General features: G+C 68.3%; 49 protein-coding genes and 1 pseudogene (2 of these 50 running past the window's edge). 20 read left to right on the top strand and 30 right to left on the bottom strand.

Annotated elements, in window-relative coordinates; genetic code table 11:
* A protein-coding gene (locus tag ACYX7E_RS02195) for an FAD/NAD(P)-binding protein (protein ID WP_462078893.1) crosses the window boundary here: on the top strand, window positions 1–23 show its 3' end. The gene continues 1,366 nt to the left of window position 1, outside the view; 23 of the gene's 1,389 nt are visible here — the last part of the coding sequence; its start codon lies off the left edge, out of view; the stop codon is at window positions 21–23.
* A 171-nt stretch (window positions 24–194) separates the two neighbouring features.
* On the opposite strand, the gene ACYX7E_RS02190 is transcribed toward ACYX7E_RS02195, so the two are convergent.
* The 3 genes from ACYX7E_RS02190 to adh form a co-directional block, all read right to left on the bottom strand.
* Entirely contained in the window at window positions 195–584 is a 390-nt protein-coding gene (locus ACYX7E_RS02190) for a DUF779 domain-containing protein (protein WP_462078892.1), read from the bottom strand.
* Window positions 585–629: 45 nt separating this feature from the next.
* Window positions 630–1,658 (bottom strand): alcohol dehydrogenase AdhP, encoded by a 1,029-nt coding sequence (adhP, locus tag ACYX7E_RS02185; RefSeq protein WP_462078891.1) that lies wholly within the window; start codon window positions 1,656–1,658, stop codon window positions 630–632.
* A 178-nt stretch (window positions 1,659–1,836) separates the two neighbouring features.
* Entirely contained in the window at window positions 1,837–3,366 is a 1,530-nt protein-coding gene (gene adh / locus ACYX7E_RS02180) for an aldehyde dehydrogenase (RefSeq protein ID WP_462078890.1), read from the bottom strand.
* Window positions 3,367–3,637: 271 nt separating this feature from the next.
* On the opposite strand from adh, the gene ACYX7E_RS02175 reads away from it, so the two are divergent.
* On the top strand, window positions 3,638–5,518 hold the full coding sequence (locus ACYX7E_RS02175) for a sigma-54-dependent Fis family transcriptional regulator (RefSeq protein WP_462078889.1): 1,881 nt from the start codon (window positions 3,638–3,640) through the stop codon (window positions 5,516–5,518).
* A 247-nt stretch (window positions 5,519–5,765) separates the two neighbouring features.
* On the opposite strand, the gene phhA is transcribed toward ACYX7E_RS02175, so the two are convergent.
* On the bottom strand, window positions 5,766–6,662 hold the full coding sequence (phhA, locus tag ACYX7E_RS02170; protein ID WP_462078888.1) for a phenylalanine 4-monooxygenase: 897 nt from the start codon (window positions 6,660–6,662) through the stop codon (window positions 5,766–5,768).
* A 131-nt stretch (window positions 6,663–6,793) separates the two neighbouring features.
* Between phhA and ACYX7E_RS02165 the strand changes: the two genes are divergently transcribed.
* Window positions 6,794–7,270, top strand: a complete 477-nt coding sequence (locus ACYX7E_RS02165; RefSeq protein ID WP_462078887.1) for an Lrp/AsnC family transcriptional regulator — start codon at window positions 6,794–6,796, stop codon at window positions 7,268–7,270.
* Window positions 7,271–7,369: 99 nt separating this feature from the next.
* On the opposite strand, the gene bla is transcribed toward ACYX7E_RS02165, so the two are convergent.
* The 7 genes from bla to ACYX7E_RS02130 all read right to left on the bottom strand — a co-directional run bounded on the left by bla (window position 7,370) and on the right by ACYX7E_RS02130 (window position 15,641).
* A complete protein-coding gene (gene bla / locus ACYX7E_RS02160; protein WP_462078886.1) occupies window positions 7,370–8,440 on the bottom strand; it encodes a class A beta-lactamase in 1,071 nt (356 codons plus the stop codon).
* A 182-nt stretch (window positions 8,441–8,622) separates the two neighbouring features.
* Complete coding sequence (locus tag ACYX7E_RS02155) at window positions 8,623–9,600, bottom strand: SMP-30/gluconolactonase/LRE family protein (protein ID WP_462078885.1); 978 nt, start codon at window positions 9,598–9,600, stop codon at window positions 8,623–8,625.
* A 271-nt stretch (window positions 9,601–9,871) separates the two neighbouring features.
* A complete protein-coding gene (locus ACYX7E_RS02150; RefSeq protein WP_462078884.1) occupies window positions 9,872–11,602 on the bottom strand; it encodes a M28 family metallopeptidase in 1,731 nt (576 codons plus the stop codon).
* Between the two features lie 126 nt (window positions 11,603–11,728).
* Window positions 11,729–12,328, bottom strand: coding sequence for a hypothetical protein (locus ACYX7E_RS02145; RefSeq protein ID WP_462078883.1), 600 nt, complete (start codon window positions 12,326–12,328; stop codon window positions 11,729–11,731).
* A gap of 23 nt (window positions 12,329–12,351) precedes the next feature.
* Entirely contained in the window at window positions 12,352–13,470 is a 1,119-nt protein-coding gene (locus tag ACYX7E_RS02140; RefSeq protein ID WP_462078882.1) for a serine hydrolase domain-containing protein, read from the bottom strand.
* A gap of 58 nt (window positions 13,471–13,528) precedes the next feature.
* Window positions 13,529–14,689 carry a glycoside hydrolase family 18 protein gene (locus ACYX7E_RS02135; protein WP_462078881.1) on the bottom strand — a complete coding sequence of 387 codons (1,161 nt, stop codon included), beginning with the start codon at window positions 14,687–14,689 and terminating at the stop codon, window positions 13,529–13,531.
* A gap of 157 nt (window positions 14,690–14,846) precedes the next feature.
* Window positions 14,847–15,641: a rhomboid family intramembrane serine protease gene (locus ACYX7E_RS02130; protein WP_462078880.1), complete on the bottom strand. Its 795-nt coding sequence runs from the start codon at window positions 15,639–15,641 to the stop codon at window positions 14,847–14,849.
* Window positions 15,642–15,777: 136 nt separating this feature from the next.
* Here ACYX7E_RS02130 and ACYX7E_RS02125 point away from each other — a divergent pair, with 136 nt between their 5' ends.
* Window positions 15,778–16,983, top strand: a complete 1,206-nt coding sequence (locus ACYX7E_RS02125; RefSeq protein ID WP_462078879.1) for a class I SAM-dependent rRNA methyltransferase — start codon at window positions 15,778–15,780, stop codon at window positions 16,981–16,983.
* Window positions 16,984–17,030: 47 nt separating this feature from the next.
* On the top strand, window positions 17,031–19,196 hold the full coding sequence (locus ACYX7E_RS02120) for a gluconolaconase (protein WP_462078878.1): 2,166 nt from the start codon (window positions 17,031–17,033) through the stop codon (window positions 19,194–19,196).
* Window positions 19,197–19,238: 42 nt separating this feature from the next.
* On the opposite strand, the gene leuE is transcribed toward ACYX7E_RS02120, so the two are convergent.
* Both leuE and ACYX7E_RS02110 read right to left on the bottom strand, forming a co-directional pair.
* The gene (leuE, locus tag ACYX7E_RS02115; RefSeq protein ID WP_462078877.1) at window positions 19,239–19,895 is read right to left on the bottom strand and encodes a leucine efflux protein LeuE; all 657 of its coding nucleotides are present in this window, start codon (window positions 19,893–19,895) and stop codon (window positions 19,239–19,241) included.
* A gap of 95 nt (window positions 19,896–19,990) precedes the next feature.
* Window positions 19,991–20,479, bottom strand: coding sequence for an Lrp/AsnC family transcriptional regulator (locus tag ACYX7E_RS02110; RefSeq protein ID WP_462078876.1), 489 nt, complete (start codon window positions 20,477–20,479; stop codon window positions 19,991–19,993).
* Window positions 20,480–20,947: 468 nt separating this feature from the next.
* On the opposite strand from ACYX7E_RS02110, the gene ACYX7E_RS02105 reads away from it, so the two are divergent.
* Window positions 20,948–23,200: a TonB-dependent receptor gene (locus tag ACYX7E_RS02105; protein WP_462078875.1), complete on the top strand. Its 2,253-nt coding sequence runs from the start codon at window positions 20,948–20,950 to the stop codon at window positions 23,198–23,200.
* A 184-nt stretch (window positions 23,201–23,384) separates the two neighbouring features.
* Window positions 23,385–24,791, top strand: coding sequence for an amidase family protein (locus ACYX7E_RS02100; protein ID WP_462078874.1), 1,407 nt, complete (start codon window positions 23,385–23,387; stop codon window positions 24,789–24,791).
* 61 nt (window positions 24,792–24,852) lie between these two features.
* On the opposite strand, the gene ACYX7E_RS02095 is transcribed toward ACYX7E_RS02100, so the two are convergent.
* The 3 genes from ACYX7E_RS02095 to ACYX7E_RS02085 form a co-directional block, all read right to left on the bottom strand.
* Window positions 24,853–25,275 carry an ACT domain-containing protein gene (locus ACYX7E_RS02095; protein ID WP_462078873.1) on the bottom strand — a complete coding sequence of 141 codons (423 nt, stop codon included), beginning with the start codon at window positions 25,273–25,275 and terminating at the stop codon, window positions 24,853–24,855.
* A 16-nt stretch (window positions 25,276–25,291) separates the two neighbouring features.
* Window positions 25,292–25,546 (bottom strand): DUF2164 domain-containing protein, encoded by a 255-nt coding sequence (locus ACYX7E_RS02090; RefSeq protein WP_462078872.1) that lies wholly within the window; start codon window positions 25,544–25,546, stop codon window positions 25,292–25,294.
* Window positions 25,547–25,782: 236 nt separating this feature from the next.
* Window positions 25,783–26,337 carry a GFA family protein gene (locus tag ACYX7E_RS02085; protein WP_462078871.1) on the bottom strand — a complete coding sequence of 185 codons (555 nt, stop codon included), beginning with the start codon at window positions 26,335–26,337 and terminating at the stop codon, window positions 25,783–25,785.
* Window positions 26,338–26,376: 39 nt separating this feature from the next.
* Here ACYX7E_RS02085 and ACYX7E_RS02080 point away from each other — a divergent pair, with 39 nt between their 5' ends.
* Complete coding sequence (locus ACYX7E_RS02080; protein ID WP_462078870.1) at window positions 26,377–27,201, top strand: DMT family transporter; 825 nt, start codon at window positions 26,377–26,379, stop codon at window positions 27,199–27,201.
* Between the two features lie 97 nt (window positions 27,202–27,298).
* Here ACYX7E_RS02080 and ACYX7E_RS02075 read toward each other — a convergent pair.
* The 6 genes and pseudogenes from ACYX7E_RS02075 to ACYX7E_RS02050 form a co-directional block, all read right to left on the bottom strand.
* A pseudogene (locus ACYX7E_RS02075) lies at window positions 27,299–27,403 on the bottom strand (ribosomal protein S18-alanine N-acetyltransferase); the annotation flags it as partial.
* Between the two features lie 2 nt (window positions 27,404–27,405).
* Window positions 27,406–27,882 carry a RidA family protein gene (locus tag ACYX7E_RS02070; RefSeq protein WP_462078869.1) on the bottom strand — a complete coding sequence of 159 codons (477 nt, stop codon included), beginning with the start codon at window positions 27,880–27,882 and terminating at the stop codon, window positions 27,406–27,408.
* Complete coding sequence (locus tag ACYX7E_RS02065; protein WP_462078868.1) at window positions 27,879–28,211, bottom strand: hypothetical protein; 333 nt, start codon at window positions 28,209–28,211, stop codon at window positions 27,879–27,881. Before ACYX7E_RS02065 ends, ACYX7E_RS02070 begins: the two co-directional genes overlap by 4 nt.
* 74 nt (window positions 28,212–28,285) lie before the next feature.
* Window positions 28,286–28,786, bottom strand: a complete 501-nt coding sequence (locus ACYX7E_RS02060; RefSeq protein ID WP_462078867.1) for a hypothetical protein — start codon at window positions 28,784–28,786, stop codon at window positions 28,286–28,288.
* 35 nt (window positions 28,787–28,821) lie between these two features.
* Window positions 28,822–29,349, bottom strand: a complete 528-nt coding sequence (locus tag ACYX7E_RS02055; protein ID WP_462078866.1) for a hypothetical protein — start codon at window positions 29,347–29,349, stop codon at window positions 28,822–28,824.
* A 106-nt stretch (window positions 29,350–29,455) separates the two neighbouring features.
* Window positions 29,456–29,836, bottom strand: a complete 381-nt coding sequence (locus ACYX7E_RS02050) for a VOC family protein (RefSeq protein ID WP_462078865.1) — start codon at window positions 29,834–29,836, stop codon at window positions 29,456–29,458.
* A gap of 393 nt (window positions 29,837–30,229) precedes the next feature.
* Between ACYX7E_RS02050 and ACYX7E_RS02045 the strand changes: the two genes are divergently transcribed.
* A complete protein-coding gene (locus ACYX7E_RS02045) occupies window positions 30,230–31,915 on the top strand; it encodes a DNA recombination protein RmuC (RefSeq protein WP_462078864.1) in 1,686 nt (561 codons plus the stop codon).
* Window positions 31,916–31,968: 53 nt separating this feature from the next.
* Here ACYX7E_RS02045 and ACYX7E_RS02040 read toward each other — a convergent pair whose 3' ends face one another.
* The 8 genes from ACYX7E_RS02040 to ACYX7E_RS02005 all read right to left on the bottom strand — a co-directional run bounded on the left by ACYX7E_RS02040 (window position 31,969) and on the right by ACYX7E_RS02005 (window position 39,856).
* Window positions 31,969–33,063 (bottom strand): MlaA family lipoprotein, encoded by a 1,095-nt coding sequence (locus ACYX7E_RS02040; protein WP_462078863.1) that lies wholly within the window; start codon window positions 33,061–33,063, stop codon window positions 31,969–31,971.
* Between the two features lie 26 nt (window positions 33,064–33,089).
* Complete coding sequence (locus ACYX7E_RS02035) at window positions 33,090–33,374, bottom strand: STAS domain-containing protein (protein WP_462078862.1); 285 nt, start codon at window positions 33,372–33,374, stop codon at window positions 33,090–33,092.
* Window positions 33,374–34,036 carry an MlaC/ttg2D family ABC transporter substrate-binding protein gene (locus ACYX7E_RS02030; protein WP_462078861.1) on the bottom strand — a complete coding sequence of 221 codons (663 nt, stop codon included), beginning with the start codon at window positions 34,034–34,036 and terminating at the stop codon, window positions 33,374–33,376. Before ACYX7E_RS02030 ends, ACYX7E_RS02035 begins: the two co-directional genes overlap by 1 nt.
* Complete coding sequence (gene mlaD, locus ACYX7E_RS02025; RefSeq protein WP_462078860.1) at window positions 34,033–34,545, bottom strand: outer membrane lipid asymmetry maintenance protein MlaD; 513 nt, start codon at window positions 34,543–34,545, stop codon at window positions 34,033–34,035. Before mlaD ends, ACYX7E_RS02030 begins: the two co-directional genes overlap by 4 nt.
* Before the next feature lie 118 nt (window positions 34,546–34,663).
* Window positions 34,664–35,413 (bottom strand): MlaE family lipid ABC transporter permease subunit, encoded by a 750-nt coding sequence (locus ACYX7E_RS02020; protein WP_462078859.1) that lies wholly within the window; start codon window positions 35,411–35,413, stop codon window positions 34,664–34,666.
* The gene (locus ACYX7E_RS02015) at window positions 35,413–36,207 is read right to left on the bottom strand and encodes an ABC transporter ATP-binding protein (RefSeq protein ID WP_462078858.1); all 795 of its coding nucleotides are present in this window, start codon (window positions 36,205–36,207) and stop codon (window positions 35,413–35,415) included. The genes ACYX7E_RS02020 and ACYX7E_RS02015 overlap by 1 nt, the downstream gene beginning before the upstream one ends.
* A 221-nt stretch (window positions 36,208–36,428) precedes the next feature.
* Entirely contained in the window at window positions 36,429–38,681 is a 2,253-nt protein-coding gene (locus ACYX7E_RS02010; protein WP_462078857.1) for an esterase/lipase family protein, read from the bottom strand.
* Complete coding sequence (locus ACYX7E_RS02005) at window positions 38,678–39,856, bottom strand: Lnb N-terminal periplasmic domain-containing protein (RefSeq protein ID WP_462078856.1); 1,179 nt, start codon at window positions 39,854–39,856, stop codon at window positions 38,678–38,680. The genes ACYX7E_RS02010 and ACYX7E_RS02005 overlap by 4 nt, the downstream gene beginning before the upstream one ends.
* A gap of 155 nt (window positions 39,857–40,011) precedes the next feature.
* On the opposite strand from ACYX7E_RS02005, the gene recC reads away from it, so the two are divergent.
* From recC to ACYX7E_RS01950, 11 genes are all read left to right on the top strand, one after another.
* The gene (gene recC / locus ACYX7E_RS02000) at window positions 40,012–43,500 is read left to right on the top strand and encodes an exodeoxyribonuclease V subunit gamma (protein ID WP_462078855.1); all 3,489 of its coding nucleotides are present in this window, start codon (window positions 40,012–40,014) and stop codon (window positions 43,498–43,500) included.
* Window positions 43,497–47,279 (top strand): UvrD-helicase domain-containing protein, encoded by a 3,783-nt coding sequence (locus ACYX7E_RS01995; RefSeq protein WP_462078854.1) that lies wholly within the window; start codon window positions 43,497–43,499, stop codon window positions 47,277–47,279. The genes recC and ACYX7E_RS01995 overlap by 4 nt, the downstream gene beginning before the upstream one ends.
* Complete coding sequence (gene recD, locus ACYX7E_RS01990; RefSeq protein WP_462078853.1) at window positions 47,276–49,294, top strand: exodeoxyribonuclease V subunit alpha; 2,019 nt, start codon at window positions 47,276–47,278, stop codon at window positions 49,292–49,294. The genes ACYX7E_RS01995 and recD overlap by 4 nt, the downstream gene beginning before the upstream one ends.
* 119 nt (window positions 49,295–49,413) lie before the next feature.
* The gene (locus tag ACYX7E_RS01985) at window positions 49,414–49,737 is read left to right on the top strand and encodes a helix-turn-helix transcriptional regulator (protein WP_462078852.1); all 324 of its coding nucleotides are present in this window, start codon (window positions 49,414–49,416) and stop codon (window positions 49,735–49,737) included.
* A gap of 13 nt (window positions 49,738–49,750) precedes the next feature.
* Window positions 49,751–51,031, top strand: coding sequence for a type II toxin-antitoxin system HipA family toxin (locus ACYX7E_RS01980; RefSeq protein WP_462078851.1), 1,281 nt, complete (start codon window positions 49,751–49,753; stop codon window positions 51,029–51,031).
* Between the two features lie 201 nt (window positions 51,032–51,232).
* On the top strand, window positions 51,233–52,048 hold the full coding sequence (locus ACYX7E_RS01975) for an arylamine N-acetyltransferase family protein (RefSeq protein ID WP_462079056.1): 816 nt from the start codon (window positions 51,233–51,235) through the stop codon (window positions 52,046–52,048).
* Window positions 52,049–52,127: 79 nt separating this feature from the next.
* A complete protein-coding gene (locus ACYX7E_RS01970) occupies window positions 52,128–52,346 on the top strand; it encodes a polyprenyl synthetase (protein WP_462078850.1) in 219 nt (72 codons plus the stop codon).
* A gap of 149 nt (window positions 52,347–52,495) precedes the next feature.
* Entirely contained in the window at window positions 52,496–53,329 is an 834-nt protein-coding gene (locus ACYX7E_RS01965; RefSeq protein ID WP_462078849.1) for a restriction endonuclease, read from the top strand.
* A 55-nt stretch (window positions 53,330–53,384) separates the two neighbouring features.
* Window positions 53,385–53,678, top strand: coding sequence for an excalibur calcium-binding domain-containing protein (locus ACYX7E_RS01960; RefSeq protein ID WP_462078848.1), 294 nt, complete (start codon window positions 53,385–53,387; stop codon window positions 53,676–53,678).
* 111 nt (window positions 53,679–53,789) lie between these two features.
* Complete coding sequence (locus ACYX7E_RS01955) at window positions 53,790–55,958, top strand: ATP-dependent nuclease (RefSeq protein ID WP_462078847.1); 2,169 nt, start codon at window positions 53,790–53,792, stop codon at window positions 55,956–55,958.
* 1 nt (window position 55,959) lies between these two features.
* Window positions 55,960–56,998: the 5' portion of a UvrD-helicase domain-containing protein gene (locus ACYX7E_RS01950; RefSeq protein ID WP_462078846.1), read on the top strand. It continues 800 nt past the right edge of the window; 1,039 of the gene's 1,839 nt are visible here — the first part of the coding sequence; the start codon lies at window positions 55,960–55,962; its stop codon lies beyond the right edge, outside the window.

The following is a 56,998-nucleotide window of genomic DNA, read 5'->3' as shown; positions in this document are numbered from 1 at the left end:
AGACGCGCAAGCAGGCGTTCTGAGCACCATGTTCTGCAAGGACCGCTCCGATCCAGCGCGGGTCGCGGCTTTCCTGTGGGAGCGCACCTGGGCGCGATGGAGCTCCCCCATGAAGGCCCTTCGCGCCCAGGTGCGCTCCCACAGGCGTGATGCGTGCGCGCTACGGACATCCGGATCCACCAGAAGACCCTGAATCAGACGCGGCCCGCCTGCACCAGTGCGGCGTATTCGCTGTCCGAGAACAGGCGCGAGCGCACCAGGAAGCGCACGCCCTCGCCGTTCTCCAGCGAGAACATGCCGCCGCGGCCGGGGACGACATCGATGATCAGCTGCGTGTGCTTCCAGTACGCGAACTGCGAGGGGCTGATGTAGAACGCCGCGTCGCCGATCGTACCCAACTGCACGTCCCGGTCGCCGACGATGAAGTCGGCGACCGGATAGCACATCGGCGACGAGCCATCGCAGCAGCCGCCGGACTGGTGGAACAGCAAGGCGCCATGGCGCGCACGCAGCGTGTCGATCAGCTGCAAGGCGGCCAGCGTGGCCATGACCTGCGGGGGTGCCTGCATCTCTGGCGTTGTCATGTCGGGCGGCCTGGTGGCGGGTGACGGGTGGCGATCGCGAGCGCGTCAGGCCGACAGGTCGAGCACGACGCGGCCTTCGATCTTGCCGGCCTGCATGCGCGCGAACACCGCATTGATGTTCTCGAGCGTGTCGGTGGCCACGGTCGCGGCAACCTTGCCCTGCTCGGCGAACTCCAGCGATTCCTGCAGGTCCAGCCGGGTGCCGACGATCGAGCCGCGCACGGTGACGCCGTTGAGCACCATGCCGAAGATGTCGAGCGGGAACTGCCCGGGCGGCAGCCCGTTCAACGACACCGTGCCGCCGCGGCGGACCATGCCGATCGCCTGCTCGAACGCCTTCGGCGAGACCGCGGTGACCAGTGCGCCATGCGCGCCGCCGATCTCCTTCTTCAGGTACGCGACCGGATCGGTGGTCAGGGCGTTGACGGTGACGCTCGCGCCCAGGCGCTTGGCCAGTTCGAGCTTGCCGTCGTCGACATCGACGGCGGCGACATTGAGCCCCATCGCCCTGGCGTACTGCACGGCCATGTGGCCGAGCCCGCCGATGCCGGAGATCACGATCCAGTTGCCGGGCCGGGTATCGGTGACCTTCAGCCCCTTGTAGACGGTGACACCGGCACACAGGATCGGCGCGACCTCGACAAAGCCGATGTTCGCCGGCAGGTGGCCGACATAGGCGGCATTGGCCAGCGCGTATTGAGCGAAGCCGCCGTTGACCGAATAGCCGGTGTTCTGCTGCGCCTCGCATAGCGTCTCCCAGCCGCCCAGGCAATGCTCGCAATGGCCGCAGGCCGAGTACAGCCACGGCACGCCGACACGGTCGCCTTCCTTGATATGGCTGACGCCCTGCCCGACCGCGACGACGTGGCCGACGCCCTCATGTCCCGGAATGAACGGTGGCGCCGGCTTGACCGGCCAGTCGCCCTCGGCGGCGTGCAGATCGGTATGGCAGACCCCGCAGGCCTCGATCTTGACCAGGATGTCGCCGGCCTTCGGGCGCGGCACCTCGACTTCCTCGATCACCAGGGGTTTGCCGAACGCGCGCACCACGGCCGCTTTCATCGTCTTGTCCATTGTCTGCTCCTGTTGCTGTGTGGTTGATCCCACCCTGCCTGCGATCGCGGGCGGGAACCATGATTGAAATCAACGCGGCGCCTGCGCTGCGGCAGGGCGCCGGTGATGGACGGGGGTGCTCCGACCGGTTCGACTGGCTTGTACGTACCCGGAAGAGGTCGGCCCGGAAGACGCCGGCTCAGAAGAAACCGAGCGCCTTCGGCGAATAGCTGACCAGCAGGTTCTTGGTCTGCTGGTAGTGGTCGAGCATCATCTTGTGGTTCTCGCGACCGATGCCGGACTGCTTGTAACCGCCGAACGCGGCATGCGCCGGGTAGGCGTGATAGCAGTTGGTCCAGACGCGTCCGGCCTGGATCGCGCGACCCATGCGGTACAGCCGCGAGGCATCGCGGCTCCAGACGCCGGCACCGAGTCCGTACAGCGTGTCGTTGGCGATCTCCAGCGCTTCGGCCTCGTCCTTGAACGTGGTCACCGACACCACCGGTCCGAAGATCTCCTCCTGGAAGACACGCATCTTGTTGTGGCCCTTGAACACCGTCGGCTTGACATAGAAGCCGCCGGCCAGCTCGCCATCGAGCGCGTTCCGTTCGCCGCCGATCAGCACCTCGGCACCTTCCTGCCGGCCGATGTCGATGTAGGACAGGATCTTCTCCAACTGCTCGCCGGAGGCCTGCGCGCCGACCATGGTGTTGGGATCGAGCGGGTTGCCCTGCACGATCGCGGCGACGCGCTTGAGCGCCTTTTCCATGAAGCGCTCGTAGATCGATTCCTGGATCAGCGCGCGCGACGGGCAGGTACACACCTCGCCCTGGTTGAACGCGAACAGCACGAAGCCCTCGACCGCCTTGTCGAGGAAGTCGTCGTCCTCGGCCATGACGTCGGCAAAGAAAATGTTCGGCGACTTGCCGCCCAGCTCCAACGTCACCGGGATCAGGTTCTGGCTGGCGTACTGCATGATCAGGCGGCCGGTCGTGGTCTCGCCGGTGAACGCGATCTTGGCGATGCGCGGATTGCTGGCCAGCGGCTTGCCCGCTTCCAGGCCAAAGCCATTGACGATGTTGAGCACGCCCGGTGGCAGCAGGTCGCCGATCAGTTCCATCAGCACCAGGATCGAGGCCGGCGTCTGCTCGGCCGGCTTCATCACCACGCAGTTGCCGGCGGCGAGCGCGGGCGCCAGCTTCCAGCATGCCATCAGCAGCGGGAAGTTCCACGGGATGATCTGGCCGACCACGCCGAGCGGCTCATGGAAGTGATAGGCGATGGTGTCGCTGTCGATCTCGGAGATCCCGCCTTCCTGTGCGCGGATCGCACCGGCGAAGTAACGGAAGTGGTCGACGCACAGCGGCACGTCGGCGTTGAGCGTCTCGCGCACGGGCTTGCCGTTGTCCCAGGTCTCGGCGTAGGCCAGCCGCTCGAGGTTCTGTTCGATGCGGTCGGCGATCTTCAGGAGGACGTTGGCGCGCGTGGTCGTGCTGAACTTGCCCCAGGCGTCCTTGGCCGCATGCGCGGCGTCGAGCGCGGCCTCGATGTCGTCGGCATTGGAGCGCGCGACCGAGGTGAACACCTTGCCGGTGATCGGCGTGGTGTTGTCGAAGTACTGACCGCTGCGCGGCTCGACCCATTGGCCGCCGATGAAATTGCCGTAGCGCGGCTTGAAGATGGATTGCGGATCGGTGGCATGCGGATTGGCGGACGTGACGGCATTCATTGCAATTCTCCCGGGACGGAACGCGCGTCCGTCGCGGACGCGCCATGTCCTTGGGAGTGCGCAAGCGGCGTGCCAACAACGCGTGTTGCGATGCGTCACGACGTGCCACCGCAGCGCCGCGCGGTTCTGGCGCCGTTCTTGTTGCGGCGCAATACACACGCCGATTGCAGGCTGTCGCAAGATGTGGTGTGTATGGGGACAGTGCCGCGCGCGACTGTCGCATTCTGCGACAGCCGCTGCAGCAGGCAGGCGATCACCCAGGAGACGCACGATGGCCCGCACGACACGCGCCGACCAGCTGGCCCAGGCCCGGCGTACGTTCTTCGAATGGGGCGGCGCACCGGTCGGCCAGGTGCCCAGCACGATCCTGCAGTCCTGGCATCGTTGCCGCACGCTGGGACTGGCGGCGGAACCGCGGCCGGTCATCGAGCCGGTCGATGCCGCCCGCCTGCGCGAGATGCGCCAGCGCCACGAAACGCTGTGGCGGCTGGCGCGCGCCGAGATCGAACTGCTGTCCAGCGATGCCGATGCCACCGGCAGCATCGTGATCCTGACCGATGCCGACGGCTGGATCCTCGATGCCGATGGCGACATGCGGTTCCTCGACAAGGCCGGGCGCGTGGCGCTGATGCCCGGCGCGTGCTGGCACGAGTCGCAGGTGGGCACCAACGCGATCGGCACCGCGATCCACGAGCAGCGCGGCGTCGAAGTGCGTGGCGGCGAGCACTACCTGCCGCCGCACCGGATCCTGGCCTGCAGTGCCGCGCCGATCTTCGATCCGCACGGGCACCTGGTCGGCGTGCTGGACATCTCCGGAGAGTCCAGCGTGGCACAGGTGCATGCGCTTGGCCTGGTGCGGATGGCGGTGGCCAACATCGAACACCGCTATTTCGACGAAGGCATCGCCGACAGTGAACTGATCCGCGTGCATCGCGATCCCGCGCTGCTGGGCTCCTCGCGCGAAGGCCTGCTGGCGTTCCGCAACGGACGGCTGGTGGCGGCCAACCAGGTCGGGCTGGACCTGTTCGGCCTCGACCGCGGCGAACTCGGTCGCGCCAGTTACGAGGCGCTGTTCGAGGACCCGCTGTCGCGGTTGCGCGACGACGGCGCGTTCTACGACCGCCAGGGCCGCGTCCTGCATGGCCGCGTCGATGCGCCCGAACGCCAGCGGCGCGCGCAGGCGCGGTTCGCGATCACGGTGTCGCAGGCCGGCGGGCGCAAGGACGGTGCCGGCGCGCCGATCTTCGACGCCACGCTGGAGGCCGAGCTGCAGCGCGCGGGCCGCGTGCTCGAGGTCGGCATCGGCGTGCTGGTGCAGGGCGAGACCGGCAGCGGCAAGGAAGTGTTCGCGCGCGAACTGCACCGGCGCAGCTCACGCGCAGGCAAGCCCTTCGTCGCGGTCAACTGCGCGGCGCTGCCCGAGGGCCTGATCGAAGCCGAGCTGTTCGGCTATGAAGACGGCGCATTCACCGGCGCCCGCCGCAATGGCAGCCCGGGCCTGTTGCGCCAGGCCGATGGCGGGGTCCTGTTCCTCGACGAGATCGGCGACATGCCGATCGCACTGCAGCCGCGGCTGCTGCGCGTGCTGCAGGATCGCGAGCTCTCGCCGCTGGGCGGCGGCAAGCCGGTCAAGCTCGACTTCGCGCTGGTCTGCGCGACCCATCGCGTGCTCGGCGAGGCCATCGCCGACGGTCGCTTCCGTTCCGATCTCTACTACCGCGTCTCGCACCACGTGGTGCAGTTGCCGCCGCTGCGCGAACACGCCGACCGCGCGCGCATCGTGCAGGAGCTGTGGCAGCGCGCCGGCGAAGGCCGCCGGCTCGGCGAAGCCGCGCTTGCGGCCCTGGCCGCCTACGACTGGCCGGGCAACCTGCGCCAGCTGGTGGCCTGCCTGCGCACGGTCGCGGCATTGAGCGAACCCGATACGGTGGTCGAGGTGGCCGACCTGCCGGTCTACCTGCGCGCGGTCCCGGCGATGCCGGCGGCGGCCACAGGCTCCGCGACGCGCGCCGATGTCCCGCTCGACACCATGACCCGCGAGGCGATGCGGCGCGCGGTGGATGCCAGTGGCGGCAATATCGCCAGCGCCGCGCGCATGCTCGGCATCAGCCGCAGCACCCTGTACCGGCGTCTCGGCGTGCCGCAGCGCTGACGCGTTACGGCGCGCGACGCGTCAGAACCTGTTCGACGCCTGTCGCGAACGCAGCCGGCTGGTGCATGGAGTGCAGCGCAGGCAGAAAACGCAATGTACGTGCAGGGACATGCGCATGTGTGGCCACCCTCCATAGCAGCCACCGTTCGGGCCATCGCTGGCGTGATGTCAAGAACCGCGCCATGCGGTTCTTTCGAGCACCGCACGCGCGGCAGACGGCAAGCGCAGCAAGACCTGGAACAGGGCCTCAGACGTCGCCGTCGTTGCTCCAACCTTCGCCCGTGCCGCGCTGGTCCACGCGGTCGCTGGCCAGCACCTGCCCGGCGGGAATCGAGTCCTGGCTGGCCAGGCGTGCGTAGACCGGGGTGAAGTCCGGCGCGGTCGCGTCCATCAGCTGCTGGAAGCTGTCGATGACGAAGTAGGTCTTCTGGTAGCTGTCGATGCGATAGCGCGTGCGCATGATCCGCTCCAGGTCGAAGCCGACATGGTTGGGCGCCGCCGACTCCAGGCTGTGGATCGACTCGCCCTTCGACGACACGATGCCGGCGCCATAGATGCGCAGGCCGGCGGCCTCGCGGATCAGTCCGAACTCGACCGTGTACCAGTACAGCCGCGTCAGGTTCTGCAGGGCCTCCGGACCGATCCCATGCGCCTTCACGCCGCCCTTGCCGTAGGCCTCCATGTAGTCGGCGAACACCGGATCCATCAACAGCGGCACATGGCCGAACAGGTCATGGAACAGGTCGGGTTCTTCGATGTAGTCGATCTGCTCGGGCGTGCGGATCCACCAGGTCACCGGGAAGCGGCGGTTGGCCAGGTGGTCGAAGAAGTCCAGCTCCGGCAACAGCCCTTCGACGCCGATCAGCTGCCAGCCGGTCGCAGCGCCCAGCGCCTCGTTGAGCTCGCTGTACCTGGGGATCCGGTCCGGGGTCATGCCCATCGCGTCCTGCGCGCGCAGGAAGGCATCGCTGGCGCGGCCGACCAGGATTTCGCGCTGGCGCGCGAACAGCGTCGCCCAGGTCGCGTGGTCGTCGTCGGTATAGCTGTCCCAGGGTTGCGGCACGATGCCGGTCGCGTAGACCGGGACCTTGCCCTTGTCGGTGTGCAGGTTCTCGACGCGGCGCGGCTGGGGCTGGGCGGACATGAGGGTCTCCGGAAGCGTCGAGGGCAAGGGCTCAAAGGTAACCGTGGAGGCGCGCAACAGGGTTGCAAAGTTGCAATGACATGCGCCTGTCGCGCAATAATCATGCGCATATCGCCATACCAGGACATCAAATGAGCGCCGTCGACCTCGATCGCACCGACCTGCTGCTGCTTGCCGAGCTCCAGCGGGCCGGCCGCCAGAGCAATGCCGAGCTGGCCGAGCGGGTGCACCTGTCGCCGTCGGCCTGCCTGCGCCGGGTGCAGCGGCTCGAGCGCGACGGCGTCATCGCCGGCTATCGCGCCGAGGTCAGCCCCGACCGCGTCGGCCTGGGCCTGCAGGCCTTCGTGCGCGTGCAGCTCAAGCAGCACGACGCCGAGACCGTCGACGCGTTCGCGCGCCATGTCGACAGCTGGGACGAAGTGGTGACCTGCCATGCCCTGACCGGCGACATGGACTACCTGCTGCAGATCGCGGTCAGCGACCTCGAGCACTTCTCGCGTTTCCTGCTCGACAACCTGCTCAACAAGGCCGGCGTCGCCGACGTCAATTCCAGCTTCGTGCTGCGCACCGTCAAGGCGTTCCGCGGCCTGCCCCTGCCGCACGGCTGAGCGCCGCGAAGCGATACCGCCGAAACCGGTACACGCCCGGCGCACGTAGGGCGGGTCTGGACCCGCGTACCGATCCCGCGCCCGGACTGGCCCCAGACCTCAACGCACAAACAGGAAGTAGTCGTGCGCCGCACGCGCAACCTGCGCGATCGCCGCATCGCGCGCGTCGCTCGAGGTCTGTGCGCGGATGAACACCGTCGCGACCACATGTCCGCGATCGCCGGGCAGCGTGATCACGCCGACATCGTTGATGACGTCGCCGACGGTGCCGGTCTTGTGCGCGACGGCGGTCATCTTCGGCAGCATGCCCTTCAGCCGCGCGTTGCCGGTGCGGGTGTCGAGCATGATGTCCTGCAGCAGCGCCGTGGTCGCGGGCTTGAGCACCTCGCCCTTCCAGACCTTCTGCAGCAGCAGCGCCATCGCGCGCGCGCTGCTGGTATCGCGGACGTCGGCGTTGTAGCGGTCGGTGTCGCGGCGGCGATCGCTGTCGCTGCGCTCGCCGGCCGCCAGCGTGCCGTACGCCTGTGCGTCCAGCGGCTGCTGCTGCGAGGCCGCGTTGCCGTAATAGTTGGCCAGCAGTTCCCAGATGAAGCGGTCCACGCGCAGGCCGTCGATGCCGAGCTCGCGCATCCGGGCGTTGACCGCGGCCGTGCCGCCGCCGGTGCGCAGCAGGATGTCGGTGGCGTTGTTGTCGCTGACGGTGATCATCATGTGCAGCAGGTCGCGGATCGTCAGCGCCGAGCCCGCGGTCAGGTGCAGGTCCATCGGCCCGCCCATTTCCGGGAAGACATCCTGCGGGCCGAGCACGACTTGTTGTTGCAGCGTCAACTTGCCCTCGTCGACAAGGCGCAGGATATGCACCGCGACCGCCACCTTCATCGTGCTCGCCATCGGGAAGCCCTGGTCGGCGTTGTGGAAGGCGGCGCGGCCGCTTTCCAGATGCACCAGCGCGATGCCCATGTCACCCGGCAGCAGGGCCGCGAGGCGGTCGACTTCCTGCTGCAGCACCGGCTCGATCGTGACCGGCTGGATCCGCTCGCGCGCCAGCGCCATCGGAGCGGCCAGCACGCTGGCCAGCAACAGCAGGACCGGCGCGGCGAACCGCATGCGGCGCGACGAAAAAGGCCGCGAGACGCGGTGGCGGGAAGCAGGCTGGCGCGGGAAGCACATGGTCCGGTCCTCGATCAGTGGAATGGCAACGCAATGCCGGTAGCCGCAATGCAGGGCCGCAAGGCGCAGGTATCATAGTCGGCGACGCCACAGGCGACACGTCATCGCGTGATCGTCGAATCGTCTGATCGTCTGATCAACCCAAGGCCGCGCCCCGCCGCGGCGCGGTGATCGCGATGCCGTCAGCGACGGCCGTGTTCGCGTCCCGGATGCTCGGCACGATAGGTCTCGATCGCGCCACGGCCCTGCACCGTTACGAATACGCGGCGGCCATCCTCGCCGCCGAAGGCGATGTTGGAGGGCTTGTCGCCTTTCAACGCGACCGTGTGCAGCACGCGACCCTGCGGCGAGACCACGACGACCTGTCCGGCGCCATGGCGGGCGACATGCAGGTTGCCGGCCGCGTCGGTGCGCATGCCATCGAGGCCATGGGTGTCGAACGCGATCAGCAGGCGCTTGTTCGACAGCGTGCCGCGCGCGTCGAGGTCGTAGGCCCAGATGCGGCGCTGCACGCTCTCGTTGACGTACAGCGTGGCATCGTCGGGACTGAGGTCGATGCCGTTGGTCGTGCCCATGCCGGTATCCAGCAGGTGGGTGCTGCCGTCGCGGTCGATGCGCCACAGCTGGCCGCCATGGCCGGCCCAGTCCGGATCGCTGGCGTACAGCCGGCCATCGCCTGCGAGCGCGATGTCGTTGGGCTGGTGCATGCGCGGCTCGTGCGCATGCACGGCAATGTCGCGACCACCGGCGGCGATGCGCAGGATGTTGTGGCCACGGTAGTCGGCGATGTACATGTCGCCGTGGCCGTCGAAGCGGATGCCGTTGCCGATGCTGCCGTCGGGCAGGGTCACGAAGACCTCGGCCTGCGTGCGTCCATCCCCGGCGTCGACGACGCGTCCGATCGTGCCTTCACGCGCAAGATTCACCGCGTACAGCGCGCCATCGGGCCCGACCGCCGGGCCTTCGATGCTGTCGGCGAACACGCCGTCGCCGACATGGTCGCTGGCGACATACAGCGCCGTCGCGGCTGTCGTGTCGGGTGTGCGGCTTGTGTCTGGCGCAGGCGTCGTGGCCGGCGCGTGGGTCGTGCTGCATGCGACCAGCGTGGCGTACAGCAAGCAAGCGGAACAGGTGTAGGACAGCCGGGAGCGTCGGTGCATCGATGGCTTCGTCGCGGGAGGAATGGAAGGCGTGCGCGACGACGGCGCACGCTGCGGCGTCAGCAACAGTAGCACCGCGCGTCGCATCGGCGACGTCTGTCGAGCATCGTCATGCGCCTGTGCACCGCATGGCTTGTCCCGGCATGCCACGAGGACAACAGCGGTGACAGGCGATGTCGCGATGCGACCCGCACGACGCCATGCGCGCACCATGACGGACGTCACGCAGGCGCCATGCAGATGCCATGACGCCCACGGCCGTCCGGTCGGGTCAGGGCGTGTCCACCGCCTGGGAGGTTGGCGTCGCCTGCGTTCCGAACCGTGTCCCGAAGAAGTTGCCGGCATTCCATTGCGGACGCGCCTGCGCATCGGCGACGATCTGGTTGATGCGCGCGCTGAGGCGCGCCAGTCGCGCGGCATCGTCGTAGTGGATCGGCAGGTCCACCTGGTCGCAGGGCTTGTGGTAGCAGTTGCGCAGGAACCAGGTGATCGCGCGCTTCGGATCCTGCCCGGCGTTGGCGCCGACGACGCCGCCATCGAGATAGACCGCCGGGATGCCGGCACGCACGAAGGCGTACTGGTCGCTGCGCACGAACACGACCTCCTCGGGGAAGGGATCGGGCGAGACCTGTACGCCGATGTCGCGCGCCGCCGCCTCGACCACCGCGCGCAGCGTCGAGTGTTCGATGCCGATCGGCACCACGTCGGTGGTCGGTGCGGTCAGCATCGGCATGTCGATGTTGATGTTGGCGACCAGCGCCGCCGCCGGCACCGTCGGCCGGTGCGTGAACCAGCGCGCGCCGAGCAGGCCGTGCTCCTCCGCCGTCAGCGCGATGAACAGCGACGAGCGCCTGGGCTTGACCGGCAACTGCTGCAAGCCGTTCGCCACCTCCAGCATCACCGCGACGCCGAGCGCGTTGTCGAGCGCGCCGTTGTAGATGGTGTCGCCCTCGACGCCGACGCCGGTGCCCAGGTGATCGAGATGCGCGGTGTTGACGACGACCTCCTGCGCCAGCGTCGCATCGCTGCCAGGCAAGCGTGCGACGACATTGCGCGATGTCAGCCGGCGGCTGTGGCTGCGGCCGGCGATCGCGATGGTGCCGGGCAGGTCGAAGCCCTTAGCCCGGCCCTGCTTCACCGCGTCGAACAGTTCGGCGGCGGTGCGGCCGGTATCGGCGAACAACAGGTCGGCGGCCGGCGCATTGACGACCGCGCCCGCCCGCAACTGCGGGAAGCCATCGACGATGCTGCCGTCGTCGTCGACCAGGTGCATGTCCGGACGCTCCCAGTTGGCGCGCTTGTTGTCCCAGGGATGGCCCGCCAGCACGTCGGGCGTCAGCACCAGCAGCGTGCCGATCGCGCCGCGCTGGGCGACGGCTTCGAGCTTGGTCTGTTGCGATGAGTAGTGCGCGCGCAGGTCGTTGTCGAACGTGGCCGGCGCATCCGGGAACATCACCGCGATCTTGCCGCGCAGGTCCAGGCCGGCGAAGTCGTCGTGCCCCAGTGCGGGCGCGTGGATGGCCTGGCCGACGAACACCGCGGGCGCCTCCACCGCGGTCGCCGGCAATGCCGGATCGGCGTCATGGATGAACTGGTCGAGGAAGCGCAGCGCGATGCTGCGGCCGCCGCGGTTGACCACCAGCCGCGCACCTTCGCGCGCTCGGATCGTCTGCACCAGCGGCACGCGCTGGAAATAGCTGCCGTCGTCGCCGGCCGGCAGCAGCCCGATGTCGGCATAGCGTCTGGCCACGTACTCGGCCGCCTGCTCGTAGCCCGGCGTGCCGACCTGGCGACCGGCCAGCGCATCGCTGGCCAGGAAGCGCACGTCGGCTTCGATGCGCTGCCCGGCCGGTGTGTCGTTGGGCGGCGGCGGGACCTGCGGTGCGGTGGCCTCTTCTGCTGGCGTGGCGGTCGTGTCCGGCGCGGCCTCGCGCTGGCAGCCGGCCAGCACCCACACGAGCACCCACACGATCGGCAGCCACAGGTGGGGACGAAGGGACATAAGCGATTCCAGCAGGGAGCAGGCGGAGGATTGTGGAGAAGATCGTGCGGGAGATGAAGCGTGGACGCAGGATGACGCGCCCACGCGGGATGCCGGCACGCGATCGTCGCCGGCGGCCGTGTCGCCCTAGGCCTCGCCGGGCAGGATCAGCCCGATACCCACCATGACCCACAACAACGCGCCAAAGGCGATCCATGCGTAGTTGGCACCCGACAGGCGCGCGTTGGCGGCCCCGTTGGGGTCGCCGCAGGCGGTATTGGCCGCCGATTGGATCGACCACAACACCGCGCCGAGCGGGAGCAGGATCAGCAGGCTCAGGACGTCGGTCACGGGATAGCCGATCGAACGCCAGGCCATGCGATCCAGCACGTTGGAGGCGATCTGCAGGATCACGAAGATCGTGGCGATCAAGGAAGGCGACCATGCATGGCGATGGACGCTCCGCCGGATCGTATCGTCGATCGTGCCGGCCAGCGCATGGGTGAAGAAGATCGAGAACACGGCCCGCGCGACCGGCCACAGTCGTTCGCCGGTGTGCACGCGGTACTGCTGCCAATGACGGTAGAACCAATAGAGCTGGTACAGGCCGACCGTCGCCAGGAACAGCAGCGCGAACTTGCGTGCCGAGACCACGTAGAAGGCATCGACGCTGGTCCATGCGGCATCGGCGACGACGGCCTGGGGCGGCGCGTAGGGATTGGCGGGGTCGATCTGTTCGGCGGACATCGTGACGTTCCTTGTCGGGGCGATCATCGCTCGCTGGCGTGCACCAGCGCGGCAATCCGTCGCGCCAGCGCATAGGGTTCGGGGGCGTTGCGGTTGCTGAGCAGCACGAGGGTGGTACGCGACTGCGGCCAGCGCAGGAACACGTTGCGGAAGCCGATGCTCTCGCCGGAATGCCACAGCAGCGGGCGACCGGCGTCGTCGTGGATCCGCCAGCCATAGCCATAGCCGTCAACGTCCGCCTCATCGGTTTCCGTATGCGGCTGGAAGGCCAGCGCGCGCGCGGCCTCGCCGAGCAGGCGATCGTCGTGCAAGGCTGCGTCCCATATCGCGAGGTCGTCGATCGACGAGTAGATGCCGCCGTCGCCGAGCACCGCGCTGGTCATGCTCTGGTCGGTGCGCGTCCAGCGTCCGTCGACCAGGCTGTAGCCGTAGGCGCGATGCGCGACGCGCGACCGGCCATCCTCGAACGCGAGCGTCGCGGTCATGCCCAGCGGCTGGAAGATCCGCGTCTGCAGCAGCGTGGCGTAGTCCATGCCCGATGCTTTGGCGGCAACCAGCGCCAGCAGGGCATACCCGCTGTTGCTGTAGCGGTAGCCGCTGCCCGGCGCGAACGACAACCGGTCCTGCGCCTCCAGCAGGCGCAGCACGTCGGCGTCGCGCAACGGGCGGTCGATGGCATCGGGCAGCACGTCCTCGTAGTCGACCAGGCCCGAGGTATGCGTCAGCAGCTGATGCAGGGTGATGGCATCGGTGGCCGGTGGCAGCGATGGCAGCCAGCGCCGCACCGGATCGTGCAGCGACAGCGCGCCGTCTTCGGCCAGCAGCAGGACGGCGGTGGCGGTGAACTGCTTGCTGATCGAGGCCAGCCTGAAGTTGCTGGCCGGCGTCACCGCGACGGCATGCTCGACATCGGCCAGCCCGTAACCCCTGCGGAACACGACCTCGCCCTCGCGCACGACCAGCAGGGCGGCGCCGGGTACTGCGCCGGCATAGTCGGCCATCAGCGCGTCGATGGCGTCTGCAGTGGCCGGCGCGAGGGGAGGCGTGAGGGTGGGTGTGAGCGCCTGGCCCGCCACGGCCTCGGCGCCGAGCATGCCGATCGCGCCGCCCAGCAGCGTCGCGATCATGCCGAGGCGCGACATGTCGTCCCACGGCCCGCTGGCGCATGGCCTGCCGGGCTCCCCACCGCGTGCTGCCCGCTCATGGCAGGCCCAGCCCGCGGCGTGCGCTGTCGAGCAGTTGTTCGTCATCGTCCTGGTCGTGCTGCCAGTACATGACGCCGGCCAGTCCGCGCGTGCGCGCGTACGCTGCCTTGGCGGCGATCGCGTCGGGATCCTCGTAGCTGATCAGGGTGCGGGTCGTCGCATTCCACAGCCACGGCGCCTGGGCGCGGGCGTCCCAATGGCGGACGAAGGCCGGATCGGTCAGTACGTCGCGACGGATCTCGCGCCACGACAGGGTATCGACCGTGCCCTCGAACGGCTGGTGCAGGCCGTGGTTGCCGGTACCGACGTCGTGGAAGCGCTTGCCGTAGAACGCCATGCCGAGCAGCAGCTTGTCGGCAGGCACGCCGGCCGCCAGGAACGCATCGACCGCTTGTGCGCTGTCACGGGTGCCGTCCGGCGCGCTGGCCGAACGCTGCAGGCCAGCGTGGTGTCCGGTGCCGCCCTCCAGGCTGCCGTGGAAGTCGTAGGTCATCAGGTGGATCGCATCCACCCAGGGCACGATGCGCGGCAGGTCCAGTCCGCGCGCGGCCTCGCCATCGGCGGCGGCCAGGGTCAGCTGGTAACGGCGGCCGGTCTGCGCCGTCAGCGTCTGCAGGGCCCCGCGCACGGCCTGCAGCAGCAACGGGACATGGTCGCGGTCTTCCGGCGCGTGGCTGATCCCGGGACCGGGCAGCGTCGGGTATTCCCAGTCGATGTCCAGGCCATCCAGGTCATGCTGTGCGACCAGGGCCACGGCACTGCGGGCGAACTGCCGGCGCGCCTGCGCGGTGGCCGCGGCCTCGCTGAAATGGTCGGCTCCCCAGCCCCCGATCGCCAGCAGCACCTGCAGACGCGGATTGACCTGGCGCAGCGCGACCAGCTGGTCGAGGCGAGCGGCCATGCCCGGTTGTGGCAAGTGCACGGTATGCGTCGGATCGACGAGGGCGAACGCATGGATCACGGTGTCGAGCTTGTCGGCGCTGATCGCCGGCAATGACTCGCGATCCATCACATAGCCGACGACGCGCGCGGGCGCGTGCGCTGTCGCAGCGGGCGTCGTGGTCTGGGCAGCGGCAACGCCCGGCGTCAGCGCGGCCAGCAGGACGAGCGCTGGGACGAGCGCTGGGACGAGCGGCAGGAATGACCCGCGTGGCATGTGCGATCCCCCATCGTGGTGGCCACCCGGTGGGCCGCAAGCGGCACGGCCTGTCCGGGCTCGCGGATACCGTACACGATCCGCGCGCCGTGCTCGGCCAAGGCAACCGGCAACCTGCGACCGGCGCCGGGGTGCGGGCGCTTGCCCGCCGTGCTGCTCAGCGCTCGGGCGGAACGCCGTCGCGCGAGGGAAACGGCAGCACCACGCCGCGCTCGGCGGTCGACTCCGCACGCTGCCACAACACCGGCACGTCGTGCGGGCGGCCGGGCTCGAACTGCTCGCGCTGGGTGCGCGCGGCTTCTTCGGCCAGTTCTTCCTCGATCTCCCAGCTGTAGCGGCGGCGTGGCGGGCGCGGATCGCGGTTGCGGAACGCGAACGCCGCGATCACGCCGCCGATCGCACCGCCCATGTGCGATTGCCAGGACACGCCCGGCTCCTGCGGCAGGATCGTCAGCAGCATGCCGCCGTAGAACAGGAACGCGATCATGCCGGCGGCGATCGACGGCCGGTCGCGGCGCAGCAGGCCGAGGACGAAGACCAGGAACATCAGGCCATGGGTGACGCCGCTGGCGCCGAGATGGTGGCTGCCGGGGTCGCCGAGCAGCCAGGCGCCCAGGCCCGAGCCGACCCACATCAGCGGCAGGGCCAGCACCGTCGCGCGCGGATACACCGCCAGCGCCAGCGTGCCGAGCAGCAGCAGGGCGCTGGCATTGGCGATCAGGTGCGACGGCGAGCCGTGCAGCAGCGGCGCGGTGATCAGGCCGAGCAGGCCCGACCACGACCACGGCGCGACCGAGAACATCCGCCAGTCGCCGAAGCCCTGCAGGCCGAACACGATCACCAGCGCCAGCACGAAGCCGATGCTGGCCTTCAGCGCGCCCGCCAGCCGGCGCCGGTCCTGCGTGCGCTGCGTCTCGGGGTCGCGGGGGTCGTCGGGCGTGTCCAGGTGCATGGGAGGAGGATGGCGACGTGACCGGCAAATGCAAGGTCGCGCCCGCGCAGCCGCGATCGCAGCAAGGCGCAGCCCTCTGCATGCCGGATGCGACAGCGCGTCGGCGCATGCTGGCGCGGGCGCGTAAAATGCGCAGATGAACAACCCAGCAGACACCCCGCTCGTCCGCCTGAAGAACGCCTGGCGTTCCAGCCACCCGTGGATCTTCCAGCGCCTGGTCGAAAAACCCGTCCAGCGGCCCAAGCCCGGCAGCATCGTCGATGTGGTCGGGGTCGAGGGCGACTGGATCGGCCGCGGCTTCTACAACGGCCACTCGCGGATCGCGATCCGCATCCTCGAAACCGATCCGCAGATCCCGATCGACGCCGGCTGGTTCTCGCGCAAGATCGCCGACGCGGTCGCGCTGCGCCGCGAGGTCCTGCGCCTGGACGAGGTCTCCGATGCCTGGCGCGTCGTGCACAGCGAAGGCGACGGCATCAGCGGCCTGGTCGTCGACCGCTACGGCGACCTGCTGGTCGTGGAATTCTTCAGTGCCGGCACCTTCCGGTATCGCGAGTGGATCTACGAGGCCCTGCGCGAGCAGTTCCCCGGTTGCCGCTTCCACAGCTTCGCCGACGAGCACGTGCAGAAGCAGGAGAGCTTCGACTTCCGTGGCAGCACGCCGGCCGACCCCGCGGTCATCACCGAGTACGGCGTGAAGTTCCGCGCCGACCCGGCCGGCGCGCACAAGACCGGCTTCTTCGCCGACCAGCGCGACAACCGCGAATGGCTGAGCCACCAGGTGGCCGGCAAGCGCGTGCTCGACCTGTGCTGCAACACTGGCGGCTTCGGCATCTATGCCGCCGTGCGCGGCGCGACCGAAGTGGTCGGCGTGGACATCGACGAGGACGTCATCGGCATCGCCAAGGGCAATGCCCGCCTCAACGACGTCAAGCTGGGCGGCGGCGGGCCCGGCAGCGGCCAGCTGAAGTTCGTGCAGGCCGACATCTTCCCGTGGCTGCGCGATGCGGCCAATGCCGGCGAGCAGTTCGATGTGGTGATCCTGGACCCGGCCAAGATGACGCGCGACCGTGAGCAGGTCATCGCCGCGCTGAAGAAATACCTCGACATGAACAAGCTCGCGCTGGGCGTGGTCAAGCCGGGCGGCCTGTTCGCGACGTTCTCGTGCACGGGCCTGGTCAGCGAGGAGCAGTTCCTCGACATGCTGCGGCGCGCGGCGTTCTATGCCGGCCGCACGATCCAGGTGCTGAAGGTCTCCGGCGCCGGCGCCGATCATCCGTTCATGGCCCACGTGCAGGAGTCGCGCTACCTGAAGGCGGTGTTCTGCCGCGTCGTGGATTGAACCGCCGCGCCACGAACCGTCGCGTCGCTCCCCGCGCAGCGCCTGGCGTGCGCCGCGCGGCCTGGGGCGTCGCGATCCTGACCGCGCTCGCGCTGGGCGCGACGTTCCTGCCTGGATCCTTCCTCGATCCGGTGCGCGATGCGCTGCAGGTCGACAAGGGCCCGCCGGCGACGCCGCTGGACTGGCAGGCGCGCGTGCAACTGCTGGGCGGCGACGGCATCCGCGGCGACCGCGACGGCCGGCTGCTGCAGGCGCGCTTCGCCGATCCCTGGGGACTGGCGCGCGCGGCCGACGGCACGCTGTACATCGCCGATGCCGGCGACAACAACCGCATCCGCCGTATCGGCGCCGACGGCCTGGCGACCACGTTCGCCGGTTCGGTCGAAGGCTTTGTCGACGGCACCGGCACCGCGGCGGCCTTCGACACGCCCTCGGGGCTGGCGATCGACCTGGCCGGAAACGTCTATGTCGCCGACACCGGCAACCACGCCATCCGCCGCATCACCCCGCAGGGCGTGGTCAGCACGCTGGCCGGCACCGGCATCGCCGGTTTCCGCGACGGCAGCGGCGCGCAGGCGCAGTTCAACGGACCGGTCGGCGTCGCCGTCGATGCGCTCGGGCAGGTCTACGTCGCCGACACCTACAACGACCGCATCCGCGTGATCCGCAGCGATGGCCAGGTCGAGACGCTGGCCGGCGGCGAGCGGCCCGGGAAGGCCGACGGCTGGGGCACATTGGCGCGCTTCGACACGCCGACCGGCATCGCGGTCAATGCCGATGGCGCGTTGTGGGTCGCCGACACCGGCAACCATGCGCTGCGCTGGATCAGCGCGCAGGGCGAAGTCCGCAGCTGGCAACCGACCACGCCCGAAGCCTTCCAGACCGGGCTGTCGCGTCCGCTGGCGGTCGCGGTGACGCACGACGGCGTGCTGTACGTCGGCGAGCAGGGCCAGGGACGCGTGCTGCAGGTGACCGCCGATGGCCATGCGCGCGCATTGACCGGCACCACGATGCGCCAGCGCTTCGCGCGACCGGCGGCGTTGCTGGTCGAGGACGGCGGCAGCGTGCTGGTCGCCGATGCCGACGGCTTCCGCCTGCATCGCATCGAACCGCTGCCGGTCGCGACCACCGCCTCCGCCAACCGCGCGTCCTCCCCGCAAGCCACGCCGGCGCCCACCGTCGCACCACTGGAGGACGGTCCCATCGGTCCCTCGCCCGAGCATCCGTTGCCGCAGACCGCGCAGCGCTGGCCGCTGCAGCCGCAGGACGGCTGGCATGAAGTCGTCGGCACGCTGGGCGAAGTGCGCGGCAACTTCAGTGGAGAGAGCCGCAGCCACCTGCACAACGGACTCGACATCCGCGGCGACGTCGGCCAGACGGTGCTGGCGATCGCCGACGGCAAGGTCAGCAGCCCGTACGCGGCCTGGAGTTATGGCGGCCAGGCAGAAGGACTGGCGATCGACGAGCTGAGCTACATCCACATGCGCGTCGGCCGCACCGCGCAGGGCCGCAGCCTCGACCCGCAGCGCTTCCAGTCGTTGCTCGACGACGCCGGTCAGCCCGAGCGCATCCGCGTGCCGCGCGGCACGCGCTTCGTCGTCGGCGATGCGCTGGGCACGATCAACGCGCAGGCGCATGTGCATCTGGTCGTCGGCGCCAGCGGGTACCAGCACAACGCGATCAAGCTCGGCTTCACCGGCTTCAGCGATCGCTTCGCGCCGCGCATCGACGCGATCCGCCTGCTCGATGCCAGCGACCAGCCCCTGGGCGAACGCAGCGACGGCCGCCTGCTGGTGCCGCGCGACATCGGCGGCCTGCAGATCGTCGTCGAAGCCTGGGACCAGGTCGACGACAACCTGCCGCGACGCCGGTTGGGCCTGCATGCGCTGGGCTACCAGATCCTGGATGCCGCCGGCACGCCGTTGCCGGGCTTCGAACAGCCGCGCATGACCCTGCGTTTCGATCGCATGCCGGCCCATCCCGATGCGGTCAAGGTCGCCTATGCCGCCGACAGCGGCATCACCGTGCACGGCGCCGCGCGCACGCGCTTCCAGTACGTGGTCAGCAATACCGTGCAGGGCCTGGATCTTGCGGTCGAGCATTGGCAGCCGGGCGAACTGCCGGCGGGCGACTACCGGATCCGCATCACCGCGCGCGACTTCAGCGGCAACGAGGCCGGTGCCAATCGCGAGCTGCTGCTGCGCCTGCTGTAGGAGCGCCCATGGGCGCTCCTGCGGCCGCTCGACGGGCGTCGCTCAGCCGCTGAGTCCCAGCTTGACGCCAAAGCCGACCAGGAACGTGCCGGCCAGCCGCTGCATCCAACGGCCGGCCTGCGGATGGCGGGCGAAGCGACCGGCCATCGCATGGCCGACTAGGATCAGCAGCGAGCAATAGACCAGCGTCACCAGCAGGATCAGCGCCGCCATCGTCGCGAACGTCGCGATGCCCTGGTTGGCCCTGGGGTCGATGAACAGCGGGAAGAACGCCATGTAGAACATGATCGCCTTCGGGTTCAGCAGCGTGATCAGCAGGCCATGGCGGAAGTACTGCCCGGCCGGAACCGCCTGCGGCGCGCTGGCTGGCGCCTTGCGGCTGCGCAGCAGTTGCAGGCCGACCCACAGCAGGTACAGCGCGCCGGCATACTGCACCGCGCTGAACACCAGCGGATTGGCCTGCAGCAGGGCGGCGACGCCGGCCGCCGCCAGCCACATCAGGACCTGGTCGCCCAGCGACAGCCCGGCCAGCGTGATGTAGCCCGCGCGAATACCGCCCTTGCCGACCGCGGTCAGCAGCGTGAAGGTGCCCGGGCCGGGGATGGCCATGAAGACCACCAGCGCCAGCACATAGGTCGTGACATCGGTAATGCCCATCCACGGCATGGCGCGGACCTGATCGAAAAGGGGGGCGGCCATGGTGCCGCGTCGTCGTGGCCGCGGCAATGGATCACTGGGGGCTGATCACGGGGGGCGGAGCGCTGGCTCCAGATCACTGGCTCCAGATCAGGAACTCAGATCTGCGGCGGGCGCGGCGTCAGCGGGTAACCGGTGAAGGGTTTGACCTCGTCCATCAGGAAATGCGAGACGATCCGCGCGACCCCGTAATTGCCGCCCAGCAGTTCGCGGCTGATGTCCTTCCACTCGTGCACGTCGCTGACCAGCACGCGCATGGTGTAGTCGTAATCGCCGCTGATCCGGCTGGCCTCGACGATCTCCGGCATCTGCCGGATGCGTGCGTCGAAACCGTCGAAGCCGTCCAGCGCATGCTGCTTGAACGCCACCAGGGCCAGCACGATCGTCGCCGAGCGGATCCGGTCCACCGCGACATGCGCGCGATAGCCGCTGATCAATCCCTGCGCCTCCAGCGTGCGCACCCGGGTCAGGCAGGCGCTCGGCGACAGCGACACCTGGTTGGCCAGCGCCTGGTTGGTGATGCGGGCATCTTCCTGCAGGACGTTGAGGATCTTCAGGTCGGTGCGGTCGAGCTTCTTGGTGGACATCGAAATGCTTGCCTGGGAGCCAGGCACCGAGTCTATAGCGCGAAGGTGCTAGTGACGGCCGCGGCCGCCGGATACCCCGGCGCGTCGCGACACCGTGGCCCGCGGCGAGTGGTGGGTGGCGAGTGGCGAGGCGCCCGCTTGCGCGGCGATGCCCGCATGCGCCGCCCCACGACGCCAGGCGGGGCCCGGGCGGGCCGTGGATTCTGTGAAATGTCGGCGCCAAACCCGGCGATCCTGCGGAAGATCCGGCGGGGGTTCGCAGGATGCGAGCGCCAAATTAGGTAGAAACACCGGTAATTCAGCAGCTTGCGACCCGGCTGGCCTGCCGTGGATCCGCTGGACATGACCGTCCGGCTTCCCTTTGATGACAGCCCGTCCCCAGCCCGCCGCCACGGACAGCGGCGGCCTGCCAGGCCCACACTGCTTGCGTTTCCAAGCCCTCCGCCACCGCGCCCCAGGACTCCACCGATGAAGACTTGCCGCCCCTCTCCCCTCGGCCTTGCCATCCATGCCGGCTGCCTGGCGCTGCTCGCCAGCGTGCCCGCGCTGGCGCAGGACGCCCCCGCGTCCGCCGCCCCCGCGACCGACGCCGTCCAGCTCGATACCGTCATCGTCACCGCCTCCAAGCGCGCCCAGTCCGTGCGCGACGTCTCCGGCTCGGTCGCCGCGGTCACCGGCCAGCAGCTCGAAGAACTCAATGCCCAGGGCCTGGGCGATTACATCCAGAAGACCCCCGGCGTGGTCTTCAACAACTTCGAACCGGGCATGTCGCACGTCGTCGTGCGCGGCATCGCGACCAACTCCGGCAACGTGCAGGGCCAGCCGACCACCGGTTACTTCCTCAACGAAGTCCCGCTGATGGAGCCGGGCTGGACCATTGCGGTGCCCGACATCGATGCCTTCGACCTCAACCGCGTCGAAGTCCTGCGCGGTCCGCAGGGCTCGCTGTTCGGCTCGGCGTCGATGGGCGGCGCGATCAACTACATCGCCAACACCGCCGATACCAGCGGCTTCGACGCTGCGGTCGAGACCGGCCTCAGCCAGACCCGCAACGCCAACATGAGCTACTCGCTCAAGGGCATGGTCAACATCCCGATCAAGGAAGACGTGCTGGCGGTGCGTGCGGTCGCGCAGTACCGCTCCGACGCCGGCTACCTCGACAACGTCGGCACCGGCCTGGAAGGCACCAACGACGTCGAGATCTCCGGTGGCCGCTTCTCGGCCGTGCTGACGCCCAGCGAGAACACCACGTTGTCGTGGTTGAGCCTGGTGCAGAAGATCGAGGCCGACGACGCGTCCTACCGCATGCCCGGCTTCGGCGACCTCGTGCGCAGCACGGCGATCGCCGAGCCGCTGGAAACCGAGATCGAAGTCCACAGCCTGCGCCTGGACCAGGACCTGGGCTGGGGTTCGTTCACCGCGCTGGCCTCGCATCAGGTCAAGACCCAGCACGGCCGTTCCGACTTCACGCCGTACCGCGCCTGGTACGACAACAACGTCATCGGCGTCGCCCCCAATGGCCCGTTCTACATCGGCTACGGCGGCGAAAGCACCGGCAACAGCATCGAGCTGCGACTGGCCTCGGCCACCGGCGAACGCTTCGAATGGCTGGTCGGCGCGATGTACTTCGATACCGACAAGCAGCTGTATGAAAGCCTCGGTGCGGTCGGTGCGCGCGCTGCGTTCGATGCCTCGCCGCTGTACCCGTCCGGCGCCGGCGCGATCATCACGCCCGATGGCGAGATCTTCAACAGCTTCCTCGCGCACGTCACCGGCGAGGAGAAGGCGGTCTTCGGCGAAGCCTCGTTCCACTTCAATCCGGAGTGGACGCTGACCGCAGGCGGCCGCATGTTCCGGACGCGCGTCAAGGACGTCGGCACCATCGTCGGTGTCGATTCCTATCCCGGTGCGCCGATCATCACGCCGACCAGCACCAGCGAAAGCGGCTTCAACCCCAAGGTCTCGCTGACCTGGAAGCCAAGCGACCGCTGGATGGCCTACGTGCTGGCATCCGAGGGCTTCCGCTTCGGCACGCCCAACAACACCGCCATCACCACGCACCCGATCCCGTCCGGTTCGACCAGCGACCAGCTGCGCAACTACGAGTTCGGCGTGCGCAGCAGCTGGCTCGACAATACGCTGGTGCTCGACGCTACCGCGTTCTACATCGACTGGACCGATATCCAGCTGCGCCTGCTGACCCCGGCGCCGGAGATCAACTACGCCAGCAACGGTGGCGCCGCGTACAGCCGCGGCATCGAGTTCTCCGCGCAATGGCGGCCATCGCAGTCCTTCGACTGGACCAGCAGCGTGACCTGGCAGCAGGCCCGTCTCGACGAGGACGTGCTGATTCCCGGCGTCGGCATCGCACCGAGCGGTTCGCGCATGCCCGGCTCGGCCGACTGGTCGGTCAACAACATGGCCAGCTGGCACTTCGATGGCGCCTGGCAGCCGACGTTCTCGCTGTCGCACAGCTACCTGTCGGAAGGCATCAGCGACCTCAACTCCGCCGTGCCCACCTACGCCGCCAATCGCCAGGGCGACTACCACCTTGTCGATGCGCGGTTGCGTTTCAGCGTCGGCCAGGCCGATGTCGGCCTGTACGCGACCAACCTGTTCGACGAGCGCGGCATCACCCGTGCCCAGCCGCAGTCCAACGGCCTTGGACAAGGCATCGTGCGTCCGCGTACCTACGGCGTGACCCTGCGCTGGAACTACTGATCCAAAAAAGAAGCGAATGAAGCGAGCCCGCAAGCGCGCTCTCACACAAGCGCTCCCGGCCCACGATCCACCACAACCGCTCAGCCGCCTCCTCGTCACGGTCCCCGCGCCCTCGCCGCGCGGGGACCGTCGCGTCGGCTGACACCCCTATCGGGCCGGCAAGCGCCCGCTGGAGCATGCATCGATGAACTTGACGGACGCCCTGTCACTGGGGCGATTGGATGCGCACGACCAGGCGTCGCGCGTACGCAGTGGCGACCTGACCGCGCTGGAGCTGGTCGAGGCCGCGATCCTGCGCGCCGGACACCTCGATCCGGCGTTGCAGGCGATCAGCCACCGCGCCGATGCGCTGGCGCGCGAGCGTGCCGCCGCGCAGGACGCACAGGGCGCCGGCCGCGGGCTGGCCGGCGTGCCCTATCTGGTCAAGGACTCGCTGGCCTATCCGGGCATGCCGACGCGCGGCGGTTCGCGCAGTCGCAGCGATGCCCTGGCGACGCAGGCGCCGCCGTTGTCGCAGCGCTTCGATGCGGCGGGGCTGGTGCCGATCGGCAAGAGCGCGATGCCCGAGTTCGGGCTGATGCCGTCGAACGAACCGTTGCGTGGACCGGTGACCCGCAATCCCTGGTCGCTGGCGCATTCGCCCGGCGGTTCCAGCGGCGGCGCCGGGGCTGCGATCGCCGCCGGCATCGTGCCGCTGGCCCAGGGCAGCGATGGGGCCGGATCGATCCGCATGCCCGCCGCCTGCTGCGGCATCGTCGGGCTGAAGCCCGGACGTGGCGCCGTCGTGCAGGCCCGCGCCCGGCATGCGCTGGAAGACCTGCTGGTCAGCGATGGCTTGATGGCGCGCAGCGTGCGCGACTGCGCCTGGGCCTTCGCCGCCACGCATCCGGCCTCGCCGCCGATCGTGACCGGCGCGTCCGCGCGACGCCTGAGGATCGCCGTCGACACCCGCAACCTGGCTGGCGATGCCGCGCATCCGGACGTCGCGCAGGCGGTCGAGTCCGCCGCCGCCCTGTGCGCCGGCCTCGGCCATCACGTCGACATCGTGGCCTCGCCGGTCTCGGGACAGGATGCGCGCGACGCACTGCTGACCCTGTGGTCGCGGCTGTGCGTGGACGCGGTCGAACTCAACACCGCCGCGGGGCTTGCCGACGACCTGCTCGAACCCTGGACGCGCGGACTGGCGCAATGGCATCTCGACCACGTCGACATCGCCGCGCTCGAACATGCGTACCGGCAACTGGCACGGCTGCCTGACGACTTCGCGGACTTCCACGCACAGTGGGACGTGCTGCTGACCCCGGTCGTGCGCACGCCGCCGCCGCTGCTCGGCGTGCTGGCGCCCGATCGCGCGTTCGATGCGCTGATGCCGGCGCTGTTCGACTGGATGTCGTACACGCCGCTGCAGAACCTCGCGGGCACGCCGGCCATCAGCCTGCCGCTGTCGTGGAATGCCGACGGTCTGCCGGTCGGCGTGCAGTTCGCGGCCGACCGCGGACAGGAAGCGGCCCTGCTGTCGCTGGCCTTCGAACTCGAAGCCGCGCAACCCTGGCGCGACCGCTGGCCGGACGTTGCGGTCGCCGCGCGCTGAGAAGCGCCACGCCGAGGCGAATAAACGGCCAGGCCTTTGCCAGATCAGGCCGTCGCCCGGATCAGGCCTGTGCGCCTGCTCCGCCCGATGCCTGTTGCAACTGCAGCAACGCCTGCATCGCCGCATCGGCCTGGGCCTGCGGCACGAAGACGTGGTCGTGGCAGGCGCCCGCGACCACGTTGCAGCTGATGCCGGCCTGTCCCAACGCCGCAGAGAAGGCGGCGGTCAGCCCGACCGCCTGCAAGTCCGAATGCACCTGCAATGTCAGCCACGCACAGCGGAACAACACCGTCAGCCCGAGCCGCTCCGCCTCGGCTTCGGCCAGCACCACCGACAGGCCCTCGGGCTCGCGCACGCTGGCGACAATGGCCTGCGGATCGATGGCCATGCCGGCCGGCACCGTCGCGAAGACGTATACGCCGGGATGACGCAGCGGCGACATCGTCCGCAGCAGTTCGCCGAGATCGGACGTCGCGATGCTCATGGCAACTCCCCGCCCGTCATCGCTTGAAGTCCGTGGCCTGTTCCAGCTGGAAGATCGCGTCCTGCATGTCCTCGAGCTTGTCGGACAGCAGCGCCTGCGCGTCGTAGAGCCCGCGGTTGTAGAAATACCCACCGACCTCGGTGCCGAAGAAATCGAGCAGGAACTCCGCATCGAAGCGGCCGATCTCCTGCCGCAGTTCCTCGCTGAAATAGCGCTGGATCTTGCGGACGATGATCGCCTTCTCGTCGTTGCTGAATGTGATGTCGGCCATCTGGAACCTTCGAGTCGTCGTCTGCGGTCGTCGAGATATTCTGCACCGCGGGCCCTTGCCACCGGAACTCGATCAGTTCGTGACCATCAATTCGTCGACCATGTGTGGCGCCGTCCACCTCGCGCCGATGATCTAGCCGGCATAGATGTTGACCGCACCATGTTCGCCCGCATGGTTGACCTGAAGAATGCGATCCCCGGGTCGCATGACGGCGCGCGAGCCTTCAGCGCGCGGCATCAGGGCCGCTCATGCCCCGCACGCGAAGGAAACGTCTCGAAGGCTGGAAGGTCAGCCAGCTGCCGATCCCAGCAGGCCCGGCTCGCGGTGAAGAGGTGCGCCTCGGGCGCGATCCCGGGTGCCGTATCCAGGCAGCCTGCAGGGACTACGACCATGCCGTCTCCGGCATACGGTAATGCAGAGCCGCAGGTCGAGCAGAAGCATCGCGCATGGCGCGTTCCGGGAAGGCGGAAGGTGATGACGTTGTCTTCGCCTGCCGTCCACTGGAGCCGCCCTGCGGATGAGAACAGGTTTGCCGCGTGTGCCGAACCCGTGTCCTTCCGGCAGTGCGCGCAATGGCACAGGTAGAAATGGTCGAAGCTGCCTTCCATCTGGAAGCGCACGCTGCCGCATAGGCAGGATCCAACATGAGTGTCTTGCATGGCGCTCCCGCTGCGATGGATTGGTGCCGAGATGGCGTGGGCAGCATACGCCGTCGCGACCAACGGCCGGTACCCACCGGGCGGGGCGTTGCCGCCGTGCATCGCCTGACACAGGGTTTTCATCTGCGGCATGATGCGCGTTCGTCCATGGAATGCGTGCCTGCCGACACGATGTCGCTCTCCATTTTCTGTACCGTGCTGTTCGCCGCCCTGCTGCACGCCAGCTGGAATGCGATCGTCAAACGCGGCAACGATACGCTGCTGACTACGATCCTGGTCACCGGATCGGCCGCGCTGGTCGCGGTCGTCATGCTGCCCTTCCTGCCCGCGCCTTCGCCACGCAGCTGGCCATGGCTGGCCGCCTCCACGGTGCTGCAGGTCATCTACTACCTTCTGGTCGCGCGCACCTACCGGGTGACCGACATGAGCGTGTCCTACCCGCTGATGCGGGGTTGCGCGCCGATCCTGGTGGCGCTGGTGGGCACCGTGTTCCTTGGGGAACGCCTGCACGCGGTTGCCTGGTGCGGCATTGCACTGATCTGTGCGGGCATCCTGTGCATGGCACGCGGCGGCGCACGCCAGCACCTGTGGCTGCCGTTGCTCAATGCCGGGGTGATTGCCACCTACACGCTGGTCGATGCCTGGGGCGCGCGCCAGTCCGGCGCGGCGCTCAGCTACACGTTGTGGTTGTTCCTGTTGTCCGGGCTGCCGCTGCCGATATGGGCGGTGTGCACGCGTGCGCCCCGGCTATGGGCCTACGCCCGGGAAAACGCGGGCTTCGGCGTGGTCGGCGGAATCGGCACGCTGACCTCGTATGGGCTGGCGCTGTGGGCCATGACCATCGCGCCAGTGGCGATGATCTCGGCGCTGCGCGAGACCTCGATCCTGTTCGGCATCCTGATCTCCGCGTTCGTCCTGCACGAGCGGGTGACCCGGGTGCGCTGGATCGCGGCGGGTTTGATCGTGCTGGGCGCGGCGGTGCTGCGGGTGGCATGAAGATCGCGCCACGCCATGCGTGGCGGCCCCGGTCCGGCTGCCGTGCGCCGTTTCGGTTGCCTCGCGTCGTTATAACGGCGGCATGCTCTGGATGTCCCAGTGCGCGGAACAGAAACCGGTCAAGGCCGCGCGACTGGCTCTGGGGACCCACGCAGACATTCAGCACGTCGGCTTCGTCGGCCGCGATGCCGAGCACACCATAGATCAATCGGGCGCGGCGCCCGCGCCCGCAACCGCGATGCACTCGACCTCGACCCGCGCCCCGAAGGCCAGGCCACTGGCGCCGAACGAACTGCGCGCGGGGAAGCGTCCGCTGAAGTAGCGCTTGTAGATCTCGTTGAAATCGGGCCACTCCGCGATGTCGGTCAGCATCACCGTGCACTTGACCAGGTCGCGCATGCTGTAGCCGTGCACTTCCAGCGTCGCCTTGATGTTGTCCATCGTCTGTTCCGACTCCGCCCTGATGCCGCCGGGGACCAGGGTCAGCGTGCCCGGTTGCAGTCCGACCTGCCCGGACAGATACAGCGTATTCCCGACCCGGACCGCTTCCGAGAACGGCAGCGTGGCCGGCACCACCTTGCCGGAGTTCAGGAATGCGACGTCGGCAGGTGGCGTCGCCACCGCCAGGCCGGAAAGAACGAGGCCGATCAAGGTGACGAGCAGGCATGGCGCGCTTTTCATGGCAACGATCCTGAGGAGTGAGGGTGGAGGGCAGGCAACTGCGACGACTCGCCGATGCGCACGACCTGGTACACGGCCACATTGTCCTGCGCCAGCGCGCGGACGATCTCGGGCACAAGCTGGATCGGGACATCGACCTGGTAACCGTGGCCCGCCCTGATTGCGCGCCAGCCCTCCTCGGGCATGCCGGGCAGATCGCGGCAACGCGTCTGCAGGAAGCGCTCGATGACGCGCTGGCCGACGCCGGCATGCTCGCCGATCTCGAAGTACACGCGATGGCGCGTATCGCTGTAGTCGTCGGGGGTTCCCATCGTGCCGGGCTGGTGCATGCCTCACCTCGATACGGGTTGCAACGGGGACGCCGCGCCGACTGACGTGGCGGGCCTGCTCATGCCGGACCTGCTCAAGCCAGGCATTCGCCGGAGGTTCCGCCATCGAGCGGAATCGGGGTGCCCGGCGTTTCGACATGGTAGTACAGCGACAGGACCTTCCATTGCGAGCCGTCCCGGTACAGCTGCACGCTGTTGACGCCGACGACATCGGGGCGCGACGCGGCCTTGTCCGCCCGCGATTCGACGACGCTGTAGGCGACCGCGAACCGGTCGTAGACCTGCAGGGTCCGCGAGACCTCGCATTCGTGGAATCCCTTGCCGGAGACGCGCGCATTGGCGCGCAGGAAGTCTTCCGCCGGCGTGCGCTGCAGGCGCGGTGCGCCGTCCCGGGATTGCGCGCCGAACACCACGGCCTCCTCGTGCAACAGGCGTTGCAGCGTCGCCGTATCCGCACTGGCGCCAGGCGCATGCGACAGGGCCGCCCAGAGTGCGGACACGGCGCGTTCCGGCGTGTCTTCAGCGGCCCATGCCTGCAACGGTGCCAGCAGGGTCAACAGCAGCCATGCGCGCATGCGTGGAATCCTTCGGGTGTGCGGATCGGGTCGTCTCAAGGCGCCGCCGCAGCGACGCGTGTGAAGTGGTTGGTCCGCGTCACCGGAAGGCCTTGCGGCCCGAAGTGCGAGATGGTCTCGACCATCGTCCGGCCGTCGTCGGCGGTGGAATAGATCCGCGTCGACGCCGGTTGCCCGCCCTTGGCGAGCGTCATGACGACGACGTTGGGCGCGGGCATGCGGATGGCCACCTTGTCGGCCTCGAAGTTGTTCGCGACCGCCGTCGCGGTGCCGTCGAGCGGCGCGCTGCCGTCGGCATGGCGTGTCGAGCCATCGGCGTCGACGACATCGACGAAGGTCGACCAGCGGTCGTCGGCGGTTCTACTGAACGAGATGACGACGCTTCTCGGCCGCGCCTGCGGCGGCATCGGCAGGCGCGTGACGTCGACCGACCAGCTGCCGATCAAGGGAGAGATTGCGGCCGGATCAGCCGCTGGCATGTCAGCAGCACGCGCATCGCCCGCAAGCGCGGGGTTGGACGCTATCGCGCAGGCCAACAGCAAGACTGCAAGCAGAGATTTCATCTGGATTCTCCTGTGGATTGCGACGCGATCATGAAGCGCCGGCGGTATGGCGAGTCGCACACGCGCGTGCCGGGCTTGAACGACGTCATCGATGGCAGCGGCACGGTCATTGTCCTGCAGGCGGTTCCCACAGCTCGACCTTGTTGCCATCGGGATCGATGACCCAGCCGAACGATCCCTGTTCCGAGGTCTCGGTCGTGTCGAGCACGTGGCAGCCCTCGCTGCGCAGCGCGACCAGCAGGGCGTCCAGATCGGCGACCCGGAAGTTGATCATGAAAGGCGATGTGCTGGGGGCCATGTACTCGGTATCGGCGGCGAACGGGCTCCACAGCGTCATGCCCGCAGGGCTGTCGGCGCCACCCCAGCGAAATACCGCGCCGCCCCAGTCGCTGATGTCCAGGCCGAGGTGGTCGCGATACCAGGCGCTGAGCGCCTTCGGGTCGTTGCATTTGAAGAAGATGCCGCCGATGCCTGTGACACGCTTCATCTGTCTTGCCCCGAGGAGGTCTGCTGGAGGATGACTGCGCTTGCCCTGCGCATGATGCGGCAACCGGCGCCAGGATCAAGCCGGGCGACCAGGCGAAGCGCCGGGCCCCCCGGCCCCTCGCCTCATCCCCTGAGAACCTGTTCACGCTCTTGCTGCGCTTGCCAGCTGGCGCGCGTGCGGTGCTCGAAAGAACCGCCTAGAGCGGTTCTTGACATCGCGCCAGCGACGGCCCGAAGGGTGGCCACCAGGGATGGTGGCCACAAATGCTCATGTACCTCCACGTACACTGCGCTTTCTGCCTGCTCTTCACTGGTATGCACGCCACACGCCATCTGCCGGCGCTCGCGACAGATCGTGAGCAGGTTCTGAGACCGGGCTCGCTACACTGTCGGCATGGACACCCCTTCCCTGCTGTTGCTCGTGGTCGCGGCCTTGGCCGCGCTGGCCGTCATCCTGCTGGTCGTGCTGCTGTTGCGGCGACCGGTCGCGGCGGTGCAGGCCGATGCCGGCGAACGGACGCGGCTGTTGGCCGAGTTGCAGTCCGAGCGTGATGCCGCCCGGGATCAGGCCGCGGAATCGGGCCGGCTGCAGGGCCGGCTGGGGGCGCTGGAGGCCGAGTTGTCCGCGCATGCCGCGCAGCGCGCGCGCGATGCCGCGCAGCTGACGGAGCTGCAGCAGCGGCTCGACAGCGACCGGGTCGAATTGCGGACCGCCACCCATGCGCTGGCCGATCGCGAATCGGCATTGCTGCAGGCGCGCGAACAGATCGCCACCGCCGACGCCGAGCTTGCGCGCCTGCGCGATCGGCTCGGTAGCGTGCAGCGCGAGCATGCGGAAGCCACCGCCAACCTGTTGCATGCCAAGCAGGCGCAGGCCGACATGCAGGCGTTCCTGGGAGATGCCCAGAACAAGTTGTCGGCGTCGTTCGCCGAACTTGCCGGCAAGGTCTTCGATGAGCGCGGACAGGCCTTCGAGAAGAACGTGCGCACCGCGACCGCGCAGGGCAAGGTCGATATCGAGACCCTGCTGAAGCCGTTCGCGGACAAACTGGGCGAGTTCCGTTCGCGCGTCGACACGCTGTATGGCGAAGAGGCCAAGGAGCGTTCCGCGTTGCTCGGTGCGGTGACCGAGTTGAAGACGCTCAACCAGGACATGGCGGGTCATACGGCGGCGCTGACGCGCGCGCTGAAAGGCAGTTCCAAGGTGCGCGGCGACTGGGGCGAGTTGATGCTCGAAAGTGTGCTGCGTGGCAGCGGCCTGGAAGAAGGCCAGCACTACGAGCGCCAGGCCGGCGTGCGCGACGAGGATGGCAAGGCGCTGCGACCGGACATCCTGGTGCGCCTGCCCGACGATCGCTGCGTGGTCGTGGACAGCAAGGTCAACCTGGTGGCGTGGCAGGAGGCGATGAACGCGGTCGACGAGCCCGAGCTGCATGGGCTGGCGCTGCAGCGGCATGCCGACGGCCTGCGTCGCCACGTCAAGGATCTCGGCGACCGCGCCTACCCGAAGGCGGTCGGCGACAACGCGCTCGATGTCACCATCGCCTTCGTGCCGATCGAGGGCGCGCTGTCGGCCGCGCTCGGTACCGATCCGACGCTGCAGACCTACGCGTTCGAGCGCAAGGTCGTGTTCGCATCGCCCAATACGCTGATGGCGTTGCTGCGGGTCGTCGATCGCCTGTGGGCGCGCGACAAGATGCAGAAGCAGGCGCTCGACATCGGCGATGCCGGCGGCAAGGTGCTCGATGCGTTGATGGGGTTCCTGGCCGATTTCGACGCGGTCGGCAAGAAGCTCGACGATGCCTCGAAGTCGTTCGGCGACGCCCAGCGCAAGTTGCGCGAATCGAACCAGAGCGTGGTCAAGCGCGCGCAGCGCCTGGTGGACCTGGGCGCGCGTGGCCGCAAGCAGCTGCGCGACGAACTGCGCGACAGTCCGGCCGACCTGCTGCCGGCTGCGGGCGGCAAGGCCTCGCGTCCGCGCCTGCTGGCGTCTCCGGAGGGCGCGCAGGACGAGGCAGACAGCGGGCTTGAAGACAGCAGCCCCGAAGACAGGCTGGAAGAGAACCAGGACCAGCCCTGATGCAGGGACTGGCCGCCGCCGCGTTCAACGCGACGGCGTGAGCGCGGCGACGGTTACGGCGACGACGACAGCGGCACCACCGGCATCACGTCGACCGGAACCGTCGGGTTGGCGTCGTCATCGAGCAGGTAATCGGGCAGCGATTCGTCGGACTGCTTGCGGTCGCCCTGGATCTGGTAGTTGCGGCGCTGCAGCCAGGCATCGCGGACCAGCGCGTATTCGTCGACCGCGCCTTCGCGCAGGCTGTCGACGGCAAACAGCTGGGTGCGGACGTCGACCAGCTGCAGGCCCTGCAGACCGATGCGCACGGTGCTGTCGTCGACCTGGCGGACCGGCGACAACGGCGCGTCGCCGATCAGGCCGAAGGTGTCGCGCAGGGTGCGCGGACCGAACAGCGGCAGTTCGACGAAGCGCGAGGTCGTCCAGCCCCACACGCCGAGCGTCTGGCCGAAGTCCTCGCTGCGTCGCGGCAGGTTGGCGTCGCTGGCGGGATCGAAGATGCCGCCGATGCCCAGCGTGGTGTTGACCAGGAAGCGCGCCAGCGACTGGCCGGCCTGCTTCGGCTTGCCCTGCAGCAGCGCGTTCAGCGCGCTGACCGGCTGGCCGAGGTTGCTGAAGAAGTTGGTGACGCCCAGGCGCACCGGACGCGGCACCACGCGCACGTAGGCCTTGGCCAGCGGCTTGGCGACGGTGCGGTCGACGGCATTGTTGAAGCCGTGGACGCGGCGGTTCCAGCCTTCCCAAGGATCGTAGGCGACGGCCATCGTTGCCGACGGCGGCAGCGTGGGATCGGCGACCGGATCGTAGACCTGGGTGCCGTAGATCGCCTGCGCATCGAGTTCGGCGTCGGTCGGCGCATTGGCATCGGCGTCGGCAACCACGACCGGCGCCCCGGCGTCCGCTGCCGCGACCACCACGGCATTGTCCTGCGCGCTGGCGGCCATCGCGGCCTGCGGCGGTGCCTGCGCGCTGTCGGTAACCGTGCTGTCGGCGACCGTACCGACGACCACGCCGTCGGGGCTGCTGGCGGCCTGGCCGTCATTGCGGGCGGGACCCTGGCTGGTGCAGGCGCCCAGCACCAGGCTGGCGGCGAGCACCGTCAGGGTGGCGCGCGGCATCGGGGTCCGGGACGTCTGGGACTGGATCATGGCGGGGGGATCCGGAGGGAGTTCGGTCAGCTGGCGGCGAACGACAGCGTGGGGGAAAGCCGATAGGCGGCGCGCAGTTCGGCCAGTCCGACTGGACTGCCCTCGACGCTGACGCCGCCGGCGCGTGCGGCCAGTTCGGCCAGCAGCGCGATGCCGGCACTGTCGATGCGCTCGACGCCGGCAAGATCGAAACGCGCGACGCCCTCGAGGCCGCGCGACGCCTCCGGCCACAGGGCCGGCACGGCGTCGCGGACCAGCGCGCCCGCAAAACGCAGCGCGTCGCCTTCGCGTTGGACGCGCGCCTGCGTCATCAGTTGGTGCCGGCCTTGATCTGGCCGTTGCGCAGCTCGGTCGCCACCTGGCGGATCGACTTGTTCTGCAACTCGGCGTCGAACTGCTGGCGGAACGTCTGCACCATCGATACGCCTTCGATCATCACGTCGAAGACCTTCCAGCCGCTGCCGGTCTGGCGCATCAGGTAGTCGACCGGGATCGGCTCGCCACCACTGCGCAGCAGCTCGCTGGACACGCGCACGCCGACGCCGCGCGGCAGCGGGGTCTCGGACTTGATGCGCACGCGCAGCTGGGTGTTGAAGTCCAGCAGCGACGAACCGTAACGCTGCAGCAGGCCGTCGGTCAGCGCATCGCCGAACAGCGCGATGTCGGCGTCGCTGGCGCCACGGGCATGCCGTGCCAGCACCTGGCGGGCGCTGTAGTCGCGGTCGAAGATCGTGTTGAGCTCGCCGGCGACGAAGGTGCGCAACGCGCCACGGTCGCGGGTGAATTCGGCGCGGCGCTTCTCGAGGGTCTCAAGGATGCGCTTGGTGTTGTCGAGCACCAGCTTGCTGGGCGCGCCCTGCTGGGCGGCGGCGGCGGGCGCGGCGGCCTGGGCGAGCACCAGCGTCGGCGACGCGGCGGCGGCAAGCGCGACGGCCAGCGCAACGATCAGGGGAGTGCGGGAAAGGGTCTTCATGGCTTGGGTTCCTGGGAGGAGTCCTGGTGGGGCGCATCTTCGGTGGGCGCAGCGCCACCGCCGCTGAACATGTATTTGCCGACCATCTGGATCAGGTCGACCGCAGGCGAGGTGAACACGATCTGCTCACCGGGTTTCAGGTTTTCCATGTCGCCGCCCGGCTGCAGGCCGACGTAGCTCTCGCCGAGCAGTCCGCCGGTCAGGATCGCGGCCGAGGTGTCGACCGGGATCTGGTAGGCATTGTCGATGTCGAGCGTGACGATGGAGTCGAACTTGACCGGGTCCAGCGACAGCTTGGAGACGCGGCCGATGGTGACGCCGCCGATCTTGACCGGCGCGTTGGGACGCAGCTGGCCGAGGTTGGTGAAGTTGGCGGTCAGCGCATAACTGTCGCGGCTGAAGCCGAACTTGCCGTTGGTCGAGGCGATCGCCAGTACCAGCAGCGAGCCCAGCGCGAGCACCAGGAAGGCGCCGACTGCGAATTCGAGACGTGGACCACGTGTGGCCATTGCGATTACCTCTGGATCTGCATGGAATCCCTCCCCTGCGCCGCATGGCGCAAGGTGGCCGCAACGGCCGGAAGGACGGGGGTGTGCGTGGTGAAGGACAAGGCGTGCGTCATGGCCATCACCGGAACAGGAACGCCGACAGCACGAAGTTGAACATCAGCACCAGCATCGACGCGTTGACGACCGCGCGCGTGGTGGCGACCGACGTGCCTTCGATGGTCGGCTCGGCGTGGAAGCCGACATACGAGGCGACCAGCGCCGCGGTGCCGCCGAAGACCGCCGACTTCAGGAACGCCGGCAGGAAGTCGCCGTGGAAATCGACCGCGTCCTTCATCGTCTGCCAGAACATGCCGTTGTCGATGCCCAGCACCTGCACCGCCTGGAACCAGCTCGCGGCGATCGCGAAGGTGCAGAAGAAGCCGGTCAGCATCGGCACCGTCAGTACCGCCGCCCAGAAGCGCGGCGCGACCGCCTTGCCGACCGGATCGATCGCCATCAGGCCCAGCGCGGTGATCTGGTCGGTGGCGCGCATCAGGCCCAGTTCGGCGGCGATCGAGCTGCCGGCACGGCCGACGAACAGTAGCGCGGTCAGCACCGGCGCCAGTTCGCGGTACAGGCCCAGGCCGATCAGCACGCTGACCTGGTTGCTGGCGCCATAGGTCTCCAGTGCGCGAAAACCAAGCAACGTCAGCGAAAGACCAACGAACGCGCCGCCAACGGCAATGATCGGCAGCGAACGGCCGCCGATCTTGTAGATCTCGCGGACCAGCTCGTTGAAGAAATCGGCGGTCGGCCGGGAAGCGCGCAGCACCGACAGCGAGAACAGGCCGGCGCGGCCGATCGAGCGCAGGGTCGAGGTCAACGGCATCAGGCGGCCTCCGTCCTGGGCGCGGTATCGAAGGCGATGGGCCCGTCCGGCTCGCCGCGCAGGAACTGGCCGACCAGCGGATCGTCGCTGGCCTGCAGTTCGGCCGGCGTGCCCGAGAACACGATGCGGCCATTGGCGATGACGACCGCGAAGTCGGCGATCGGCAGCGTCTCGTGGACGTGGTGGGTGACGATGATGCTGGTCAGGCCCAGGTTGTCGTTGAGCTCGGAGACCAGGTTCATGATCACGCCCGAGGCGATCGGGTCCAGCCCGGTCAGCGGCTCGTCGTAGACCATCAGCGGCGGGTCCAGCGCGATCGCGCGTGCCAGCGCGACGCGGCGCGCCATGCCGCCCGACAGCTCGCGCGGATACAGATCGGCAGCGCTGCGCAGGCCGACGGCATGCAGCTTCATGTCGACCAGGCGGTCGATGACCGGCCGCGGCAACTTGGTATGCGTGCGCAGCGGCAGCGCGATGTTCTCGGCCGCCGTCAGGTCGGTCAGCAGGCCGTTGCCCTGCAGCAGTACGCCCAGGCTCTTGCGCATCTCCAGCAGCGCGCGCGTCTGTTGCGGGACCGGCTGGCCGAAGATCTCGACCGTGCCGGCCGCCGGGGCCAGCTCGCCGGTCAGCGCCGCCAGCATTGTCGACTTGCCGCTGCCGGACGGGCCGAGCACGGCGGTCACGCTGCCGCGCGGCACCTGCAGGTCGATGCCGGACAGGATCGTGCGACCGCCGCGGTCCAGGCGGACCCCGTCGAAGCGCACGGCAATGGCAGCGGAAGCGTCGGATGTCATGGGGGTAGGCAGGGGGCAGCCAGTTAAAAACTCGTCAAGGATGGCCAATGGCGGCTGAATACCGACCAAGTGACTGAACTGGAGAGTACAGGAATTGAGTCTCACCGCCATGTATCGCTGGTCATGGTGGTGCGGACGCGCAGAAACCCTGCCCTGGTCGCGGGCCGGCCGCGCAGCGCGATTCCTCGCCTGACCGCGCGATCCACGTGCCTGGCGGAGGGCTAGGGTTGTCCGGGGACGTCCTGCGGTGTCGCCGCGTCGCGGGTGTCGCCGGCGCCCTGGCGCAGGTCCTCGTGCAGGATGCGCCGCAGTTCGAGGATCGCCGGTGCGGTTTCCTGCACGCTGTGCCCGGACACGATGACCTTCTCCGACACTGCGCCCGCCAGGTGCGCGCTCGGATACGGCACCAGGCCGTCGTCGCTGGCCTCCAGCGGCGTGCCGGGCTTGAGCTGCGCGATGATCGAGTGGTAGCGCACCGCGGGTGAGATCGGCAGGTCGGCCGCCGCCTGCACGAATGGGTCGCTGCCATCGAGGTTGTCGATGCTGTTCGGGATGCCACCCGCGGGCTTGCCGTCCGCCGATTTCGATGTTGCACCTGCCAGCGTCTGCAGCACGTCGTCGAAGTTTTCCAGCAGCGTCAACGGCAACCGCACCAGCCGCGAGATCCAGCGCCCGACGCGATGGCCCGCGACCGCCGTGCCGCGATGCGGCGTGGCGATGAAGACCGCGCGCTCGACGCCCGGGAACGGCTGGAAGCGCAGCATCGGATCCAGGCGCGGGCGGATCCGCGCCAGGCGGTCGGGCGGGATGTCGAATTCGCCCAGCAATGCATTCCACAATTGCTGGTCGGACGACGACACCATCAGCCGCGCGATCATGCCGCCCATGCTGTGCCCCACCAGCACGATGTCGCGCGAGGCCGCCGCCTGATGCTGCGGATCGAAATGCGCGAGCGCGCTCGACACCAGCCGGCGGATCTGCGCGTGGTTGAAGACCACCGGCATGTTGGTCGGGTAATAGACCTGCCAGATCTGGAACTCGCGGCGCAGCGCCTCGTCGCCCTGCAACTCGTTGGCGACGTTGACCCAGGCTTCCGGACTGCTGGCCAGGCCGTGCAGCATCAGGATGATCCGGCGATCGGGATCGTAGGGCTGCATCAGGTACAGGTGCGGATGTTCGATGCCTTGGGCGCGGCCGAACAGCGTGCGCAGCGATTGCCGGTTGAAGCCCGAGCGGGCCAGCCATAGGCCATAGCCGGCAGTGAAGTTCGCGGCCAGCGGCACCTGTTGCCCGTGCAGCGTCACCAGGCTGTCGACGTAGGGATCGTGCACGCTGACCTGGACCTCGCGCGTCGCCAGCACGCTGGCGAGATCGTCGCCGCCATAGCGGAACAGCACGGTCATGTTGGGCGACGGCATCTCGCTCCAGGCCGGTGGCTCGCGCCGGTGCCTGCGCGCCGACGGCCCGCGCGGATTGCCGGCCGCGAAGGCATCGCGCTCGTCGTCCTGATCGCGCGCACGGGTATCACGGCCATTGCGATTGCCGGCATCGCGCGCAGCCGTATCGGTGTCTGCGTCTGCATCTGCGTCTGCGTCGGCATTGCCGTTGGCCGTTGGCGGCGGCAGCGTGACCGGATCGTCGTCCATGACGGCGACCAGTTCCGCGCCGAAACCATCGCGGCGGTAGGTGCTGCGCAGTCCCTGGAACGACAGCGAGGACGCCGGCAGCAATTCCTTCGGCGTTGCCGTGCCGTCGGGCAGGCGCACGCCGGCCAGGTCAATGCGCAACGTCCAGCCCGCGTATTGCGCCCGGCTGACGGTCGCGCTGTCGGGCGTTTCGCCCAGCCGCGCGTCGAACAGCTGCGTCGTCGCTTCCTGCACCGCCGCGTTGTACCAGTCGCGTACCTGGGTCTGGCGATCCTCGAACGCGCGCTCGCCCGGCGTACGCGTGGTGAAGAACAGATAGGCATAGGCATGGCGCCCGGCTTCCATCCATGCCTGCAGGCGGCGCTCGGCGAGCGCGGCGTCGGCCGCGGCCGCGGCCTGTGCGGGGTCGATCCTGGCCGGCTTTGCCGGCGTGGTGGTGGCCTTGCCCGGCTTGGCAGGCGCCGGCAATGCGATCGCATGCTGCAGCCACAGTTCGGCGGTCGCCGACAGGCGGCGCTCGTCGGAGATGCCCTGCACCTCACGCAGCGCATCGATGCACGCCAGCGCGGGCGTCGCGCAGGCATCGACATCCAGGCCGGCCACGCGCAGCGTCTGCGCGGTCAACGCGCTGAGCTTGCCGGTGGTCAGGATGTCGCCACGTTGCAGCGCGATATACTCGCCGGGGCTCATCGGCTCGACCGCGACCGACGGCTGGAACTCGCGCAGCAGCGCGCAGCCGCCGAGCGTGCCCATCAGCACGACGGCCAGCAGGCCGGCAGGCAGGCGTGCGCGCAACGTCTGGCGGATGCGGGAAGGACGCAGCGTCATGGCGAGTTCCCGAGGTCGGAAGGGGCGCGTGCGGTAGGCGCATGCCTGGAGGGGGCACCACCCGCCGGTGAACCGCTGGGCGCGCCGGCCATGCCAGGAACGCCGCGGCGGATCGCCTGCGTGAAGTCCTCGCCGCTGGCGTCGGCGGCCTTGGCGCGGTCGGTGATGCGGCCGGCGGCCTGCAGGGCCGGGAAGTCGTAGCCGGGCGCCAGCGCGCCGAGGTCATGCACGTATTCGCCGAGATAGCCCGACAGCAGCAGGCGGTAGTCCAGCGGCAGGCCCGGCGAGATCCTGCGCGCCAACTCGAACACGATGGTCGTGCAGTTGCTGGTCAGCGTGTTGTAGAAGCGGGGCGTCCGGCGCAGTTCATCCGCGCGGTCCAGGTATCCCAGCAGCATCGCCCGCAGCTGCGCCGGCGTCGCGGTCAGCCGGTAGAGGTAGACATCCTCGCCGCGCACATTGCTGCGCACGCGCACGATGTCGCGCTCGTCGGCCGCGACCAGCACGGTCTCGTACTGCTTGAAGAAGCCGGCGATCGCCGAGAACGATTCCTGGCGCTCCTTGCGGATCTCCAGCGAGAACACCAGCTGGCGGCCATCGTCGAAGCCGAACGACACCAGCGTGTGCGCGATCGCCGGGCCCATCCAGTACGACAGCACCAGGTCGGCCGACACCAGCCGGTCGAGGTCGTACTCGCGGGTCTCCCATCGCGCGTCGTAGTCGGTCTCGCTACGCCAGTCGAAATCGCGCACGTTGTGCAGCGTCAGGCGATTGCCGACGACCTCGGGTGCCAGCAGCCGCGCGACATCGTCGGCCCAGTCGCGCTGGTGCGAGGGCTGCAGCGTCTGCCACCAGACCAGCAGCACCAGCCAGGCCAGCGCGCATGCCGGCAGCGTCCATCGCAATGGAGCCCTGTCGGACCGGTGGCGCCACGCGCGCGCGCGCAGCGCGATGGCGACGCAGGCCACCAGCCCGAGCAGCGACCAGGCCGCGACCAGCGCGATGACAAGCCATTCTGCGCCAGGCGCCTGGTACCACAGCGCCAGCGCGCCCCATGCCGTCGCGAGCAGCCCGACCAGCACCAGCAGGCCCGCGCCGATACCGCGCAGCAGGGCAAGCAGCCGACGGCGCGGCACGGGCGTCGTCGCGGCAGTCGGGCGATGGCCTGCAGGCACGTGGCGGGTTCCGGAAGCGTGTGGGGAGTGGCGCGGCGCAGGTTAGCAGGATGGTGATGTCGCGACACTTCCAGCAGGCGTTCCGTGGGTCGTCAGCGAAGCGCGTGGCAGCGTCGGTCTCGGCGCATGCGATGCGGATCCGTCATCATGCGCGGATGCCCGATCAGGCCGCCGCCAACGACTTCCGCCTTTACCACTCCAACGCGCTCGACGTGTTGGCCGGCCTGCTGGCGGCCGAACTCGCACGGCCGCTGCCGGGGCAGTCGATCCTGGTGCCGGAAGTCGTACTGATCCCGCAGGTCGCGATGCGGCGCTGGCTGCAGTCCACGCTGGCCGCCGAACACGGCATCGCCGCCAACCTGGAGTTCGTGACGCCCGGCGAATTCGTCGGCCGCGCGCTGGCCGCCAATCTCGGGCCGGGCGACGACGAGCTCGATGCCGCCGCGCTGCACTGGCAGTTGTATGCCGCACTGACCGATGCCGACCTGCTCGCGCAGCCGGCACTGGCGGCCTTGCGGGCGCATGTCGCGTCCGGGCCCGCGGGACGCGGGGATCCGTTGCGCGCCTGGGCCCTGGCCGGCGAACTGGCGGCGGTGTTCGAGAAGTACCAGGCCTGGCGCCGCGACTGGCTGCTGCGCTGGGAAGACGGCGCCGACCGCGACGATCCGCAGGCGATCCTGTGGCGGCGCATCGCGCGCGGCCGCGATCACCGTGCGCGCCGCATCCAGCAGTACCTCGACCGTTACCAGGCGCCCGGCAGCGCCTTGCCCAGCGGACTGCCGACGCGGTTGTTCGCGTTCGCAACCTTGAACGTCTCGCCCGATGTGCTGCGCGTGCTGTCGACGCAGGCGCGCGTAGGCACGCTGCATTTCTACGTGCCGTCGCCGAGCCGCGGTTACTGGGGCGACCTGCAGCGCCTGCGCGCCGGCGCTGCCGAGGCCGATGCGACGGCCGCCGTCGCGTCGGCAGCCGTCAATGGGGAAAACCCACTGCTGCAGGCCTGGGGCGCGGCCGGCGTCGATTTCATGGCCGTACTCGGCGGCTATGAAGTGGTGCATCCGGATGTCGAGATCCGCGGCGACGCCGATCCCGGCGACGGCGGCGGTGCGCTGAAAGGCAGCCTGCTGCGCCGGATGCAGTCCGATCTGTTCCATCGCCGGCCGCCGCCGTTGTTGTCGCCGACCGCGACAGATGCCCGCACGCGCTTGCCGGCCCTGCGTCGTGACGATCCCAGCCTGCAAGTGCATGCCTGCCATACCCGGCTGCGCGAGCTGCAGGTGCTGCACGACCAGCTGCGCGGGCTGTTCGAGGATCCGCGTTTCGATCCGCCGCTGCAGCCGCGCGATGTCGCGGTGCTGGCGCCCGACATCGATCCCTACATCCCGTACCTGGAGGCGGTGTTCGGCAGTCGCGGGCGCGAAGACGGCGCCGGCCCGCACATCCCCTACGCGCTCGCCGATGCCAGCCCGCTGGCCGGCGAACCCTTGGCGGACGTCTTCCTGCGCCTGCTGGCCTTGCCGGTCGCGCGCTTCGGGCTCGAGGAAACGCTGGACCTGCTGGCCAGTCCGCCACTGGCCGAACAGGCCGGCCCCAACGGCAGCGCCCTCGATGCCGCCGCCTTCGCCCGCCTGCATGCCTGGCTGCACGCGGCTGGCGCGCGCTGGGGCATCGATGCCGCCCATCGCGAGCGGCTGGATGCCCCGCACGACGATGCCTATACCTGGGCCTTCGCGCTCGACCGCCTGCTGCTCGGCCATGCCAGCGGCAGCGATGCGCCGATCGTGTCGGCGTCAGGCAACCTCGTCGCACCGTTGCCGGAGCTCGAAGGCAGCGCGCTCGATGCGCTCGACACCCTGGTCCGCCTGCTGCGCGTGCTTGCGCGCTACGCCACCGTGCTGGGCGAGGCGATGCCGCCCGAGGCCTGGCGCGATCGCCTGCTGCGCCTGCTCGATGCCCTGTTGCCGCGCCCGCCCTCGACCCCGTCGACGCAACGCGCGCTCGATCGCCTGCGCCATCTGATCGACGCCTTCGCCGCCGATGCCGGCCGCGCCGGCTTCGATGCGCCGGTGCCGGCCGAGGCGGTGCGCGCGCATTTCGCCAGCGTCCTGGGCGAGGCCGATACCCGCGCGCCACTGCTGACCGGCGGCGTCAGCATCGGTCGCATGGTGCCGATGCGCCTGCTGCCGTTCCGTGTGATCTGCCTGCTCGGCATGGACGATGGCGATTTCCCGCGTCGCGATCCGGCGGCTGGACTCAACCGCCTGACGGCCGAACTCGGCAGCGATCGTCGTCGCCTTGGTGATCGTTCGACCCGCGACGACGACCGCTTCCTGTTCCTGCAGCTGTTCTCCGCCGCGCAGGACGTGTTCTACGTCAGCTACCAGGGTGCGGATCCGCGCGACGGCAGTCTGCGCGAGCCGTCGGTGCTGGTCGCCGAACTGCTCGATGCCGTTACCGATCAACACCTGCCCGACGTCGACACCGCCCAGGCCCTGGTCGTGCGCCATCCCTTGCAGCCGTTCGCGCCGGCCGCGTTCGGCGCCGGCGATGAACCACGCCGGTTCTCGTATCGCCCGCAATGGTGGCCGGCCGCCGCGCAGCCGCTGCAACGGCGCGTGCCGCTGTCGCCGTGGTTCGCGGGCGGACCGCTCGCTGCGGCCGATGCCAGCGATGCTGCGCAGGGCGACGACCCTCGCCTGTCGCTCGATGCCCTGCGGCGCTTTCTCCAAGCGCCGGCGCAGACCTTCCTGCAACAGCGGTTGGGCCTGCGGCTGGCCGAAGTCGACGCGCTCGATGGCGATGTCGAACCGCTGGTCGCGCCCGGCCGTGGTCTCGACCGCCAGCGCCTGCAGCAGGCGGTGTTCGATGCGCGCCTGCGCGGCGACGACGATGCGACCACGCAGGCCTTGCTGCGCGCGCGTGGCCTGCTGCCGTCGGGCGCGTTGGGCCGGCGCACGCTGGAGCAGGTGCGAGCAGTCGTCGAACCCTACGCGCTCGCGTTCCAGGACTGGCGCGGCGATGCCACCCCCGAGGCGCCGCAGCGGGAGGTCGACATCGATGGCGTCGTCCTGCATGGGCGCATCGCCGACGTCTATCCGCAGGGCATCGCGCGCATCCGCTTCGAGGCGCCCAACGGCACCTCCGCCATCCGCGACGGCCTCGACTGGCTGCTGGCCAGCGCCGCCGGACTCGAGATGCCGCTGGTGCAGTTCCACGATGGCGGCCAGGCCGGGGTCGGGCCGTATCCTCGCCCGCCGCTCGACCCTGCGCAGGCGCGCGCGCTGCTGCGCCTGCTGATCGACCTGCGCACGCAGGGCCTGCATGTGCCCCTGCCGTTCGCGCCGTACAGCGGCTGGGAGTTGTTCAAGGCCGACACGCTGGAGAAGGGCCTCGATGCCGCCGCCAAGCGCTGGCGCGGCAGCGATCGCAGCTGGGGCGAAGGCTCCGGCGAAGCCCTGCGGCTCGCACTGCGCGGTCGCGATCCGTTTGCCGATGAAGCCACGCAGGTTGCGTTCGTCGACCTCGCGTTGACGATCTATGGCGCGCTGGTGTCCGGCCTGCAGCATGCCGGCACCGATGCCGACGCCTTGCGCACCCTCGCCGCCCACTTCGATGCGCATGCCGATGACGAGGACGCGGAATGAGCGACCTCGTCGCCGTGCACGATCCCTACCTGACGTTGCCGCTCGACGGCGTGCGCGCCATCGAAGCCTCGGCCGGCACCGGCAAGACCTTCACGCTGGCGACGCTGGTCGTGCGCCTGGTGGTCGAGCGCGGCCTGCGCATCGGCCAGATCCTCGCGGTGACCTTCACCGAGGCCGCGACCCAGGAACTGCGCAGCCGCATCCGCAAGCGCCTGCTGACCTCCGAGCGCGTGCTCGATGCTCCCGTCAGCGACGGCGCCTCGCCGGAAGAAGTGCTGACGCGCGCGATTCTCGATGCCCACCTCGCGCGTGGCGAGGAGACCGTGGCCGCGCTGCGCAAGCGCCTGCATGCCGCCGCCAACGACATCGACCTCGCTGCGATCTTCACGATCCACGGCTTCTGCGCGCGCGTGCTGCGCGAGCACGCACTCGAATCGGGCCAGGGCTTCGACGCCCCCGAGCTGATCGCCAACGACGCGACCTTGCGCGAGGCCATCGCCGCCGACCTGTGGCGTGCGCATGGCGTTGATGCCGCTGCCGCCGACGACCTGATCGCCCTGTGGTCGGGCGGCCCGCCCGTGCTGGCCGGCGACCTGTCGCCACTGGTGCGCGAGCCGGTGTTGCGTCCGGCCCTGGCCGAAGTGCCCGCCGATCCCGCGCCGCGTTTGCGCGCGTCCGGTGATGCACTGGCCGCGGCCTTGCGCGCGCACGGCGACGACTTCCTCGCGTCCCTGCTCGCCGCCGTCGACGGCAAGATCCTCAACGGCAACAGCTACAGGCGCGAGTGGATCCTCGACCTGTTCGATGCCTTGGGCGCGTGGTCCGTGGCCGGCGACAGCAGCATGCCGTTCGGGCATGCCAAGCTGCCGCAGCTGCAGCGCGAGCTGTTGCTGCAGCGGACCAGCAAGGGCGGCATCGGTCGCACGCCGGAGTCGCCGATCTGCGACCACGTACCCGCCTACCTCGACGCGCTGGCCGCGCTGGACGAATGGCAGGATGCGCGTCGCGTCGAACTGCTGCACAGTCTGCGCACCGATGCCCGTGCCCGCGTCGCGCGCTTCAAGCAGCAGCAGCGCGTGCAGACCTACGACGACCTGATCGACCGTGTGGCCGATGCCGTCGATGGCGCGCATGCCGATGCGCTGGTCGCGCGCCTGCGTGCGCAGTACGCGGTCGCCCTGGTCGATGAATTCCAGGACACCGATCCGCGCCAGTGGCGCATCTTCGATCGCGTCTTCGGTGCCGCCAGCGCACGGCTGCATGGCCAGGCGCCCGCGCTGTTCGTCATCGGCGACCCCAAGCAGGCGATCTACGGCTTCCGTGGCGGCGACGTCGAGACCTATCTCGCCGCCAAGGCCACCGCCGAGGAAGCGCCGCCGCTGTCGTCGAACTTCCGCTCGCGCCCCGGCGTATTGCGTGCGACCTCGGCGCTGTACGCACAGGCCGACGCGGCCGGCGTCGCACCGTTCGTCGACGCGCGCATCCAGTTCCGCGAAGTGGTGCCGGGCGGATTGCGCAGCGACGACGACTATCTGCGCGATGGCCGCCCCGCCCCGGCGCTGACGCTGTGGCAGGCGCCCGAGCCGCCGCCTGATGCGAAGGGCAAGGCCAGGCCATGGAGCGCGCCGCAATCGCGCGAGCTCGCTACCCGCGCCTGCGTCGCCGCGATCCACGACGTCCTGAGCGCCGCGCGCCAGGGCCAGGCCAGCATCGAGGGCCGCCCCGTGCAGCCCGGCGACATCGCCGTGCTGGTGCGCAGCCACAACGAGGCCACGCGCATCCGCCAGGCGCTGGCCGCGGTCGGCATCCCGGCCGTCGCCGCCGGCAAGCAGAGCCTGTTCGCAACCCCCGAAGCCCGCGACCTGCATGCGCTGTTGCTGGCTCTGCTGCATGGCGCCGACGACGGTCGCCTGCGCATGGCGCTGTCGACGGTCCTGATCGGCGAGGACGCGCACCAGGTCGCGGCACTCAGCGATCCCACGCAAAGCAGCGATGGCGAAGCGCTGCGCCGCTGGCAACTCGCCGCCCTCGGCTGGCGCGATCGCCTGCAGCGCGGCGGGCCGTTGGCCCTGGTCAGCGACCTCTGTGCCGAACAGGCCGGACGATTGCTTGGTCTACTCGATGGCGAGCGCCGGCTGACCAACTACCTGCAACTGGCCGAACTGCTGCAGGAAGCGCAGGCGCATGCGCTCGGATTGCACGGTCTGGTCGACTGGCTGGCGCGTGCGATCGCCGCCGCGTCTTCCGATGACGACAGCCAGCTGCTGCGGCTGGAATCCGATGCGCGCCGCGTGCAGGTCGTGACCCTGCACAAGAGCAAGGGCCTCGAATATCCGCTGGTGTTCCTGCCGTTCGCCGGGATCGGCGGCAACGCGCGCAGCGCCGGCCAGCATGTCACCGTCGCCGAGGCCGTGACCGATGCCGACACTCCCGGCGATAGCGATGGCGACGCGCCCGGCAGCGGTCGCGCGCTGCATTGGAAACTGCTGCCATCGATCTCCGGTTGGGACGCGGCCAGGCAGGCCTGGGCCGAGGCCCAGCGCGCCGAGGATGCGCGCCTGCTGTATGTCGGGCTGACACGCGCACGCCACGCGCTGTGGCTGGCCGGCGGCCGCTTTTACCACCACGACAAGGCCGCACTGGCGCCGATGATCGCCGATCCGGCCGCGCTCGCCGATGTGCTCGGCGCGGCGATCCATGTCGACACGCGCATGCCGCCCGAAGGCTTGCCGTGGCTGCCGCCGGAAACCGGCGACGCGGTGCCGCCTGCGCGCATCGCCCGGCGCGTGCTGGCCAGCGACTGGTGGGTCTACAGCTTCACCCAGCTCGCCAACGCCGAGGGCCATGGCGATGCCTCCACGGCAGCCACCCAGCCCGCGCCCGGCGGACAGGACGAACCCGCCGCCGACCTCGACGCCGCGACCGGCAGCGACACCGATGCCGATCCTTTCGATCCCCGGTTTGCCGGCGCACGTTTCGGTGTCGTGTTGCACGACGTGCTGGAACGCAGCGCCTTCGAACGCTGGGCGCAGTGGACGCCCGGCAGCCCGCCGCCGCAGGAAGACGCCGACGTCATCGTCGAGCGACTGCGGGCCGGCGGCTATCCGACGCAGGACATCGACGACGGCCTCGCCTTCCTTGCACCGCTGGTCGGGCAGACGCTGACCGTCACCCTGCCCGAAGGCGTGCGCCTGGCCGATGTGCCCGCCGAACGGCGCCGCCCTGAAATCGAATTCCAGTTCGCACTCGCACCCACGCGCGTCGATGCGCTGCTGGCGTTGCTGCACCGCCATGGCCTGCTGGCCACGCGCCATGGCTTCGGCCTGCGTCGCAAGCTCGAAGGCCTGATGACCGGCCTGATCGATCTGACCTACCTGCACGACGGGCGCTGGTACGTGCTCGACTACAAGTCCAACCGCCTGCCCGGCTACGGCCCCGCGCAACTCGCCGACGCGATGGCGCACAGCGAGTACGAGTTGCAGGCGCTGATCTACACCCTGGCCCTGCATCGCTGGCTGCGCTTCCGCCTCGGCGCCGCCAGCGCGGGCGGCGGCTACGACTACGACCGCGATTTCGGCGGCGTGCGTTACCTGTTCTGCCGCGGCCTCGATGTGACGCGCGTCGATGCGGCGCGTGCTGACGTGACACCGGGAAGCGGGCCGCATGAAAGCATGCCGCATGGAAGCGCGCCGGGCGTGCAGGCCTGGCGCTTCGCACCGGCGCTGGTCGACGCGCTCGACGCGCTGTTTGCCGGCCGCGATAGCGAGGCCGCCGCATGAGCCTGCTGCAGCAACTGCGCGACGCCAACGCCTTGCGCACGCTCGACCATGCGCTGGCGCAGAGCCTGCGTCGTCTCGATCCCGACACGCCCGACGTCGTGCTCGCCGCCGCCGCGCTGGCGTCGCTGGCGGTCGCGTCCGGCCATGCCGGCTTCTCGCCCTCGGCGCCGCAGCTGCTGGTCGACGCGCCGATCGACTGGCCCGCGCCCGCCGACTGGCAGGCGCAACTGGATGCCTCGCGTTGGGTCGCGCGGCCGGTCGATGCGGACAGCGAATCCGCCGCCGATGCACCGCTGGTGTCCGAGCACGGCCTGCTGTACCTGCGCCGCTATCGCGAGTACGAACGCCATCTCGTGCTCGGCCTGCGCCGCATCGGCGCGCACGTGCCCGACGCCAGCGATGTCGCCGCACTGGCGCCGCTGTTCGCGCAACTGTTCCCCGGCGCCTCGGCATCGGTCTCCGGCGACGCGCCCGACCTGCAGGCCCGCGCCGCCGCGAGCGCATTGCGCCACAGCCTGCTGTTGGTCACCGGCGGCCCCGGCACCGGCAAGACCACCACGATCACCCGCCTGCTGGTACTGCTGACCGCGCAGGCCGCGGCGGCAGGCAAACCCGCGCCGCGCATCGCGCTGGCCGCCCCCACCGGTCGCGCCGCCGAACGCATCGCCGAGAGTTTGCGCAACGCCGTGCAGGCGCTGACCGCGCTCGGCATCGCGCCCGCGCTGTGCGAACACCTGCCGACCACCGGCACCACTCTGCATCGCCTGCTTGGCACCATTCCCGACTCGCCGCGCTTCCGCCACCACGCCGACAACTCGTTGCCGGTCGATGTCGTCGTCGTCGACGAAGCCTCGATGATCGACCTGCCGCTGATGGCCAAGCTGGTCGATGCCGTGGCCGATGGCGCGCGCCTCGTGCTGCTCGGCGATCCGGACCAGTTGCCGTCGGTCGAAGCCGGCGACGTGCTCAGCGGCATCCTGCGCGCGGCCGGCGATGGCAGCACCCTCACGGACGACGACGCCCGGGCGTTGCAGCCATTGCTCGGCAACACGTCCGGCGATGCCACCGACCTTGGCGGCTCCCGCTTCCCCGGCCGCCATGTCCACCTGCGGCGTGGTTACCGCCAGAGCGAAGCCCTGCAACTCGCACCGCTGGCCAGCGCCGTGCGGGCCGGCGACAGCCAGGCCGCGCTGGCGCTGCTGCGCCGCGGCGAACTGTCCGGCGTGCAGTTCCACGAAGGCCTTGCCGACCCGCTGCAGACGCATCGCCAACCGCTGCTCGCGCACTGGACGGCATTGGCCGACAGCGAGCGACCCGCCGATGCCCTCGCACTGGCCGGTCGCCTGCGCATCCTGACCGCCGTCCGCGAAGGCCCGCAGGGCGCACGCGGCCTCAACGCCCGCATCGAAGCCTTGCTGACCGAGCGCCTGCAATCCGCCGGCGCCCTGCAGGCCGGCAGCACCGGCCAGGGCTACTTCCACGGCCGCCTGCTACTGATCACCGAGAACAGCTACCGCCACCGCCTGTTCAATGGCGACATCGGCATCTGCCTGCGAAGCGCAGCGAGTCCCTCTTCGGGGCGAAGCGAAGCGAGTCCCCTCTTGGGAGCGAATGCCGACGACGACGGCGCCCTGATGGCCTGGTTCCCCGGCGACGACCCCCAGCATCCGCGCCCGTTCCACCCCGCCGCCTTGCCCGCACACGAGAGCGCCTTCGCGATGACCGTGCACAAGGCCCAGGGCTCCGAGTTCGACGACGTCTGGCTGCTGCTGCCCGCGCGCTTCAACCGCGTGCTGTCGCGCGAACTCGTCTACACCGGCATGACCCGCGCCCGCCAGACCCTGCACCTCGCCGCCAGCGCCGACGTCATCACCGACGCCCTGGCACGACACGCGAGCCGGTGGTCCGGACTGGGCTGGCGACTGGGCGAGCAGGACACCCCCGCCCCGCGTCAGTCAGCGCCGGTCCCCGAACCGGACACCGACGGCCCGCCGAGCCAAGGCGCATTGTTCTGAGCGATGCTGCGCGGCCCCTGGGCGCGGCCACGGCAGTGAACCGCGCAAAACCGAACCAGCACTTGAAATCAGATATCCATGATAGATTAAGCCACTTAAAGTTGCATGGATGATAGTAAATGCGCCCGATCGCATCCGACTTTGCGACCCCTGAAACGCAGCGGGCCGCCCGCCATCTGGGCCGTCTGGTCCGCGAGGCGCGCCTCGCGCGGCGGATGCCGCAGACAGAGCTGGCCACCCGTGCGCGGACCAGCCCTGCCACCGTGATCCGCATCGAAAAAGGCAGTGTCGAGACCGCCCTGGGAACATGGCTCTCGGTCATGGAACAGCTTGGCCTGCTCAAGCAGATCCAGGCCCTCGACGACCCGGCATCGCAGGCGATGCTGGCCGAGCACAAGGCGCGACGCGCACGGCGCAACGTCAAGCCTGATCTGGACTTCTGACTGGACTCCCGAGATGACCGCTCGCTACGTGTTCATCCATCCCCCTGGACAGCGTGATGCCGTTCCCGCCGGTCGCCTCGAGCTGATCGAGCGCAATGGCGAGCTGCTGACATCGCGCTTCCAGTACGGCAGGCAATACCTGCAGCGCGCCGAGGCGCTCGATGTCGACCCGGTCTCGTTGCCACGTGCGGAGGAGACCGCCACCGCGCGTGAGCCCATCCATGGTCTGCCGCTGTTCGGCGCCATCCGCGATGCCTCGCCGGATGCCTGGGGCCGTCGGGTGATCGAAAACCGGCTGCGTCGGACCGGTCCACTGTCGGAGCTGACCTATCTCGATCACGCCGGATCGGATCGTGCCGGCGCGCTCGATATCCGCGCCAATCGCGATAGTCCTCCGCGGCCAAGCACGTTGGCCACGTCCCTGGACTTGCAGTATCTGCTCGAGGCGGTGGAGCGCGTCGAGGCGGGTGATCCCGTGCCGGCGCAACTGGCGGTGTACTTCGAAGGAGGACCGACCATGGGCGGCATGCGCCCCAAGGCGGTCGTCACCGAGGGCGGGCGCGAGTTCGTGGCGAAGTTCCCGTCCACTTCCGACCGGCGATTCAATGTCCCGGCGATCGAGTACGCCACGCTCGAGCTCGCGCGCGACGTCGGCCTGGATGTGCCGGCGACCCGTCTGGTCGCGCTCGACGGTCAGCGCTCGGCGATGCTCATCGAACGTTTCGATCGGGAGCCGGTGCCCGGCGGTCAGGCGCGGCGGCACATGGTCTCGGCGCTGACGATGCTGGGCGTGCCGGAAATGGCGTCGCCAGACCAGAGTTATGCCGCGATTGCGCAGGTGATCAGCCGCAGGTGTGCCGCCGTGCATGTCCAGAACGACCGGGTCGAGCTGTTCAAGCGCATGGTGTTCAACATCCTGGTGTCCAACAACGACGACCATCTGCGCAATCATGCTTTTCTCTACGACGCACAGGCGGGGGGCTGGCGTTTAAGTCCCCTGTACGACGTGGTGCCATCGCCGCAGGTCGCGACCGAGCGTTTCCTGCATCTGGGCGTCGGTCCACATGGGCGCGCAGCCGAACTGGAAAACGCCCTGGAGGGGGCCGGCCAGTTCGGCTTGCAGCGTCGTGCCGCCGCGCAGCTCATCGAAGCGCTGGTGGCAGGGGTCAGGCCGTGGCGCGAACGTTTTGACGCGCTCGGCGTGTCCGCACATGACAACGATGCCGTCGAAAACGCGTTCCGTCGCGCCTCCGATATCGGATTGCGGGCGGTCGAGCGCGTGGCGCGCGGCTGACCCAGCGGCGCCTGCACGTGCGGATGCCGGCGCTCTCGGCGGTCACCATGGGGGCAAGCCCGAACGGTGATGGACAGAGGCTCCCGCCCTTGACCTCAACCGCACTCAAGGTGGCAAGGTAGCCTCCCCACCCGCCGCCAGGGCCCGACGATGACCCACGCCTTGAATGACGCGCCGCTTCAGGACATGCCGTTGAACGACATGCCCCTGTACCTCGCACGCCTGGGCCACGACCAGCCGCCACCGCCGACGCTGGACACCCTGCGCGCGCTGCAACTGCGCCACACCATCGCCTTCCCGTTCGAGACCGTGGCCATGTTGCTGCGCGAGCCGGTGGCGCTGGACCTGCCGTCGCTGCAACGCAAGCTGCTGCACGACGGACGCGGCGGTTATTGCTACGAGTTGAACCAGCTGTTCCTGGTGTTGCTGCAGCAACTGGGCTTCCAGGCGCGCGCCATCAGCGGGCGCGTCGTCATGGGCGGGCCAGAAGACCGGCAGACCGCGCGCACCCACCAGGCCGTAGTGGTCGAACTGGACGGTGTGTCGTGGCTGGCGGACGTCGGCTTTGGCGGACTGGTACCGACCGCGCCGCTGCGTCTGGACACCGAAGACGCGCAGGCCACCCCGCACGAGTCCTTCCGCATCACCCGGCACGACGACCGCCGCGTGCTGCGCGCGCAGGTCGCCGGCGAATGGCGGGCCATGTACGTCTTCGACCTGCAACCGCAATGCGCGATCGATCACGAGGTCGGCAACTGGTACGTCTCCACGCACCCGCAATCGCCGTTCCGCGACCGCCTCGTCGCCGCCCGCGTCGAACCCGGCCTGCGCCACACCTTGAATGGTGTCCGCTACACGTTGCATCGCATCGGCGGTGCCAGTGAGCAGCGGACCCTGGACAGCGTGGAGGCGGTGATCGATGTGCTGCAGCAGGTGTTCGGCATCCGCGCACCTGCGCATCCGCAGCTGCATGCCGCGATCTCGCGGCTGCTGGCGCAGGACGCCGCGCTGGCATAGGTCATCAGCACGCGCGGGCCCGCATGCGCGCCCGGCTAGACTGTGCATCCTCTTGTCCTCAAACCCACCTGGATGCGTCATGGACGTTGAAGCACTGATCACTGCGGCGCTGCGCGAAGCCGGCTACTTGCCCGACACCGTCGGTTCGGCGCTGCCGCGGATCATGCGCATCCTGCATGCGGAAGACGTCCGCATCGAGCTGGGCCGCAGCCTGTCGCGCAAGGAGCGCGAGTACGTGCGCCTGCAGCTTGAGCTGGGGCTCAACGTGTCCGAAGTGGTCAAGGGTCTGAAGGCCTGACCGGCATCAACGCGCGTCACTGATCGTCGCGCTCCTCATCCTGCTGACACCGCGCTGCGACGACAGCGGACCTCCAGCACCACGCGCGCTGACGCTTTCCTCCTGCACGTATTCAGGTTAAGGTCGGGCGCAGGGGACGGGAGATTCGCATGGGACGCGGACGTCGGGGATTCTTTGACGATTTGGCCAGGCTGCCATGGCCAATCATTGTCGTGGTCGCTGTCCTCGGGCATGTCGGCATCCGTTACGGCATTCCCGCATGGCTCGCGCGCCAGCAAGGCCCGTTCGCGCAAGCGCTCGGAGTCTCGAGTGACGCCCTCGCTCCGCTGGCGTGGCTGTTCCTGATTGCCTGCCTGTTCTGTGCGGTGTTGTCGTACGCAAGCGCCCGCAAGCGACGCCAACTGCTCGACACCCGCACCGGCCTCGACAGCCTCGCCGCGATCGGCTGGCGCGACTTCGAACGCCTGGTCGGAGAAGCCTTCCGCAAGCAGGGCTACACCGTCGAAGAGACCGGCCTCGGAGGCGCCGACGGCGGCATCGACCTGATCCTGCGCAAGGGCCGCCAACGCACCCTGGTGCAATGCAAGCAGTGGCGCTGCCAGCAGGTGCCGGTGAATGTCGTCCGCGAAATGTACGGCCTGCTCGCCCACCATGGCGCCCACGCCGTGCGCATCGCGACCGTCGGCAACTTCACCAAGGACGCCGCACGCTTCGCCGCAGGCAAGCCGATCGAACTGATCGATGGTGCGACGCTGCTGGCGATGATCCGCGACGTACAGCGCGCAGACCGCACGCCTGCCTCGGCACCGACGCCGATGCCCGCCCCTCGGATAGAACCCGCCGTCGCCAGTGCGACGCCGGCCATTGCAGCGACACCCGACTGCCCACGCTGCGGCAGCGCAATGGTCGAACGCACCAACCGCCGCGCCAACAGCACCTTCTGGGGTTGCACCACGTTCCCCGCATGCCGCGGCACGCGATGAGCGCCGCTCGCGGGCGTTGCTGTCTTCCTTCGCCACCAATCAGGCAGAACCCGCCATGCGCTTTCTGATCGTGCTGCTGCTCATCGCTGCCGCGTGGGGCGGCTATCGCCACTTCCATGCGCCGGAACCTGTGGCGGTCACACCGATCGCCGCGACCACCACGCCATCACGCGCCGCCGCGACGCGCGTATTGCCAACGCCAACCCAGAGCTTCAGCTGCGATGGACGCCAGCACTGCTCGCAGATGCGGTCGTGCGAGGAAGCGACTTTCTTCATCCGCAATTGCCCGGACACGAAGATGGACGGGGATAGCGATGGGGTGCCGTGTGAGTCGCAGTTGTGTGGATAGAAGTACACCGAAAACCGCTGGGTCGTTAGGCCGCGTTTCGAATCTTAATAACTAATTGGAAACAACCAGAGCGCTTCCACTGGCGCGCGCTGGTTACTCAAAGGAGGAGATATGCAGCTCAGTTCAGTCGCGATTCGAAATTTTCGGCGCCTCGAAGACGTCGAGATCGATGTCGAAGGCCAGAAGACCATATTCGTAGGCCCTAACAACAGCGGAAAGACATCAGCAACAGCGATTTTTCGCTGTTTTCTCGGTGGTCGCGATTTTAGGGTCCACGATTTCTCTGTATCGCGTATGGCTGATTTCGAAACCTTCGCCAGCACTGGCGAGGCAGTCCACCTCCCGGAAATCACTTTGGACCTATGGTTTTCGATCGATCCCGACACTATTGCGTATGGCCAGATATTCTCACTTCTACCCAATCTCGCCGATCTCAATCGCATTGGTTGTCGACTGACACTCTGTGTCGCAGATCCGCCAAAATTGCTAGCGGCTTACCACACGGCCTATCCGTCTGGGGAGGATGGTGTCCGTGGCAAGACCCTCGGTCAGTACTTGGCGATGGACAGTAATTTAGCCCGGAGCACCACAGTGCGTATCTCCTCGATGGAATTACGGGAGGATGAGGAGGGGAAAACATCAACCCATGTGACAACGATTGATCCCGAGGAAGGTCGGCGGCTTTTGAAGCAGCTAGTCCGTGTCGAATTCGTCGATGCGCAGCGCAATATCAACGACGATGATAACAGCCGCAGTAACCGTCTCTCGTCGGCTTTTGCTGCTTTCTATCGTAAGAATCTGGAGGATGCAGGACCCGCGGCAGCTGCCCACAAGGTCATCGACGCGAACAACGAGCGGCTAACCGATCACTACAAAACCCAATTTGCGCCCTTGATCAATTTAATCAAGGGACTAGGTGTGCCCTCCGTCAACGATCGGGACTTGCGTATTATCTCGTCTCTCAGTCCGGAAACGGCCCTGAAAGGCAACACGGAACTTCTGTATGTTGATCCAACACGCAAGCACGAGCTGCCGGAGCTTTACAACGGATTGGGCTTCAAGAATCTGATCTACATGGCGGTCCAAGTCCGACACTTTCATTCCCAATGGGTGGCGACTCCCCACAACAGGCCGCTATGCCTACTTGTATTTATTGAAGAGCCAGAGGTGCATCTGCATGCGCAGGTGCAACAGACGTTCATTACCAATATTTGGAAAGTAATCGAGGACTCAGCGAATGCGTCGGGTGAACCGTCATTGGTCCCGCAGCTCGTTGTGACGACTCACTCCTCACATATCCTCGACGCAGTCGACTTCGAGACTGTCCGCTATTTTCAACGTTGCTACGCCCCTAACGAGGAGAACCCGACTGGGATCCGCAATGTCTCAGATGTACGAAGCTTGCGCGCGTTCCAGCCAGAAGGCGATGTCATTGATGGGAAAGCCGTGTCTACAGATGACGCCATTGCGTTTCTTAAACGATACCTGCGCTTGACCCACTGCGATCTATTTTTCGCGGACGCCGCCATTCTTGTCGAGGGTGCGGCGGAAAAGCTGCTGTTGCCGATGATGATAGAAAAATCCGCACAGGAGCTGAGGAAATCGTACCTCACGGTCCTGGAAGTTGGCGGTGCCTATGCGCACCGCTTCGAGGGCCTGCTCTCTTTTTTGCGTATTCCCTATCTCGTGATTACCGATTTGGATTCGGTTATGCCGGATGGCAACGGCGCCGCATGTCGCGGCGATACGATTCAAGCCAAGACATCAAACGCCAGTCTGAAGACGATGCTGGGCAAAACCACCATCGCTGAGCTGATTGGGATGACACCGGATGAGAAGATCAATGCCGAGAAGGACCGATGTATTGCCTTCCAAGTCGACGTTGCCGTCGAGGAGAAGGGCAATCAACTTGCGATGCGGCCACGCACTCTTGAGGAAGCGTTCGCCTATGAAAATTATGCTCTGTTGCGAGCAGGAACGATCACGATAGGCAAGGTAGTTCCGGATAATTTGCAAGACGCTTATCAGACGATCTACGACCGGATCCGCTCAGATGCCTTCAAGAAGACCGATTTCGCGATGAGTCTTCTCGATGGCCAGATCGACTGGGTGACCCCGGCCTATATCGCAGCAGGCCTGTCGTGGCTGGAGACCAAGCTTAAACAAGCGGTCGTCTCGCCTCAGATAACCGCCGCGGAAACGGAAATCGTCGGCGCAACCGATGAGCTCACGTCTACGCCGGCCGCCGACGATCCTGCGGCTCCGCAGGGGGGGATCTGATATGGCAAAGGTCGCGACGCAAGCAGACCGTGACGTCGAAACATGTCTCGACACGAACGTCAGTTTCGCTTTGATCGCCGGAGCCGGATCCGGCAAGACCACTTCACTAGTGGATGCCTTGGAATGGGTACGGCAGCATCGGGGCAAGGCTTTGCGCCAGAACGGGCAGCGTGTTGCATGCATCACTTACACCAAACGGGCCGTAGCCGTAATCAGTGAGCGACTCGGCTTTGATGAAATATTCGCTGTTTCTACCCTTCATAGCTTCTTGTGGGCACAAATTGGTCGATTCCCTAGAGATATTCGTCAAGCGCTCGAAAATCGCCGCCTTCCCGAACTGATTGAGAAGGAGCGAGCTAAGGACAACGGCGGGAAGAGCAAAGCCGCCATGGATGCCCGGACCAAAGCTACTCGATATGTGGAGGACTTGGCAGCGCTGAAGAACATAGATCATTTCCATTACCGAGATGCGGTCTACGGGGACTATCCCAAGGGCATTCTTAGTCATGATGATGTTCTAATCATCGCAGCATATCTACTTAAGGAAAATTTGACGTTTCGCAGGATCCTCGGTTTTCGCTTTCCCTACATATTTGTGGACGAGGCTCAAGATACCGATCTAGAAATTGTTCGAGGGCTGAACTTGGTATGCGGCGGCGAGGGGCTGCCGGTAGTGGGCTACTTTGGGGACCCTTGGCAACAGATCTATGGAGAGACCACGGAGGAGTTTGCGCCGCCATCAAATGGCAAGACGATCACGAAAGTTGAAAACTTTCGATGCTCCCAAAGCGTGATTCGGCTTCTCAACCGTTTCCGCACGGATGTGGAGCAGATTCCCGCCGGCGCCAACAAAGAGATCGAAGGTAGTGTTGTCTTCCGCCTCGTAAAGGCCGAAGAGCCGGAGGAACCGCGCAAACGCTATTCGGAAAAACAGATTCAACGCGCGCTTGCACAGCTGGACCAGGCGATTTCGGAATGGGGTTGGTTCGGCCGCGACGATATAACAAAACTGTTTTTGGTCCGTCAGATGATCGCTCGGC

The sequence above is a fragment of the Luteimonas sp. RIT-PG2_3 genome (assembly GCF_054902115.1).
Note: the sequence above shows the minus strand (reverse complement) of the source record. Positions and strands in the feature narration are given on the sequence as shown.

Bases quoted from the DNA above. Each gene is read 5' to 3' on its own strand.
- ACYX7E_RS02040 (WP_462078863.1), bottom strand. From the start codon at position 33,063: ATGATCCAGTCCCAGACGTCCCGGACCCCGATGCCGCGCGCCACCCTG.
- ACYX7E_RS01980 (WP_462078851.1), top strand. From the start codon at position 49,751: ATGACCGCTCGCTACGTGTTCATCCATCCCCCTGGACAGCGTGATGCC.
- ACYX7E_RS02135 (WP_462078881.1), bottom strand. From the start codon at position 14,689: ATGCCACGCGGGTCATTCCTGCCGCTCGTCCCAGCGCTCGTCCCAGCG.
- ACYX7E_RS02065 (WP_462078868.1), bottom strand. From the start codon at position 28,211: ATGCACCAGCCCGGCACGATGGGAACCCCCGACGACTACAGCGATACG.
- ACYX7E_RS01975 (WP_462079056.1), top strand. From the start codon at position 51,233: ATGCCCCTGTACCTCGCACGCCTGGGCCACGACCAGCCGCCACCGCCG.
- ACYX7E_RS02095 (WP_462078873.1), bottom strand. From the start codon at position 25,275: ATGAGCATCGCGACGTCCGATCTCGGCGAACTGCTGCGGACGATGTCG.
- ACYX7E_RS02140 (WP_462078882.1), bottom strand. From the start codon at position 13,470: ATGTCGCGCCTCGGCATGATCGCGACGCTGCTGGGCGGCGCGATCGGC.
- ACYX7E_RS02085 (WP_462078871.1), bottom strand. From the start codon at position 26,337: ATGCCGCAGATGAAAACCCTGTGTCAGGCGATGCACGGCGGCAACGCC.
- ACYX7E_RS02105 (WP_462078875.1), top strand. From the start codon at position 20,948: ATGAAGACTTGCCGCCCCTCTCCCCTCGGCCTTGCCATCCATGCCGGC.
- ACYX7E_RS02015 (WP_462078858.1), bottom strand. From the start codon at position 36,207: ATGACATCCGACGCTTCCGCTGCCATTGCCGTGCGCTTCGACGGGGTC.
- ACYX7E_RS02190 (WP_462078892.1), bottom strand. From the start codon at position 584: ATGACAACGCCAGAGATGCAGGCACCCCCGCAGGTCATGGCCACGCTG.
- recD (WP_462078853.1), top strand. From the start codon at position 47,276: ATGAGCCTGCTGCAGCAACTGCGCGACGCCAACGCCTTGCGCACGCTC.
- recC (WP_462078855.1), top strand. From the start codon at position 40,012: ATGCCCGATCAGGCCGCCGCCAACGACTTCCGCCTTTACCACTCCAAC.
- ACYX7E_RS02035 (WP_462078862.1), bottom strand. From the start codon at position 33,374: ATGACGCAGGCGCGCGTCCAACGCGAAGGCGACGCGCTGCGTTTTGCG.
- ACYX7E_RS02060 (WP_462078867.1), bottom strand. From the start codon at position 28,786: ATGCGCGCATGGCTGCTGTTGACCCTGCTGGCACCGTTGCAGGCATGG.
- ACYX7E_RS02130 (WP_462078880.1), bottom strand. From the start codon at position 15,641: ATGCACCTGGACACGCCCGACGACCCCCGCGACCCCGAGACGCAGCGC.
- ACYX7E_RS02175 (WP_462078889.1), top strand. From the start codon at position 3,638: ATGGCCCGCACGACACGCGCCGACCAGCTGGCCCAGGCCCGGCGTACG.
- ACYX7E_RS02030 (WP_462078861.1), bottom strand. From the start codon at position 34,036: ATGAAGACCCTTTCCCGCACTCCCCTGATCGTTGCGCTGGCCGTCGCG.
- ACYX7E_RS02145 (WP_462078883.1), bottom strand. From the start codon at position 12,328: ATGTCCGCCGAACAGATCGACCCCGCCAATCCCTACGCGCCGCCCCAG.
- ACYX7E_RS01965 (WP_462078849.1), top strand. From the start codon at position 52,496: ATGGGACGCGGACGTCGGGGATTCTTTGACGATTTGGCCAGGCTGCCA.
- ACYX7E_RS02055 (WP_462078866.1), bottom strand. From the start codon at position 29,349: ATGAAATCTCTGCTTGCAGTCTTGCTGTTGGCCTGCGCGATAGCGTCC.
- ACYX7E_RS01955 (WP_462078847.1), top strand. From the start codon at position 53,790: ATGCAGCTCAGTTCAGTCGCGATTCGAAATTTTCGGCGCCTCGAAGAC.
- ACYX7E_RS01995 (WP_462078854.1), top strand. From the start codon at position 43,497: ATGAGCGACCTCGTCGCCGTGCACGATCCCTACCTGACGTTGCCGCTC.
- ACYX7E_RS02100 (WP_462078874.1), top strand. From the start codon at position 23,385: ATGAACTTGACGGACGCCCTGTCACTGGGGCGATTGGATGCGCACGAC.
- ACYX7E_RS02150 (WP_462078884.1), bottom strand. From the start codon at position 11,602: ATGTCCCTTCGTCCCCACCTGTGGCTGCCGATCGTGTGGGTGCTCGTG.
- mlaD (WP_462078860.1), bottom strand. From the start codon at position 34,545: ATGGCCACACGTGGTCCACGTCTCGAATTCGCAGTCGGCGCCTTCCTG.
- adh (WP_462078890.1), bottom strand. From the start codon at position 3,366: ATGAATGCCGTCACGTCCGCCAATCCGCATGCCACCGATCCGCAATCC.
- ACYX7E_RS01960 (WP_462078848.1), top strand. From the start codon at position 53,385: ATGCGCTTTCTGATCGTGCTGCTGCTCATCGCTGCCGCGTGGGGCGGC.
- adhP (WP_462078891.1), bottom strand. From the start codon at position 1,658: ATGGACAAGACGATGAAAGCGGCCGTGGTGCGCGCGTTCGGCAAACCC.
- ACYX7E_RS02090 (WP_462078872.1), bottom strand. From the start codon at position 25,546: ATGGCCGACATCACATTCAGCAACGACGAGAAGGCGATCATCGTCCGC.
- ACYX7E_RS01970 (WP_462078850.1), top strand. From the start codon at position 52,128: ATGGACGTTGAAGCACTGATCACTGCGGCGCTGCGCGAAGCCGGCTAC.
- ACYX7E_RS02010 (WP_462078857.1), bottom strand. From the start codon at position 38,681: ATGACGCTGCGTCCTTCCCGCATCCGCCAGACGTTGCGCGCACGCCTG.
- ACYX7E_RS02045 (WP_462078864.1), top strand. From the start codon at position 30,230: ATGGACACCCCTTCCCTGCTGTTGCTCGTGGTCGCGGCCTTGGCCGCG.
- ACYX7E_RS02125 (WP_462078879.1), top strand. From the start codon at position 15,778: ATGAACAACCCAGCAGACACCCCGCTCGTCCGCCTGAAGAACGCCTGG.
- ACYX7E_RS02080 (WP_462078870.1), top strand. From the start codon at position 26,377: ATGTCGCTCTCCATTTTCTGTACCGTGCTGTTCGCCGCCCTGCTGCAC.
- ACYX7E_RS02155 (WP_462078885.1), bottom strand. From the start codon at position 9,600: ATGCACCGACGCTCCCGGCTGTCCTACACCTGTTCCGCTTGCTTGCTG.
- ACYX7E_RS02165 (WP_462078887.1), top strand. From the start codon at position 6,794: ATGAGCGCCGTCGACCTCGATCGCACCGACCTGCTGCTGCTTGCCGAG.
- bla (WP_462078886.1), bottom strand. From the start codon at position 8,440: ATGTGCTTCCCGCGCCAGCCTGCTTCCCGCCACCGCGTCTCGCGGCCT.
- phhA (WP_462078888.1), bottom strand. From the start codon at position 6,662: ATGTCCGCCCAGCCCCAGCCGCGCCGCGTCGAGAACCTGCACACCGAC.
- ACYX7E_RS02110 (WP_462078876.1), bottom strand. From the start codon at position 20,479: ATGTCCACCAAGAAGCTCGACCGCACCGACCTGAAGATCCTCAACGTC.
- ACYX7E_RS02070 (WP_462078869.1), bottom strand. From the start codon at position 27,882: ATGAAAAGCGCGCCATGCCTGCTCGTCACCTTGATCGGCCTCGTTCTT.
- ACYX7E_RS01985 (WP_462078852.1), top strand. From the start codon at position 49,414: ATGCGCCCGATCGCATCCGACTTTGCGACCCCTGAAACGCAGCGGGCC.
- ACYX7E_RS02050 (WP_462078865.1), bottom strand. From the start codon at position 29,836: ATGAAGCGTGTCACAGGCATCGGCGGCATCTTCTTCAAATGCAACGAC.
- ACYX7E_RS02020 (WP_462078859.1), bottom strand. From the start codon at position 35,413: ATGCCGTTGACCTCGACCCTGCGCTCGATCGGCCGCGCCGGCCTGTTC.
- leuE (WP_462078877.1), bottom strand. From the start codon at position 19,895: ATGGCCGCCCCCCTTTTCGATCAGGTCCGCGCCATGCCGTGGATGGGC.